Annotated in this window: 38 protein-coding genes and 2 tRNA genes; 18 read left to right on the top strand and 22 right to left on the bottom strand. The window is 63.3% G+C overall.

Translation table 11 applies throughout. The features are described from left to right. Nucleotides 1-110: 110 nt before the first annotated feature. The 4 genes from ACU18_RS05725 to pknB are packed head-to-tail and all read left to right on the top strand — an operon-like array spanning nucleotide 111 to nucleotide 6,639. Nucleotides 111-1,499 (top strand): FtsW/RodA/SpoVE family cell cycle protein, encoded by a 1,389-nt coding sequence (locus ACU18_RS05725; RefSeq protein ID WP_050684570.1) that lies wholly within the window; start codon nucleotides 111-113, stop codon nucleotides 1,497-1,499. Continuing rightward, nucleotides 1,496-2,962 (top strand): peptidoglycan D,D-transpeptidase FtsI family protein, encoded by a 1,467-nt coding sequence (locus tag ACU18_RS05720; RefSeq protein ID WP_050684569.1) that lies wholly within the window; start codon nucleotides 1,496-1,498, stop codon nucleotides 2,960-2,962. The genes ACU18_RS05725 and ACU18_RS05720 overlap by 4 nt, the downstream gene beginning before the upstream one ends. After that, a complete protein-coding gene (locus ACU18_RS05715; RefSeq protein WP_050684568.1) occupies nucleotides 2,959-4,674 on the top strand; it encodes a protein kinase domain-containing protein in 1,716 nt (571 codons plus the stop codon). Before ACU18_RS05720 ends, ACU18_RS05715 begins: the two co-directional genes overlap by 4 nt. A 39-nt stretch (nucleotides 4,675-4,713) precedes the next feature. Next, on the top strand, nucleotides 4,714-6,639 hold the full coding sequence (gene pknB, locus ACU18_RS05710) for a Stk1 family PASTA domain-containing Ser/Thr kinase (RefSeq protein ID WP_050684567.1): 1,926 nt from the start codon (nucleotides 4,714-4,716) through the stop codon (nucleotides 6,637-6,639). A 20-nt stretch (nucleotides 6,640-6,659) separates the two neighbouring features. On the opposite strand, the gene ACU18_RS05705 is transcribed toward pknB, so the two are convergent. From ACU18_RS05705 to ACU18_RS05700, 3 genes are read right to left on the bottom strand one after another with little or no spacing between them, the layout of a single operon-like run. Further along, nucleotides 6,660-7,301: an aminodeoxychorismate/anthranilate synthase component II gene (locus tag ACU18_RS05705; RefSeq protein ID WP_050684566.1), complete on the bottom strand. Its 642-nt coding sequence runs from the start codon at nucleotides 7,299-7,301 to the stop codon at nucleotides 6,660-6,662. Then, nucleotides 7,298-7,468 (bottom strand): hypothetical protein, encoded by a 171-nt coding sequence (locus tag ACU18_RS19870; protein WP_164468850.1) that lies wholly within the window; start codon nucleotides 7,466-7,468, stop codon nucleotides 7,298-7,300. Before ACU18_RS19870 ends, ACU18_RS05705 begins: the two co-directional genes overlap by 4 nt. Nucleotides 7,469-7,470: 2 nt before the next feature. Further along, entirely contained in the window at nucleotides 7,471-8,265 is a 795-nt protein-coding gene (locus ACU18_RS05700) for a class E sortase (RefSeq protein ID WP_050684565.1), read from the bottom strand. 172 nt (nucleotides 8,266-8,437) lie between these two features. On the opposite strand from ACU18_RS05700, the gene ACU18_RS05695 reads away from it, so the two are divergent. Then, nucleotides 8,438-8,689, top strand: a complete 252-nt coding sequence (locus ACU18_RS05695; protein ID WP_050684564.1) for a cell division protein CrgA — start codon at nucleotides 8,438-8,440, stop codon at nucleotides 8,687-8,689. 8 nt (nucleotides 8,690-8,697) lie between these two features. After that, complete coding sequence (locus ACU18_RS05690) at nucleotides 8,698-9,315, top strand: DNA-3-methyladenine glycosylase I (RefSeq protein ID WP_050684572.1); 618 nt, start codon at nucleotides 8,698-8,700, stop codon at nucleotides 9,313-9,315. Between the two features lie 746 nt (nucleotides 9,316-10,061). On the opposite strand, the gene ACU18_RS05685 is transcribed toward ACU18_RS05690, so the two are convergent. Together ACU18_RS05685 and ACU18_RS05680 are read right to left on the bottom strand one after the other, a co-directional pair. Beyond that, nucleotides 10,062-10,940: a rhomboid family intramembrane serine protease gene (locus ACU18_RS05685; RefSeq protein ID WP_050684563.1), complete on the bottom strand. Its 879-nt coding sequence runs from the start codon at nucleotides 10,938-10,940 to the stop codon at nucleotides 10,062-10,064. Nucleotides 10,941-10,949: 9 nt separating this feature from the next. Further along, nucleotides 10,950-11,495: a peptidylprolyl isomerase gene (locus ACU18_RS05680; protein WP_050684562.1), complete on the bottom strand. Its 546-nt coding sequence runs from the start codon at nucleotides 11,493-11,495 to the stop codon at nucleotides 10,950-10,952. A gap of 155 nt (nucleotides 11,496-11,650) precedes the next feature. Here ACU18_RS05680 and ACU18_RS05675 point away from each other — a divergent pair, with 155 nt between their 5' ends. Together ACU18_RS05675 and ACU18_RS05670 are read left to right on the top strand one after the other, a co-directional pair. Further along, nucleotides 11,651-12,628, top strand: coding sequence for a hypothetical protein (locus ACU18_RS05675; protein ID WP_050684561.1), 978 nt, complete (start codon nucleotides 11,651-11,653; stop codon nucleotides 12,626-12,628). A gap of 108 nt (nucleotides 12,629-12,736) precedes the next feature. Continuing rightward, nucleotides 12,737-13,612: a glycosyltransferase gene (locus ACU18_RS05670; RefSeq protein WP_050684560.1), complete on the top strand. Its 876-nt coding sequence runs from the start codon at nucleotides 12,737-12,739 to the stop codon at nucleotides 13,610-13,612. A 6-nt stretch (nucleotides 13,613-13,618) separates the two neighbouring features. Here ACU18_RS05670 and ACU18_RS05665 read toward each other — a convergent pair whose 3' ends face one another. The 12 genes from ACU18_RS05665 to dnaA all read right to left on the bottom strand — a co-directional run bounded on the left by ACU18_RS05665 (nucleotide 13,619) and on the right by dnaA (nucleotide 26,879). Continuing rightward, nucleotides 13,619-14,545, bottom strand: a complete 927-nt coding sequence (locus ACU18_RS05665) for a DMT family transporter (protein ID WP_050684559.1) — start codon at nucleotides 14,543-14,545, stop codon at nucleotides 13,619-13,621. A 100-nt stretch (nucleotides 14,546-14,645) separates the two neighbouring features. Continuing rightward, a tRNA-Ala gene (locus ACU18_RS05660) sits at nucleotides 14,646-14,718 on the bottom strand. 71 nt (nucleotides 14,719-14,789) lie between these two features. Beyond that, nucleotides 14,790-14,906, bottom strand: a complete 117-nt coding sequence (locus tag ACU18_RS20165) for a DLW-39 family protein (protein WP_231686012.1) — start codon at nucleotides 14,904-14,906, stop codon at nucleotides 14,790-14,792. A 67-nt stretch (nucleotides 14,907-14,973) separates the two neighbouring features. After that, nucleotides 14,974-15,047 (bottom strand) — tRNA-Ile (locus ACU18_RS05655). Nucleotides 15,048-15,145: 98 nt separating this feature from the next. Continuing rightward, a complete protein-coding gene (locus ACU18_RS05650; protein ID WP_050684558.1) occupies nucleotides 15,146-15,799 on the bottom strand; it encodes a DUF3566 domain-containing protein in 654 nt (217 codons plus the stop codon). Beyond that, entirely contained in the window at nucleotides 15,792-18,470 is a 2,679-nt protein-coding gene (gene gyrA, locus ACU18_RS05645; RefSeq protein ID WP_050684557.1) for a DNA gyrase subunit A, read from the bottom strand. The genes ACU18_RS05650 and gyrA overlap by 8 nt, the downstream gene beginning before the upstream one ends. Before the next feature lie 56 nt (nucleotides 18,471-18,526). After that, nucleotides 18,527-20,614, bottom strand: coding sequence for a DNA topoisomerase (ATP-hydrolyzing) subunit B (gyrB, locus tag ACU18_RS05640; protein WP_050684556.1), 2,088 nt, complete (start codon nucleotides 20,612-20,614; stop codon nucleotides 18,527-18,529). 373 nt (nucleotides 20,615-20,987) lie between these two features. Further along, nucleotides 20,988-21,548, bottom strand: coding sequence for a DUF721 domain-containing protein (locus tag ACU18_RS05635; RefSeq protein WP_050684555.1), 561 nt, complete (start codon nucleotides 21,546-21,548; stop codon nucleotides 20,988-20,990). Further along, nucleotides 21,532-22,743: a DNA replication/repair protein RecF gene (gene recF / locus ACU18_RS05630; protein WP_050684554.1), complete on the bottom strand. Its 1,212-nt coding sequence runs from the start codon at nucleotides 22,741-22,743 to the stop codon at nucleotides 21,532-21,534. Before recF ends, ACU18_RS05635 begins: the two co-directional genes overlap by 17 nt. A 43-nt stretch (nucleotides 22,744-22,786) precedes the next feature. Continuing rightward, nucleotides 22,787-23,671, bottom strand: coding sequence for a phosphogluconate dehydrogenase (NAD(+)-dependent, decarboxylating) (gene gnd / locus ACU18_RS05625; RefSeq protein WP_050684553.1), 885 nt, complete (start codon nucleotides 23,669-23,671; stop codon nucleotides 22,787-22,789). A gap of 135 nt (nucleotides 23,672-23,806) precedes the next feature. Then, complete coding sequence (gene dnaN / locus ACU18_RS05620; protein WP_050684552.1) at nucleotides 23,807-24,931, bottom strand: DNA polymerase III subunit beta; 1,125 nt, start codon at nucleotides 24,929-24,931, stop codon at nucleotides 23,807-23,809. A 526-nt stretch (nucleotides 24,932-25,457) separates the two neighbouring features. Beyond that, nucleotides 25,458-26,879 (bottom strand): chromosomal replication initiator protein DnaA, encoded by a 1,422-nt coding sequence (gene dnaA / locus ACU18_RS05615; protein WP_050684551.1) that lies wholly within the window; start codon nucleotides 26,877-26,879, stop codon nucleotides 25,458-25,460. A 472-nt stretch (nucleotides 26,880-27,351) separates the two neighbouring features. Here dnaA and rpmH point away from each other — a divergent pair, with 472 nt between their 5' ends. The 8 genes from rpmH (at nucleotide 27,352) to ACU18_RS05580 (ending at nucleotide 32,998) form a co-directional block, all read left to right on the top strand. Then, nucleotides 27,352-27,489, top strand: a complete 138-nt coding sequence (gene rpmH, locus ACU18_RS19250) for a 50S ribosomal protein L34 (RefSeq protein ID WP_003800212.1) — start codon at nucleotides 27,352-27,354, stop codon at nucleotides 27,487-27,489. A 40-nt stretch (nucleotides 27,490-27,529) separates the two neighbouring features. Continuing rightward, nucleotides 27,530-27,940 (top strand): ribonuclease P protein component, encoded by a 411-nt coding sequence (gene rnpA, locus ACU18_RS05610; RefSeq protein ID WP_050684550.1) that lies wholly within the window; start codon nucleotides 27,530-27,532, stop codon nucleotides 27,938-27,940. Further along, nucleotides 27,933-28,319 carry a membrane protein insertion efficiency factor YidD gene (yidD, locus tag ACU18_RS05605; RefSeq protein WP_050684549.1) on the top strand — a complete coding sequence of 129 codons (387 nt, stop codon included), beginning with the start codon at nucleotides 27,933-27,935 and terminating at the stop codon, nucleotides 28,317-28,319. Before rnpA ends, yidD begins: the two co-directional genes overlap by 8 nt. A gap of 15 nt (nucleotides 28,320-28,334) precedes the next feature. Then, the gene (yidC, locus tag ACU18_RS05600) at nucleotides 28,335-29,309 is read left to right on the top strand and encodes a membrane protein insertase YidC (RefSeq protein ID WP_050684548.1); all 975 of its coding nucleotides are present in this window, start codon (nucleotides 28,335-28,337) and stop codon (nucleotides 29,307-29,309) included. Continuing rightward, nucleotides 29,309-29,875 (top strand): Jag family protein, encoded by a 567-nt coding sequence (locus ACU18_RS05595; RefSeq protein ID WP_050684547.1) that lies wholly within the window; start codon nucleotides 29,309-29,311, stop codon nucleotides 29,873-29,875. The genes yidC and ACU18_RS05595 overlap by 1 nt, the downstream gene beginning before the upstream one ends. Nucleotides 29,876-29,896: 21 nt before the next feature. Next, on the top strand, nucleotides 29,897-30,547 hold the full coding sequence (rsmG, locus tag ACU18_RS05590; RefSeq protein ID WP_050684546.1) for a 16S rRNA (guanine(527)-N(7))-methyltransferase RsmG: 651 nt from the start codon (nucleotides 29,897-29,899) through the stop codon (nucleotides 30,545-30,547). A gap of 87 nt (nucleotides 30,548-30,634) precedes the next feature. Then, nucleotides 30,635-31,702 carry a ParA family protein gene (locus tag ACU18_RS05585; RefSeq protein ID WP_231686010.1) on the top strand — a complete coding sequence of 356 codons (1,068 nt, stop codon included), beginning with the start codon at nucleotides 30,635-30,637 and terminating at the stop codon, nucleotides 31,700-31,702. A gap of 63 nt (nucleotides 31,703-31,765) precedes the next feature. Next, nucleotides 31,766-32,998, top strand: coding sequence for a ParB/RepB/Spo0J family partition protein (locus ACU18_RS05580; protein WP_050684545.1), 1,233 nt, complete (start codon nucleotides 31,766-31,768; stop codon nucleotides 32,996-32,998). Nucleotides 32,999-37,521: 4,523 nt separating this feature from the next. Here ACU18_RS05580 and trxA read toward each other — a convergent pair. From trxA to ACU18_RS05555, 5 genes are all read right to left on the bottom strand, one after another. Beyond that, nucleotides 37,522-37,848 (bottom strand): thioredoxin, encoded by a 327-nt coding sequence (gene trxA, locus ACU18_RS05575; protein ID WP_050684544.1) that lies wholly within the window; start codon nucleotides 37,846-37,848, stop codon nucleotides 37,522-37,524. A 36-nt stretch (nucleotides 37,849-37,884) separates the two neighbouring features. After that, the gene (gene trxB / locus ACU18_RS05570) at nucleotides 37,885-38,841 is read right to left on the bottom strand and encodes a thioredoxin-disulfide reductase (RefSeq protein ID WP_050684543.1); all 957 of its coding nucleotides are present in this window, start codon (nucleotides 38,839-38,841) and stop codon (nucleotides 37,885-37,887) included. A 231-nt stretch (nucleotides 38,842-39,072) separates the two neighbouring features. Next, nucleotides 39,073-40,581: an ABC transporter substrate-binding protein gene (locus ACU18_RS05565; RefSeq protein WP_050684542.1), complete on the bottom strand. Its 1,509-nt coding sequence runs from the start codon at nucleotides 40,579-40,581 to the stop codon at nucleotides 39,073-39,075. A gap of 166 nt (nucleotides 40,582-40,747) precedes the next feature. Then, nucleotides 40,748-42,910, bottom strand: a complete 2,163-nt coding sequence (gene murJ, locus ACU18_RS05560) for a murein biosynthesis integral membrane protein MurJ (RefSeq protein ID WP_050684541.1) — start codon at nucleotides 42,908-42,910, stop codon at nucleotides 40,748-40,750. A gap of 65 nt (nucleotides 42,911-42,975) precedes the next feature. Beyond that, nucleotides 42,976-43,524 (bottom strand): NUDIX hydrolase, encoded by a 549-nt coding sequence (locus ACU18_RS05555; protein ID WP_231686008.1) that lies wholly within the window; start codon nucleotides 43,522-43,524, stop codon nucleotides 42,976-42,978. 160 nt (nucleotides 43,525-43,684) lie between these two features. Between ACU18_RS05555 and ACU18_RS05550 the strand changes: the two genes are divergently transcribed. Then, entirely contained in the window at nucleotides 43,685-45,193 is a 1,509-nt protein-coding gene (locus ACU18_RS05550) for a CCA tRNA nucleotidyltransferase (RefSeq protein ID WP_050684539.1), read from the top strand. After that, a complete protein-coding gene (locus ACU18_RS05545; protein ID WP_050684538.1) occupies nucleotides 45,190-45,774 on the top strand; it encodes a histidine phosphatase family protein in 585 nt (194 codons plus the stop codon). Before ACU18_RS05550 ends, ACU18_RS05545 begins: the two co-directional genes overlap by 4 nt. Nucleotides 45,775-46,047 lie beyond the last annotated feature (273 nt).

Below are 46,047 nucleotides of genomic sequence, written 5' to 3'. Positions count from 1 at the left end.
AGATGTGTATAAGAGACAGCCCCCACAGGAACGGCGACAGCTCCAGCCACGCCGGCGCCGGGCAGCCCCACACCCACGCCAAGTCCCACCGTTACCTGCGAGGCCGCACGATGAGCCAGCTGAGCACCATGCCAAAACCCCGCCGGAACGTCGAACTGGCCTTGCTGGTCCTAGCCCTTGCCGTGGGGATCGGTGCCAACATGCTGGTGGGTGTGGATCAGGAGAAGGCGTTCGACTCCGACTTCTGGTTCCAGTCGAGCCTCCTGGCCGTGGCGGCCCTGGTTTTCCATGTGGTCCTCCGGCTCCGCGCTAAATATGCCGATCCAGTAATACTTCCGATCGTGGTGGCCCTCAACGGTCTCGGCCTGGCCATCATCCACCGCCTGGACGCTCCAAACCAGGACACCGGCAACAACCAGCTGCGGTGGACCCTGATCGCCATGGCCGTGGCCATTGCCGTGATCTGGTTCCTCCGCGATCACCGCGTACTCCGCCGGTTCACGTTCATTTCACTGGCTGCCAGCGCCTTGCTCCTCCTGCTGCCGCTGATCCCCGGGATCAGCGCCGGTGAAATCCTCGGCGCCAGGGTGTGGATCCAGATCGGGCCCATGACGTTCCAGCCCGGCGAAGTAGCCAAGATCACGCTTGCAATATTCTTTGCCGGGTATCTTTCCTCAAACCGCGACCTGATCCTGCTGGCCGGCCGCAAAGTCGGTCCCCTGCAGTTTCCGCGGTTCAAGGACATGGGCCCCATGATCACGGCGTGGCTGGTCAGCATCGGCGTGCTGATCTTCCAGCGCGACCTCGGCTCGTCGGTGCTCTTCTTCGGACTGTTCATCGTGATGATCTACGTGGCCACCAGCCGGATCAGCTGGGTGGTGATCGGCCTGGCGCTGATCCTGGGCGGCGGCTTTGTTGCCGCCCAGGTCTTCTCCCACGTGGAACAGCGCATCTATGGGTGGCTCAATGCCTTCAGCCCGGACGTATACCGGGACGGAAGCCGGCAGGTGATCGAAGGACTGTTCGGGATGGCCAACGGCGGCCTGGTGGGTACCGGCCTGGGCCAGGGGCGGCCAGACCTGGTCCCCTTCGCCAACAGCGACATGATCATCGCGTCCATCGGCGAGGAACTCGGTCTCATCGGCCTGTTCGCCGTTGTCCTGCTGTATCTGCTGCTCTTCACCCGCGGCTTCCGGGCAGCACTTGGCACCCGCGACGCCTTCGGGAAGCTGCTGGCATGCGGCTTGTCCTTCGCCGTCGCCCTGCAGTGCTTTGTGGTCATCGGCGGGGTCACCCGGCTGATCCCGCTCACGGGCCTGACCACACCGTTCCTCGCGGCCGGCGGTTCATCGCTGCTGGCCAACTGGATCATTGTGGGCCTGCTCCTATTGATCTCGCACACCGCCCGCGGCCCGGTGGACACCACACCGCTGCCTCCCGGCGGCGCAGCGGAATCCACCGGCATCGATACTCCCACCCAGGCGGTGAAACAGGCATGAACCAGGCAATCCGTAACTCCTGGGTGGCAGCAGTTGCCATGTTCGCCCTCATTTTCGGCGCCATCAGCTTTGTGCAGGTGGTGGGCGCCGACGACCTCAAGGCCAACCCGCTGAACCAACGGGCCGTCCTGCAGAACTTCTGCAACGACCGCGGTGCCATCATTGTGGGCGGCGATCCCGTTGCGGAGTCCGTGGAAGGCACCTCCGAAGTGTGTGCCTTCCAGCGCACCTATCCCCAGGGGGATCTGTACGCGGGCCTCACCGGGTACTTCTCGCAAAGCTATGGCGCCACCGGCCTGGAACAGTCCATGGGCGAGGTCCTGGCCGGGAATTCGGACCAACTGTTCCTGGACCGGATCGGCCAGTTGTTCCTGGGCAGCCAGCCCAAGGGTGCCTCCGTGGAACTGACCATCGACCCGGAACTGCAGAAACTGGCGTACAGCCTGATACCGGACGGCCAGCGCGGCTCCATTGTGGTCACCGACCCGAAGACCGGGGCCATCCTGGCCATGGTGTCCAAGCCTTCGTACGACCCCAACACCGTGGCCACGCAGGACCGCACGGCTGAGCAGGCAGCGATGGATCAGCTGATCAAGGTTCCCGGGATCAACCTGAACCAGAATGTCAGCGGACCCACAGGCGAGCTCCTGGCCCCGGGATCCGTCTTTAAGCTGGTGGACACCGCAGCGGCCCTCGCCTCGGGGAAGTACAACAAGGACAGTGTGTTGCCCAACCCGGCGCAGCTGCCCTTCGACGGCATCGATTACAGCCTGCCCAACTACGCCGGCGGAAACTGCTACACCCGCACCGAGGCCAGTTTCGCCTTCGCCCTGCAGCAATCCTGCAACACACCCTTCGCCAGCATCGCCCTGGACCTGGGCCGGGACGCGATCGCCGAGCAGGCAAAAAAATTCGGCATCGGCGAGGACGTGGGCGACCAGCTGAAGCTGGCCCACGCCACGGAGAACAGCTTCCCCGACGACCTTGACGGTCCGGGGCTGGCGCAGTCCTCAGTGGGGCAGAAGGATGTCCGGGCAACTCCCCTGCAGATCAACATGATGACGGCAGCGATCGCCAACGACGGCGTCCAGATGGCTCCCAGCCTGATCAAAACCCTGCGCTCACCTGACCTGCGGGTCATCGACGAACCACAGCCTGAACAGTTGCGGACCTCCACAACTCCCGAGATTGCCAACCAGATTACCGAGTGGATGGAAAGCGCGGTAAGCCAGGGCATTGCCCGTGGCGCCGCTGTACCGGGTGTGGAAGTCGCCGGCAAGACCGGCACCGCAGAGCTCGGGAACGCCGGCGGCACCAACAATTCCTGGTTTACGGGTTTTGCTCCAGCAGGCAACCCTCAGGTGGCCGTCACCATCGTGATGGAAGACGTAGACGTTGTTACCGGCGCACAGCTAACCAGTCCGAACGCGAAGAAGATTTTTGAGGCGGTGTTGAATAAGTGAGGCCTACAACCGGAATCACCCTCGGCGGCAGATTCCAGCTGACCACGCGGATTGCGATCGGCGGGATGGGGGAGGTCTGGAAAGCCAAGGACCTGGTCCTTGGCCGCATCGTCGCCATCAAGGTGCTGAAAGAGGAATACACCGGGGATCCGGGCTTCCTCCAGCGCTTCCGCGCTGAGGCCCGCCACACCGCCCTGCTCAACCACGTGGGCATCGCCAACGTCTTCGACTACGGCGAGGAGGAGGGCTCCGCCTACCTGGTGATGGAGCTGGTGCCCGGCCAGCCGCTGAGCAGCATCATCGAGCACGAACAGGTGCTGTCCCCGGACCGTACCCTGTCCATGATCGCCCAGACTGCCCGGGCCCTGTCCGTGGCCCACGCCCAGGGCCTGGTGCACCGGGACATCAAGCCCGGAAACCTCCTGATCACCCCTGACGGCAGGGTTAAGGTCACTGACTTCGGCATCGCCAGGCTCGCCGACCAGGTGCCGCTGACCCAAACCGGGCAGGTCATGGGAACGGCCCAATACCTGGCTCCGGAGCAGGCCACGGGCCAGACCGCCACCGGTTCCTCCGACATCTATTCGCTGGGCGTCATCGGCTACGAATGCCTCACCGGCCACCGCCCGTTCTCCGGGGAATCGCAGATTGCCATCGCGCTGGCCCAGGTCAACGATGCGCCGCCGCCGCTGCCCGAAACCCTGCCCACTCCCGTACGCGCCCTCCTGATGTCCATGCTGGCCAAGGACCCCAAGAACCGTCCCGCCAACGCCATCAAGCTGTCGGAAGCCGCCGAGGCCATCCGCAACGGGGACATCAGCGCCGCCCGGGCGGCAGTGCCGGGCATGCTCCTTTTCGATTCCGGCACGGGCCCCGTCACCGCGCCGGTGGACACGGCCACTGCGCCCACCAGCGTGGTGGGCACCCAGCGGGACGCTCCAACGCACACCTCGGCATTGCCCGCCGTGGGTGCGGCAGCAGCGGGTGCGGCAGCCGGTGCAGGGGCCGCCGCCGCCCAGGACGCCGACGCGCCCCAGGGAACGCTGGCCCGGGCCAACGCGCTGGCCGCGGAGCGGAGCTGGAGCCAGGACGAGCCAGCGTACGACGACGAGCCCGCCGACCAGCCCAAACGCAAGGGCCGCAGCCCTTGGACCTGGCCGTTGGTGGCACTGATCCTGCTGGGGCTGTTTGTGCTCGTGGGGGTCTTCCTCAACCAGCAGGGACTGTTTTCCCCGTCCGACGACACCACTGCCGGACCCACGTCCAGCAGCCCGCAGGCCACCAGCGCCAGCCCCACCCGGTCCGCGCCGCCCTCATCAGCGCCGCCCACCACTGAGCCGGTCACCACCCCGCCGCCGACCACCAGCGAAGCGCCGGAGACCGTGGACATCATTCCGGCGGCCTACTTGGGCAGGTCGTACCAGCAGGTGCGCACCGACCTGGTCAACCTCGGGCTCGGAGTCAACGGCGTCACCCAAGTCACCGATGACGCTGAACCTGGCACCGTCCTGGATGTGAATCCGTCGGGTCCCGTCCCTCCGGGCTCAACAATCACTGTCACCTACGCAGTCGCCCCGCAGACCACCGAGCCGCCGGCACCCACTACGGCAGCACCCACCAAGGAGGCTCCCACGACCGCTCCGTCCGCTCCGACCGTCACCGATTGCGCCACCGGCCAGCTGCCGGGAGCGCAGGCAACCTGTAAACCGTAAGCAACGGAACAACCAGTGACGGACCCATCGCGCACCCCGATGCACCGGGAGGACAACCTCCCGGTGGATATCCGGCGCGTCCTGAGCGAACGCTACGAACTGGGTGAACTGATCGGCCGCGGGGGCATGGCCGATGTCCACAGGGGCCTCGACACCCGGCTGGGACGGACCGTTGCCATCAAGCTGCTCCGGCCGGACCTTGCCCGGGACCCGCAGTTCCAGGCCCGGTTCAAGCGCGAGGCCCAAGCCGTAGCGGCCCTCAACCACCCGTCCATCGTGGCGATCTATGACACCGGCGAACACCTGGTCCATGACGGATCGGAAGAGACCGTCAAGGTGCCCTACATCGTGATGGAGTTCGTGGACGGACAGACCCTCCGCGACCTCATCCGGGCCAAGGACGTCACGATTCCCCAGGCCATCGAATACTGCCTCGGTGTCCTGGGTGCCCTCGAATACAGCCACAAAGCAGGGATCGTCCACCGGGACATCAAGCCGGCCAACGTGATGTACTGCGCCGGGCCCAACACGGTGAAGGTCATGGACTTCGGCATCGCCCGTGCCATTGCCGATTCCTCGGCCACCATGACGCAGACGCAGGCGGTAGTGGGTACCGCCCAGTACCTCTCTCCTGAGCAGGCACGGGGAGAGTCCGTGGATGCCCGCAGCGACCTGTACTCGGCGGCCTGCCTGCTGTACGAAATGCTGACCTCCCGGCCGCCCTTCATCGGTGACAGCCCGGTGTCCGTGGCCTACCAGCACGTCCGTGAAATACCGGAACCGGCCAGCAGCATCAATCCGGACGTGACGCCTGCCCTGGATACGGTCCTGGCCAAGGCGCTGCAGAAAAACAGGGACGACCGTTTCCAGGACGCAGCGGCTTTCCGCCGGGCGCTCCGGGCAGCCCGGTCCGGCATTCCCGTGCCTGCCGTTGCCGCCTCGGAAGCCCCCACCGACCCCAACGACCATGTTCCCGCCCCCGCGGCGCCTCCCACCGAGGCTTTCGCCCTGGCGGGGACAGGACGGGCTGACGATGCGCCAACCGGGATCATGGCCGCCAGCTCGTTCGCATCGACCCGCGATGCAGCCACTGAGTCCTGGGGCAACAGCGACGCCGGCAAATTTGATCCGCCGCCCGCCGATGCGCTGCCGCTGGGCCTCACCCCCGAACGCGACCGGACTGCAGGACAGAAGTCACGCCGTCGTGCGTGGATTGCCACGCTGGTGGTCTTCACGCTGCTGATACTGGCGGGAGGCGGCCTATGGCTGTACAACTCCGTCAACAGGCCCGCTCCCGCCGCACCGAAGGTGCAGGTGCCTTCGGTCTCCACCATGACTGAATCGGCGGCTCTGCAGGAGCTCTACAACGCCGATTTGCGGCCCAAAATTGTCAGGCAGGCCAGCGACTCGGTGGCCAAGGGCACCGCTCTGGGGACCGACCCCACCACCGGCACGGAGCTGGATCCCGGCGCTGAAATCCTGCTGAACATCTCCGAGGGACCCAGCGCAGTGAAGATCCCCGACAGCCTGCCAGGCGCCACTGAGGCGGCTGCGCGTGACATCCTGCGGCAGATGGGCCTGGTGGGTGCGCCCACCACTACAACCGCCAACAGCGCAACGGTCCCGGCCGGCATTGTCATCACCTCCAGCCCCGCGCCCGGCCAGTCGGTGGGCGTCGGATCCACTGTTGAGCTGGTGGTCTCCACCGGGAAGGTGGCGGTTCCCGAGCTGCGCGGCCGGACACGCGAAGAAGCCGAGACTGCCCTCAAGGCGCTGAGCCTGGTTCCGGTGGTGGCGGAGATTGAAAATTCCGAGGTCGAAGCCGGCCGGGTGACCGACCAGTCAGCGCCCGTCAATGCCACGCTGGAACAGGGCAGCACCGTGAACATCGTGGTGGCCAAAGCTCCGCCGCCGCCACCCACACCCACGCCGACTCCAACGCCGACAGCGACCAAAAAGAAGTAACAGGAGCCAGGACCGCCGGGTCAGTGCTGGATGAGGGGGCTGAGCGTAGCCGCTTTGGCCGCGGCACCCGCCATGCCGAGCGATTCCAGCCAGTTGCCCAGCATCTGGTAGCCGCCCTCGGTGAGGACCGATTCGGGGTGGAACTGGACACCGCACAGCGGTGCTGTCCGGTGCTGGAGCCCCATCACCACCCCTGACGCTGTCTGGGCCGTGATTTCCAGGACCTCCGGAATGGTTTCGCGGACCGCTGCCAGCGAGTGGTAGCGGGTAGCCGTCACCGGCGACGGCAACCCGGCGAAGACGCTGGTGCCCGTGTGCTCCACCAGGGACGTCTTGCCGTGCATAAGTTCCGGGGCGTGCGTGACGGTCCCCCCGAAGGCCTCAGCCAGTGCCTGGTGTCCAAGGCAAACACCAAACATCGGGCTGCTGTTCTGCCCGCACCATTTGATCAGCTCGATGCAGACGCCGGCCTCGGCCGGGTTGCCGGGGCCGGGGGAGATCAGGACACCGTCGCGGGTGCTGGCCAGTTCAATGGCCTCTGCTAGGGTCACGTCGTCGTTGCGCACCACTGTGGTTTCGGCGCCGAGCTCCTGGAGGTAGCCCACCAGGGTGTAGACGAAACTGTCGTAGTTATCCACTACGAGGATCTTGGCTGTGGTCATGGCTGGCTTTGGGAACCAATCGTTGAGTCGGTGAACTGGGTGTACTGGGACATCCACGGGAAAAGGTACAAAACCATCAATACCAGTGCCACGCCAATCAGCACCAGCGAGATGGCGATCCGCAGCCACAACGGACCCGGAAGGTGGTGGAACAGCCAGCTGTACATGCCTACCCCTGTCCCATGGCGGCCGCTACCTGGCCTGCTATTTCCGCGGGCGGTCCTGCAGCGGCGGGACGCCACTCGTCCAGCAGGGCGTACGCGATGATGCGCTCTTCGGCGCCGAAGCGCGGGTTGCAGCTGGTCATGGTCAGGTAGCTTTCGGTGGGTTCAACGCCGGGCCGGGTGGGAACGGGCTCCAGGACGTCCGTTCGCGAGGGCATCACAATCTGGTTGTTGCGGAATACGTAGACGTAGAAACCGTCTTTGGTCTGGACATAGATTTTGTCACCCGGGACCAGGGTATGGATGTTGTCCAGGACCGCGCCGTGGGTTTGCCGGTGGCCGGCGACGGCAAAATTGCCCACCGCTCCCGGCATGGCCGTGTTGGCGTAGTGTCCCAGCCCCAGGGTGTCCAGGACATCCCCTGTTGTTCCCTGCACGATGGGGCGGGTGTAATCCGCGCCGAACCTGGGGATGTACATGATGCCGATGGTTCCGGCGTGGCCTGGAGCTACGCCCACCACGGGGGCGCCAAAGTCGTCAGCGGCCGACGGCGGTGCTGCCGCCGCCGGGTTTGCGGAGGGATCCGCTGACCCGCCAAGGTCCCGCGCGAATTCCTTGATCACCCGGGACTGCGCGGCGTCTGATTCCACATTGGTCCACCAGAGCTGCCAGGCGACAAAAAGCAGCAGGATGACGCCCGCCGTAATGAGCAACTCCCCGGCAACGCCGACCACGCGGCGCACGACGTTGCCGCGGGGAGGAGGAGCGGCCGCGCGTCGGGCCCTCTGCTGCAATACCACTCGTTCTCCTTGGCGGCTCCACTGGACGCAGGCGGCCCAGGAACTACAGCTAGAATTGGCTGCTAGTAAGAATCCAGATTTGACCAAGATCGTGCAGACCACTGGCTATTTCCTTCTTGCAGGATATCAAGGCCAGGTTGCCGAACTTGTCCCAGCCCGCCAAGGAGACCCAGTGCCCGAGTCGAAACCGCGCAAGAAGACTGCCAGCGCCCCGCAGCAGGCGTCGTCCCAGGCGTACAAACCGAATCCGGTCTGGTTCAAGCCCGTAATGTTCGGCCTGATGCTTATTGGCCTGTTCTGGATCATCACGTTTTACATCAGCGAGGGCCGGTTCCCGGTCCAGGCCTGGGGATCGTGGAACATTGTGGCCGGTTTTGGCATCGCCATCGTCGGCTTCCTGATGACCACGCGGTGGCGCTCCTAGCGCCAGCCGTGGAACCTGACACTGCCGGCGTCGTCACCGGACCGGACGGGTTGTCCCGGCCTGCCTGGGCCGCCGCCAACCCGCTGATGCAGGACTATTACGACCACGAGTGGGGCCTGCCTGTCAGGGACGAGCAGGGGCTCTACGAACGCATCTGCCTCGAGGGGTTCCAGGCCGGCCTGTCCTGGGCCACGATACTGCGGAAGCGGCCCGCCTTCCGGGCTGCCTTCGCCGGCTTCGACCCAGAGGCCGTCGCCTTGTTCACCGACCACGACGTGGAGCGCCTGCTGCAGGATCCGGGCATTGTCCGCAACCGCCTCAAAATCCAGGCGACCATCAGGAACGCGCAGGCTACCCTCTCATTGCGGGGTGACGGTGGACTGGTGGACTTCGTCTGGCAGTTCCAACCGGCCAGCACGCCCACCCCTGCCCGTCACTCAGACATACCCACCAGCTCTCCTGAATCCGCGGCCCTTTCCAAGGCCCTGCGCGGTAAAGGGTTCTCCTTCGTGGGACCCACCACCATGTTCGCCCTGATGGAGGCTATCGGCATGGTGGATACCCACCTCATGGACAGCCACAGGCGCGGCTCATCGGGAATCTGGCCTGCGCTGGGCCCTGCATAGGTCTTCAGCTTTTCCCCAACTGTTGGGAAAGTTATCCACAGTGTGGATAACGTCCGGTGCTGCCGGGTGCGCCCGGCCCACAGGCCCCCAATGGCGGCAGTGGGCCCGTTCCGTGGCCAGGTGACGGTTATTAACAGTGTGGATTGCCTGTGGATAAATCCGGGCATTCCCACAACGGCACCGGGGCTCGTGGAGCCGATGCGCCGCGTTTGAAGCACCTTCATTAAACAGCGCACCGATTGACCCGCTCCCCGGCTGGCTGTCCGCCTGCAAGCCTGCGGCGTACTTATCCACTTACCAACACCGGGATACCCACAAGTTATCCACAACTGTGGATACAGGGGCGGCCCGATTCGCGAAAATCACCGGAATGGGGGCGATCGTGCCCTGTTTTTATGGCTTAACTACACCGATGTCACTTATTAACAGTGTGCAAAAGCCTGTTGAAAGCAGGCCGGCTGGCCTGGGACCGCACGCAGCCATGGCAATCTTTGCGTGGTTTATCCACATTTGGAGCATTTGCAGCCCGGTTTTCCACATACACACACTGGTATCCCCAAGAGTTATCCACAGCTGTGGATTCCGCTGTACCGTTCGGTAACAAAAGCCCGGCAGGGCGCTCCAGAGGCCGATGGCCTGCTTGAACTACATGCGTGTAAGTTACCAACACTGTGGATAATCCCTGTGGATAACAAAAACCCCCAACGCCGGGTGGCGTTGGGGGTTCCGTTGGAAGCTGAGGGCTGTCAGAGGCTCACCCGTACCCAGGCGGCCACCGACAGCAGGAGCAGGAGAGCCACCAGCCCTGCGGCCTGGATCAGTCCCTGCCGGGGCCCGCGGGGGGTGTAGGCGATAACGGCTGCTGCCAGTGCACCCATGACCAGGCCGCCCAGGTGGGCCTGCCAGGCGATCTGCGGCACCAGGAAGCCGATGACACCATTGATGGCGATCAGGATCCACAGCTGCCTCGTGTCCCCGCCGCGCTGGCGCTGGACCAGCAGCATGGCGCCGAACAGGCCGAAGATGGCACCCGAGGCACCCACCACCCCGTACAGCGGCTGGCCTGGACTGTAGAGGGAGGTCAGCAGGAGGTAGCCTACGGACCCGCCAAAGGCCGAGAGCAGGTAAAGGGCAAGGAAACGGACGCGGCCCAGCAGCGGCTCGAGCGCCTGGCCAAAAATCCAGAGCATGTACATGTTCAGGGCGATATGCAGGACAAAACCCTGCGAATGCAGGAAAGCGGAGGTAACCATCCGCCACGGCTCAAACTCGCCGTATTGGGGTTCCGCGTAAATGTTCGCGAAGCCGAGGGCCTGGTAGATGGCATCGTTGGGCACCAACCACTGCAGGACATACAGGAGGGCGCAGGCGGCGATAAGCACGAACGTCACCAAAGGTTTGCCCGTTGCTACGGCGCCGCCGTAAACAGACCGTACTTCCGGCGTCGAACGTTTTGCTTCGTTGACGCAGTCAACGCATTGGAATCCAACGGCGGCCGCCCGCTGGCACTCCGGGCAGGCAGGCCGCCCGCAGCGTTGGCAGCTGACGTAGGAGGGCCTGTCCGGGTGCCGTGGGCACACCGGAGCCTGGGCGGACGGCTCAGCCGAAGGAATTCCGTAACTCATGGTGCGGTGTTACAGCTGTTCGATGTCGATGCTGTTGATGGTGACATCCTCCACCGGACGGTCACCCATGCCGGTGCGAACGCCCTCGATCGCGTCCACTACCTTGCGGGACTCATCGTCCGCCACCTCGCCGAAGATGCTGTGCTTGCCCTGCAGCCAGTCGGTGGGGATGGTGGTGATGAAGAACTGCGAACCGTTGGTTCCCTGGCCCATCTGGATGCCGGCGTTCGCCATGGCCAGCTTGTAGGGCTGGTTGAAGCTGAGTTCGGGGTGGATTTCGTCGTCGAAGCGGTAGCCCGGTCCGCCGGTACCGCGGCCCAGCGGATCGCCGGCCTGGATCATGAAGTCCTTGATGATGCGGTGGAAGATGGTTCCGTCATACAGCGGCGTGCCGGACTTGGCCTCACCGGTTTCCGGGTGGGTCCAGTCCTGCTCGCCGGTGGCGAGGCCCACGAAGTTCTTCACTGTCTTGGGCGCGTGGTTACCGAAGAGGTTAACCACGATGTCGCCGAGGCTCGTGTGGATGGTTGCTTTTGCAGTTGCGATGGCAGTCATGGCCCCCATTCTCCCATGCCACCCTGGGGGAGTGCCTGCAGCACCGGCAGTTCCGCGCTGGGTGAAATATGCCTAAAATCCGCAGAGTGAATAGCCGGTGAAGAGCTGGGCACGTAGGCTAACCACAGAACCGTCACATTAATCGGGAGGTAGTTGTGAAGAAGTCGGACCGAATTGCCCGTGACCTCGAGCAGTCAGTCACCAGCGCAGTGGAGAATGCCCGGGATTGGGCCACCCCCCGCGTGGAAGCAGCTGTGGATTGGGCGGTACCCCGCCTCCAGCACAGCCTGGACACTGCGTCTCCCAAGATCCAGGAGGGCCTGAAGTCCGCTGCCCACAACCTGGCCGACGGCGTTGCAACAGTTACGCCGCGGATCCAGGATGGCTTGGCGCACCTTGCCCCCCGGATCAGCGACGTTGTGGACAATGCCTCGCCCCGCCTGCATGAGGCCCTCGACAAGGCGGCCCCCGTGGTGCTGAACGCCCGCGACCGGGTGGTTGTTGACTACCTGCCCCGCCTGTCGGACCAGATCGGCAACGCCTCCGAGGCTGTGCACCGCACCCTTGAAGGTGCGCCGGCACGCGTTGATGCCGTAGCCCAGCGCCTCGGTGACGCCGGGATCGTCCACTCGTTCCAGGACCAGGCCCATGCGGCAGGCAGCCAGCTGAAGGCCGCAGCGGCCGGGGCCGGGAAGGCTGTAGGAATCCAAGTGGCCCAGCCAAAGCCTAAGAAGCGCGGTTGGCTGGTCTTCGGCATTGTGGCAGCAGCGGTCGCCGCCGGTGTTGCCGCATGGAAGGCCTCCAAGCCGGTGGAGGATCCATGGAAGACGCCTTCACCCGTGAAGCCCACGCCCGCCCCCGTTCCCGCCACCACGGTCAACGACGTAAAGGAAAACACCGCTGACGCTGCAGAGAACGCAGCCGGCGCAGCTTCCTCCGCCGTGGCCGCGGCCAAGGACAAGGCAGCGGACGTTGCAGGGGACGTCAAGGACGGCGTCGACGACGCCGCAGATAAGGCCAAGCACGTTGCCGGTGACGCCGCTGATGCAGCCGCCAAGGTTGCCACGGACGCCAAGACGGCCACGAAGAACATCGCCGCCAACATCGGCCACACGGACAAGGGCACCAACTAACTGTCCCCACCGATGACACAAAGGGCCCCGTCCACGGACGGGGCCCTTTGTGGTCCACGCCCGGTGCCCCCGGCAGGCGTGGACGGGAACGGTGCTACATTGAAGCTGATGTCAGCCGATCAATCCTCTGGGGATGCCTTGAACGACGCAGCCGTGCTGCCCCGCGTGTCCATCGTTATCCCGGCCTACAACGAGGAGAGCGTCATCCGGCAGTGCCTCATTGCTGCCGTCTACCAGTCCGTGCCGGCCCACGAGATCATCGTGGTGGACAATCTCTCCACTGACCGGACAGCCGCGATTGTGCAGCAGATGCAGCTTGAATACCCGGAGAGTTGCGTGATTCTCCTGAGCCAGGACACTGACCAGGGCCTGATCCCCACCCGGAACTTCGGCCTGAACCACGCCACGGGTGACATTCTGGGCCGGATCGACGCCGATTCGGTGGTGGAGCCCGACTGGGTGGAACAGGTCCAGCGGGCCTTTCATGATCCGTCGGTCCAGGCAGCCACCGGGCCTGTGGTGTATTACGACATGCCCATGCGCAGGTTCGGCCTGAAAGCGGACGACAAAATGCGCCAGCTGATGCTGAAGCTGGCCAAGCAGCAGTACCATTTCCTCTTCGGATCCAACATGGCGCTCCGTGCGACGGCCTGGGAAACCATCCGCAGCGAGACCTGCCGGGACGAGAAGGACGAGATGCATGAGGACATCGACCTGTCCCTGCATCTCGCCGACCACGGGCTCAAGGTCCAGTACTGGCCGCAAATGGTCTCCGGGATGTCCGCACGGCGTCTGGAGGACTCACCCCGGGACTACCGCTACTACGTCACCCGCTTTGACCGGACCTACAAGGCCCACAACGTCAAGAAGATGGCACTGAAAGCCCCCATGGTGGTGTTCTTCTCGGTCTACTTCCCCGCAAAGATCCTCCGTGCCATCCACACGGTCAACACCGCGCAGCCCGCCCGCCGCGGCGGGCAGTAACACCGGTCAGTCCGTGCCAAGCCCCGGCAGCGCCTGGCCCGGCTCCTGATCGGTTTTGCCCGTGTTCCGGCTGGACTTCTGGCCCAGCACCACAATGGCAAGCCCCACCATAATCAGGGCCAGCCCGGCATACGTTCCCGCGGGAAGCTGCTCGCTGAGGAAAACCGCGGCCAGCAGGGCGGCTCCCGGGATTTCCAGCAGGATGATCATGGATACCAGCAGCGGGCTCATCGTGGCCAGCAGGTGGTTGAAGGCCGTGTGGCCCACCAGCTGGGCGCATACGGTGATGGCAACGATTCCCAGCCAGCCAGTTGCTTCGAAGCCTGCGAGAGGCTGCCCGGAAATCAGCATCATGCCCGCCACCAAGGCCGCGCACATCCCGTAGCACAGCGTTGTATAGGTTCCCGTGGTCATGCTCTGCCGGGCTTGACCACCAGCCAGCGTGTAGACGCCGGCCAGCGCCCCTCCTGCCACCGCCAGCACGTCACCCAGCAGCGCCCCAGGCGAGGAACCCATGTCGAAGCCGGTTATTGCCACCACCCCGCCGAAGGCCACGCCCAGGCCGGCCAGCACCTGCCAGCGGTGCCGGGTTCCACGGAACAGCTGGAAGACGGCAATCCAGGCGGACTGCAGGCAGACCAGCGCCGTGGCGGCCGCCACCGATGTGAGCTGCAGTGACGTGATGAAGCACGCGAAGTGCAGCGCCAGCGCAGCAGCGGCCACCAGCGACCACCGGAATTCGCGCCCGGTGATCCGACCAAACTGGCGCGGTGTGCGGACCAGGGTGGGGGTGGCCATCACGGCCGCACCGATGGCGTTGCGCCAAAAGGCAATGGCCAGGGCGCTGACGCTGGTGGCACCCATTGTGGCGGCCATCAGCGGCCCGGAGGAGGCAACACCGAGGACACCCAGGGTGGCAAGAAGGAAGGTCACTGCACCACACTAGTGTGCCGGGGCCGGCAGGAATCGGAACCTTCCCGGCACAACAAAAAGTCCCGGTCCGCATTTCTGCGGGCCGGGACTTTTTTTACGGTGGAGGCACGGGGACTCGAACCCCGAACCCCCTGCTTGCAAAGCAGGTGCGCTACCAATTGCGCCATGCCCCCGTAAGTGGCAACCCGATAATCATATCCCAGAACCAGCAGACTGTTGACCAGCTTCTGTTCCGGTTCCGGGGCTAGTCGACCGTGTCGGTTGACTGGCTCCAGACTGTTTTCCGGGCTTCGGAAACCTGTGCCTTGCGGTAAAGAAGGGCGGCTGCGATTGCGGCTGCCAGAACCAGCAACTTCTTCACATGCTCCCCATCCCGGCCTGATTGCGTTACCACAACCAAGCCTCCGCTTGAACCTGCACAGGTTCCGTGGGCGTACCAGGACTTGAACCTGGGACCTCTTCGTTATCAGCGAAGCGCTCTAACCGCCTGAGCTATACGCCCCGATGCCTCATCGGGCCGAGATATGACTGTACAGCACATCCCGGCCCGATCCCAAATCGGGTCTTTGCGCCGGCCCGGGACCGGCGCAAAGGGGGGTTCTAGTCGTCGGTAAGGGTCACGCCGATGCCGCCCACCAAAGTGGCGGAGATGTTGTACAGAATGGCCGACAGCATCGACAGGGCTGTCAGCAGCACAACGTTGACGACGGCGATGATGGTGGCAAAGGACGCCACCTGCCCCAGCGAAGCCACCTTCTTCAGCTCGAAGCCGCCGCCTTCGGACCCGGCCAGGGTGCCCAGCAGGCTGTCCACCTGGTCGAAGATGCCCGTGAGGTCCAGGACGGTCCACAGCACGATCGCTGCCACCACCGTGACAATTCCCAAGGCAACGGACAGCAGGAACGCCATCTTCAGGACGGACCAGGGATCCACCTTGCTGACCAGGAGCCTGGCCCGGCGGACTTTGGCCTTGGGAGCGGGCTTGACCAGCCCGGGATTACCCTGGCCCTGCCCTGCGGATGCGGGCCGCTGGCCGGCACCCGGTGAAGGCCGCTGGCCCTGTCCGGACGGCTGCTGGGGGCGCTGCTGGCCGCCGGCACCCGGGGCACCCTGGGGGCGTTGGCCCGGGGCCGACGCCGGAGCCGCCGGCCGCTGCTGCGGGCGGAGGGGGGCGTTCACCCGCGGAGCCGACGAAGGCCGGTTTCCATCGGGAGCAGAACTGCTCGGCTTGGGAAATGAGTCGGAATTACTCACTCGTTACCTCCGTGTTGTCTTCGTTCGGCTCGTCGCCGGAGGAGTCTTCAGACTCAACGGCCGGTGCTTCTTCTGCCAATGCTTGCGCGGCGACGTCCCCGGCGGGCCCGCCATCTTCAGCCAACGTTACGTCATCCTCCGGCGATTCCTCGCCCTCGAGACCACGTTCGCTGTTGCGCGCCACTTCGATGATCCGGTCGTTCTTGTCCGGTTTGGCGAAGATGACACCCATGGTGTCGCGGCCCTTGGCCGGGACTCCTGAAACGGAGGAGCGGACCACCTTGCCGCCTTCCATGACCACCAGGACCTCATCCTCTTCCTGGACGATCAGGGCACCTACCAGGTCGCCGCGTTCCTCCGCCAGCTTGGCCACCTTGATGCCCAGGCCGCCACGGCCCTGCAGGCGGTATTCCTCGACGGCGGTCCGCTTGGCGTAGCCGCCCTCGGTCACGATGAAAACGAACGAACCGTCGGTGATGACGTTGGCGGCCAGCAGTTCATCCTCTTCGCGGAACTTCATGCCGGTCACGCCGGAGGTGGCGCGTCCCATGGGACGCAGGGCATCCTCGGTGGCGGTGAAGCGGATCGACTGGCCCTTGCGCGACACCAGCAGGAGGTCGTCGGTCTCGGACACGAGCTGGGCCGAGACCAGTTCGTCGTTGTCCCGCAGGTTGATGGCGATGACGCCGGCGGACCGGTTGGTGTCATAGTCCTCAAGCCGGGTCTTTTTGACCAGGCCCCGCTTGGTGGCGAGCACCAGGTAGGGCGCCTGTTGGTAGTCGCGGAGGTCAAGGACCTGCGCGATGTGTTCGTCCGGCTGGAAGGCCATCAGGTTGGCCACGTGCTGGCCCTTGGCGTCGCGGCCCGCCTCCACCAGTTCATAGGCCTTGGCCCGGTAGACCCGGCCCAGGTTGGTGAAGAACAGCAGCCAATGGTGGGTGGTGGTGACGAAGAAGTGTTCCACCACGTCGTCGCCGCGCAGCTGCGCGCCCTTGATGCCCTTGCCGCCGCGCTGCTGGGAGCGGTAGTTATCGCTGCGGGTCCGCTTGACGTAGCCGCCGCGGGTGATGGTGACCACCATCTCCTCTTCGGGGATGAGGTCTTCCATGGACATGTCGCCGTCGAAGCCCATCAGGATCCGGGTCCGCCGGTCATCGCCGTGCTTGTTCACGATTTCCGCGAGTTCGGTGCTGATGATTTCGCGCTGGCGCTCCTCGGAGGCCAGAATCGAGTTGTACTCGGCGATCAGGGCTTCGAGTTCGGAGTGCCGGTCCTGGATCTTCTGGCGTTCCAGGGCGGCGAGGCGGCGCAGCTGCATGTCCAGGATGGCCCGGGCCTGCAGTTCGTCGATATCCAGGAGTTCCATCAGGCCGTCGCGGGCCGCTTCGGTGGTGTTGGACGCGCGGATGAGGGCAATGACCTCGTCCAGCATGTCCAGGGCCTTCAGCAGCGCGCGGAGGATGTGTGCTTCCTCTTCGGCCTTGCGCAGGCGGTACCGGGTGCGGCGTGCGATGACGTCCATCTGGTGGGTGACCCAGTGCCGGATGAAGGCATCCAGGCTCAAAGTCCGCGGAACGCCGTCAACAATCGCCAGCATGTTGGCGGAGAAGTTGCTCTGCAGCTCCGTGTGCTTGTAAAGGTTGTTCAGGACCACCTTGGCCACGGCGTCACGTTTGAGCACAATGACCAGGCGCTGGCCGGTGCGGCCCGACGTTTCATCGCGGAGGTCCGCGATGCCGGAGATCTTGCCGTCTTTGACCAGTTCGGCAATCTTGATGGCCAGGTTGTCCGGGTTGGCCTGGTAGGGCAGTTCGGTGACCACCAGGCACGTGCGGCCCTGGAGCTCCTCGACGTTGACCACGGCACGCATGGTGACGGAACCGCGGCCGGTCCGGTAGGCGTCCTCGATGCCCTTGTGGCCCAGGATCGTGGCACCGGTGGGGAAATCGGGTCCCTTGACCCGCAGCAGGAGCTCTTCGAGGAGCTCTTCGCGGCTGGCTCCGGGGTTGGCGAGGTACCACTGGACGCCGTCGGCAACCTCTCGGAGGTTGTGCGGCGGAATGTTCGTGGCCATACCCACGGCGATGCCGGAGGAACCGTTGACCAGGAGGTTGGGGAACCGCGCCGGCAGGATGGTGGGTTCCTGGTTCTTGCCGTCGTAGTTGTCCTGGAAGTCGACGGTTTCCTCGTCGATGTCCCGAACCATTTCCATGGCCAAATGGGCCATCTTCGTTTCGGTGTACCGGGGTGCAGCGGCGCCGTCGTTGCCGGGCGAACCGAAGTTTCCCTGGCCCAGGGCCAGCGGGTAGCGCATGGTCCAGTCCTGGATCAGGCGGACCAGGGCATCGTAGATCGCGGTGTCGCCGTGGGGGTGGTACTGGCCCATGACTTCGCCCACCACGCGGGCGCACTTGTTAAAGGAACGCTCCGGCCGGTAGCCGCCGTCGAACATGGCGTACAGCACACGACGGTGGACGGGCTTCAGGCCGTCCCGGACGTCAGGCAGCGCGCGGCCCACAATGACGGCCATGGCGTAATCCAGGTAGGAGCGCTGCATTTCCGTCTGCAGGTCCACCTGCTCCACACGGTCCACCAGCACAAGGTCGCCTGCGGGAACGGTATCCGGAGTGCCGGCGTCGGCGGCCGGGTTCTCGGGTGTTTCGTCGCTCATCTTATATTTTCCGTTTCAGGTATATGTCGGGTCGAGGATATGTAAGGGGGTTTGCCCTAGATATCCAGGAACCTGACGTCCTTGGCGTTCTGCTGGATGAAGTTTCGGCGTGATTCCACGTCCTCGCCCATCAGGACTGAGAAGATCTGATCCGCCGCAAGGGCGTCGTCCATGGTCACCTGCAGCAAGGTGCGGTTATCCGGGTCCATGGTGGTGTCCCAAAGCTCGGTGTAGTCCATCTCACCAAGGCCCTTGTAGCGCTGGATTCCATTGTCTTTCGGGATCCGGCGGCCGGCAGCCTGGCCGGACACCAGCTTGGCGTCGCGTTCCCGGTCGCTGTAGACGTAGTCGTGGGCCGCATTGGACCACTTGATCCTGTACAGCGGCGGCTGGGCCAGGTACACGTAACCGTGTTCGATCAGCGGACGCATGTAGCGGAACAGCAGCGTCATCAACAGTGTTGTGATGTGCTGTCCGTCCACGTCGGCATCGGCCATCAGGACAATCTTGTGGTACCGGAGCTTTGAGAGGTCGAAGTCCTCACCGATGCCGGTTCCGAAGGCCGTGATCATCGACTGCACTTCGGCGTTTCCCAGGGCCTTGTCCAGGCGCGCCCGCTCAACATTCAGGATCTTGCCGCGGAGCGGCAGGATCGCCTGGGTCTCGGGGTTGCGGCCGCGCTTGGCGGAGCCACCGGCGGAGTCGCCCTCCACGATGTAGACCTCGCACTTTTCCGGGTTCTTGGAGGAGCAGTCGGACAGCTTCCCGGGCATGCCAAACGATTCCAGCGGGCTCTTGCGGCGGGCATTGTCCCTCGCCTTCCGGGCGGCCATGCGGGCCTGGGCGGCCGAGATGGCCTTGCGGATGACGTCGCGGGCCGGGCCGGGGTTGCGCTCGAGCCAGTCGCCCAGGCCGTCCGTGACCACGCGCTGCACAAAGCCCTTAACCTCGGAGTTGCCCAGCTTGGTTTTGGTCTGGCCTTCGAACTGCGGTTCGGCGAGCTTGACCGAAATCACGGCGGTGAGTCCTTCGCGGATGTCATCACCGGTGAGGTTGTCGTCTTTTTCCTTGATGATGCCCTTCTCCCGCGCATAGCGGTTGATCAGGGACGTCATGGCGGCGCGGAAGCCCTCTTCGTGCGTGCCGCCCTCATGCGTGTTGATGGTGTTGGCGTAGGTGTGGACGCTCTCGGAGTACGCATTGGTCCACTGCATCGCCATTTCCAGGGCGATGTGGCGTTCCTTGTCCTCGGTTTCGAATGCGATGACGTCCTCGTGGACCACGTCCACCTTTTTGCCTGAGTTCAGGTGCTTGACATAGTCCAGCAGTCCGTCGTCGTACTGGTAGACCACCGTGCGGTGCTCGGCGCTGACTTCGCCTTCCGTGGCCACGGCATCCAGGTCAAGGTCGACGTCGGGCTCCGCGGTTTCGGCGGCACGCTCGTCCGTGAGCGTGATGCGCAGGCCCTTGTTGAGGAAGGCCATCTGCTGGAACCGGGCACGGAGGGTTTCGAAGTCGAAGTCCGTGCTTTCGAAGATGGCCGGGTCCGCATAGAACGTCTGGGTGGTTCCCGTCCGGTCGGTTTCCTCGCCCTGGACCAGTCCGCCCTGCGGCTTGCCGCCGTGGGCGAAGGACATCCGCCAGACGTGGCCCTGCCGGCGGACCTCGGTGTCAACCCGATGGGAAAGCGCGTTGACCACGGAGATACCCACCCCGTGCAGCCCGCCGGAGACGGCGTAGCCGCCGCCACCGAACTTGCCGCCGGCGTGCAGGATGGTCATCACCACCTCGACGGTGGGTTTGTGTTCGGTGGGGTGCATGTCAACGGGAATGCCACGGCCGTCGTCAACGACCTTCACGCCGCCGTCGGCCTGCAGGACAATCTCGATGTGCGAGCAGTAGCCGGCCAGCGCCTCATCCACGGAGTTGTCCACCACTTCGTAGACCAGGTGGTGCAGGCCGCGGGGACCGGTGGAGCCAATGTACATGCCCGGCCGTTTCCGGACGGCTTCAAGTCCTTCAAGGACCGTGATGTCGCTGGCACCATACTCGCGGGGTGTCACGGCTTCCGCGGGGGTATCCGGTGTGGGGGCATCCTCGAACTCGGGGTCAACTGCCAGGATTTCGGTATTGTCGTTAGCCACAGGCGGTGTCGACTCCTCTGTTTTCGATGATGGCCGGATGGTCCGCTCCCAACCAGGGAGGGACCTGCCAGCAGGCACAAACTGATGGCGCGGTGGCCTGCCGACGGTGCGGTCCGTACTCCGCATTCTGGACATGCGCGGAGTCCGGACCCAGTCAACGTTCACCCGCGCCCAGTTTTCTCCCGTAATTCTACCGCGAAGTAGGGCGTTTCCCCGCATTCCGGAGCCGTGGCTGGCGGCTGATGTGGCGCTGCGCGGCCGTTGATCGCGCCTTGGGCGCCCTCGCGGTCCTGCCTTTGGGTGCCTATACGCCCATTGACCCGCTGGTGGCTCTACACGCCGCAGGGCGGACAATCAAGAGTTGCACCGCCGCCTACCCGTACGTATCGCGGGGGCCCCGGCCGTTGACGGTCCGACCGCCCTTGCGCCAACTCGGCGCCGACGGGCCCAGCACCTGGATGCTGGTCACCACACCGTCACCCAGCTCCCGCCGGAATTTTTCCAGCAGGCTGATGCTGAGAAGGCGAAGCTGGGTAGCCCACGCAGTGGAATCGCAACGGACATGTAGGGTCGTGTCGGTGAAGCTCTCCGGCGTGCAGTGGGCCGAAATTTCGGGACCCACCAGGGTGGCCCATTCGGCCATGACCGACCCCACCGCCACTGGGGAGGTCCAGCCGCGCTCGGCGACGAGCCTGCCCACAACTTTGCCCAGGCCCAGCGGATCCCGGCCCGTTGAGTGGAACTGGCTGAAGCCCCGGGTGTCGCGGATGCCGCTTTTGGCTTTTTTGGCTCCGGCCCGTGGCGCAGCCCGGCGGATTTCGCCGCGGGCGGCCGCGGCTTCGCGCATCCTGTTCAGCGCAGCCTGCGGGGCGTCGATGTTATCCGGGTCGCGGCCGGGCTGCAGCCCACCGCCGGATTCACTGCTCCTGCTCATCGATGCCTCCCGGGATGACCGTCACCCGCCGGCCGGACAGCTCTTCCGGGATGTCGGCGTCGACGGCGGCAGTCACCAGGACCTGTTCGGCGCCGGCGACTATTGCAGCAAGTTTACGCCGCCGCTGCACGTCCAGCTCGGCAAACACGTCGTCAAGGATCAGGACAGGTGCGGAGCCGCCGGTCCGGGCGTCATCGAGCATCACGTAATACGAAGCCAGCCGCAGCGACAGGCACATGGACCAGGTTTCGCCGTGGGACGCGTAGCCCTTGGCGGGGGCCTGGCCCAGGATCAGGTCCAGTTCGTCCCGGTGCGGGCCCACCAGGGAAATCCCCCGTTCAAGTTCCTTCTTCCGGGACTCCCGGAAGGCCTGCACGTAACGTTCAGTGAGCTGCCCGACGGTGAGCTGCCGCAGCTCCTCGGCCCCGGCTGCCCCGGCCGGACCGTTCTGGCCTGGGACTCCGGAAGCCGTTGCGCCGTCGTCGTCCATCTGGTTCTGCAGCGAGGAACGGTAAATGGCATCGGCCGGCTTGGATTCGTCCGTCAGCTGCGCGTAGGCGCGGGACAGATGCGGACGCAGGCGTTCAACGAGTTCGAGCCGGGCGTGCAGCAAGGCGGCTCCTGCGGCGGCCATGTGCTGGTCCCAAACGTCCAAGGTGGCTTCGTGGCCGGCCGTGAACCTGCCGGCGCGGGCGGATTTCAGCAGGGCGTTGCGTTGTTTCAGCACCCTGTCATAGTCGCTGCGTGTCGCGGCGTGGTGCGGAATGAGGCTGGCCAGCAACTCATCGAGGAACCGACGCCGGTTGGCCGGATCGCCCTTGACCAACGCCAGGTCCTCGGGCGCAAAGAGGACCGTCTGGCAGATTCCCAACAGGTCCCGCGCCCGGACCGGGTTGCTCCGGTTGATCCGGCCCCGGTTGGCCCGGCCGGCGTTGATTTCCAGTTCCAGCACGGTGGTTTGGTCCCCGCGGACCAGCCGGGCCCGGACCAGGGCCCGTTCGGTCCCGAACCGCAGCAGCGGGGCGTCCGAGCTGACCCGGTGGGAGCTGAGGGTTGCCAGGTACCCAATGGCTTCCATCAGATTGGTTTTGCCGATCCCGTTGGACCCCACCAGCACGGTGACGCCGGGTTGCAGGGCAAGGTCAACCTGCGCGTAGCTGCGGAAATCGGTCAGGGAAAGGTGTTCCAGGTACACGCGGGCTTCGACAATTCCGGGACCCGGAGGTCCCCGCTGGGTCTTACTTGGCTGGACGGGTGGCGTGCCCGCCGAACTGGTGGCGGAGTGCGGAGACCATCTTCATGGCCGGCGAGGTGTCTTCGCGGGAGGCAAACCTGGCGAAGAGTGCTGCCGTGATGGCCGGCGCCGGCACGGCGTTGGCGATGGCTTCCTCCACGGTCCAGCGGCCTTCGCCGGAATCCTCCACGTAGTCATCGATCGTTTCCAGGCCAGGGTCCTCGTCCAGGGCCTTGACCATGAGGTCCAGCAGCCAGGACCGGACCACGGTGCCCTTCTGCCAGGCCCGGAAGGTTCCCGGCAGGTCGGTGATGATGTCCTTCGCGGCGAGGAGCTCGTAGCCTTCGGCGTAGGCCTGCATCAGCCCGTATTCGATTCCGTTGTGCACCATTTTGGCGTAGTGTCCGGCACCGACGTCGCCAACATGGACGAAGCTGTCCGCGCGGTCGCCTTCGGGACGGAGTGCATCAAAGACCGGCAGGGCGCGTTGGATGTCCTCGACTGCGCCGCCGGCCATCAGTCCGTAGCCGTTCTGCAGGCCCCAGACGCCACCGGAAACACCACAGTCAGCGAACCGGATGCCTTTGGCGGCAAGAATTTCGCCATGCCTCTGGTCCTCGGTGAAGCGGGAATTCCCGCCGTCGATCACCAGGTCGCCCTGGTCAAGCTTGTCCCCGAGTTCGGTGATGACCGCATCGGTGATGGCTCCGGAGGGAACCATCACCCAGATGATCCTGGGCGTGGGGACGGCTGCCAGGAGGTCCTCGACGGAGGCAACATCGGTGACGTCCGGGTTCCGGTCGAAACCGGTGACCTCGATGCCACCCACGCGCAGCCGCTCGCGCATGTTGAAACCCATTTTGCCAAGGCCGATCAGTCCAATGTGCAAGGTGGAACTCTTTTCTGAGCTAGGGATGGGTTGTCGTTTGGCACCAGGAGTCCGGGCCCACCGCAAAGTGCAGTGGGTGGGGCCCATCGGCGCGGGCCCCGGCCTGAGCTGGCGAAGGCTGGGATCCGATGGGGCCTAGTTGGGAAGGCGGACGGGCATAACCAGGTAGCGGTAGTCGTCCTGGTCGTCGCCGTCGGCCTCTGCCTGCGCGGTGATCATCGCGGGCTTGGGCGCCGAGGTGAAGGAGAACCTGACGAACTTGGTTTCAATGACGCTCAGGCCTTCCACCAGGTAGTGCGGGTTGAACGCCACGGTGATGTCCTCACCGGAAAGCTGGGCCTCAAGTTCCTCGGAAGCCTGGGCGTCCTCGCCGGTGCCTGCATCAAGGTTCAGTTGACCTTCGGTGAAGGCAAGCCGGACCGGAGTGTTGCGCTCGGCAACCAGGGACACGCGACGGACTGCTTCGACGAGCTCCTGGGTCTGGACGGTCGCGTGGATGGGCGTCGATTCCGGGAAGAGCGAGCGGATCTTGGGGTAGTCGCCGTCCACCAGCAGCGACGTGGTGGTGCGGCCACCGCTTTCGAAACCGATCAGGCGGGTGTCGTCGTCGGCGAGGGCGAGGTTGATGTCGCCGCTGTTGCCCAGCGTCTTCGCAACTTCGTTCAGGGTCTTCGCTTTCACCAGTGCGCTGGTGGAGATGCCGGGAGTGACAGGCTTCCACGGCACTTCACGCATGGCCAGCCGGTAGCGGTCGGTGGCCAGCAGGGTGATCAGGTCATCCTCGATCTCCATCCGCACGCCGGTGAGGATGGGCAGGGTGTCATCCTTGCTCGCCGCGATAATGACCTGCGAGACAGCCTGGGCGAAGGCATCGCCCGGGACCGTACCGCTGATGGTGGGCAAAGCGGGCAGCGGCGGGTATTCCGCCTCCGGCATGGTGGCCAGGTGGAAGCTGCTTCGGCGGCAGGTCAGCGTGACTTTGTTGCCATCCGTTTCGACATCCACCGGCGCGGACGGAAGGCTCCGGCAAATATCAGCCAGCAACCGTCCGGACACCAGGATGGTGCCTTCTTCGCGGATGTCCGCTGCAATTTCAAGCCGCGCTGACGTCTCGTAATCGAAGCTCGACAGACTGACAGTGCCTGCCTCCGCCTTGAGGAGCAGGCCGGACAGGACGGGCACGGGTGGCCGCGGAGACAACGACCGGGCTGTCCAGGTGACGGCTTCTGCCAGGACGTCCCGATCGACTCTGAACTTCACGGAAGGGTGCCGCCTTTCATTGCTGATGCATTGGAAACCCGAAACCACCCCGGGGTGGTCCCAAAAAAATGTCGAGCCCACACCCCGGACGTGCATGGTCCGCACAGACGGAAACCACAAGAAAACCCAAGGATGGGAGCGCTGCTGACAGCTTAGCCGGAAGATCCGGGATTAACCCATCCCCGGGTCTCCCACCCAGCTGTTCGGACCGCCAGGTCCGGACGGTCGAAGTGCTGGGAACGAACTTGTTGTTTGAGGGATTTCAATTTTTTGGGATTAGTAGTGTTAATAACTGCTGTGGAAACTGTGGATAACCCCTGCTGGCCGCGCGTTCCAGCGGTTAAGCCCTGTTCACGGATTGTGGGTGGAGCAGGTTTTAAACAGGGTGTGGATGGGGATAAGAATTTTGCCCGGTTTGCTGATCCACAGGCGGCTTAAGGGTTTTAAGCCCATTAAGCGCGGTTGTCCCCTTAACTATCCACAGGCTTATCCACATGCGCCTGTTAATAAGGTAAGAGAAGCGCGGTCAGGAGTCGCGCTGCTGCTGCTTGATCCGGTTGGTCAGCTCTGTCACCTGGTTGTAGATCACACGGCGTTCGGCCATCAGCTCACGGATTTTCCGGTCCGCGTGGATCACCGTGGTGTGGTCACGGCCGCCGAGCTCCTGCCCGATCTTGGGCAATGACATGTCCGTCAGCTCGCGGCAGAGGTACATGGCGATCTGGCGCGCCGTGACGAGGGTCCGGGTGCGGGACTTGCTGCACAGCTCTTCCATGCTGAGCTTGAAGTACTCAGCTGTCTGCTGCAGGATCTGGGCCGAGGTGATCTCCTGGGCCCCGTCATCGGTGATGAGGTCCTTGAGTACCATCTCAGCGAGTGCCACATCGACCGGCTGCCGGTTCAGGCTGGCGAAGGCCGTGACCCGGATGAGGGCGCCCTCAAGTTCGCGGATGTTGCTGGAAATCTTGGAAGCGATGTATTCCAGCGCGTCGTCCGGAGCGGAGAGCCCTTCGCTAAGGGCCTTCTTCCGGAGGATGGCGATGCGGGTTTCCAGTTCCGGGGGCTGGATGTCCGTCAGGAGGCCCCATTCGAAGCGTGACTTCATCCGGTCTTCGAAACCTGCCAGTTGCTTGGGCGGCAGGTCCGAGGTGATGACCACCTGCTTGTTGTTGTTATGCAGGGAGTTGAACGTGTGGAAGAACTCCTCCAGCGTCCGGTCCTTGCCGGCCAGGAACTGGATGTCATCGATCAGGAGCACATCCACATTGCGGTACGTGGTCTTGAAGCTGGCGCCTTCGTCATCCCGGATGGAGTTGATGAAGTCGTTGGTGAATTCCTCCGAGTTGACGTACCGGACCCGGATGCCGCTGTACAGCCGGCGGGCATAATGCCCGATCGCGTGCAGCAGGTGTGTTTTGCCCAGGCCCGAATCGCCATAGATGAAAAGCGGGTTGTAGGCCTTGGCAGGGGCTTCGGCGACGGCCACTGCGGCGGCGTGGGCAAACCGGTTCGACGAGCCGATCACAAAAGTGTCAAATACATACTTCGGGTTGAGCCGGCCGAACTCGTGGGAGGTGCTGGGCAGCATGGGCTGCGGCTTCTGCTCGATCAGCTGGTCGGCAGTGAAGGAAGGCTCGACGACGGGTTCGGGCTCCGCGTGCAGGGGAACCAGATCGGTGTCCACGTCGATGGCGCACCGGATGTCCTCGGAAAAGACGTTATGCAGGGCGTCGTCCAAGGCGTCCTTGACCTGGGTCTGCAGAACTTCGCGGGTGAGCTCATTGGGAACGGCCACCAGGAGGGTGGATCCGATCAGGCCTTGGGCCTGGGCCAAAATGACGAAACCACGCTGGCGGGGCGAAACGCGGTGGTCCTGCTCCAGCAGGGTGATAACGCGCCGCCAGGAACTTCCGACAGTATTGGCGTGGTTGGATTCGTCTACTGTCATCAATCGGTTCCCTAAAACTTGCTTTGCCTGCATTGCCAGCAGCCAGTCCGGAATCCAGGGGGCTGGCCCAGCTGTATCCACAGGGTTATGCACAGTCCGTGGATAATCGGCTACTGAGCCACTCTAGGGGATGAAAAGCCTAGAAGATAGCTGGCAATCGGCTTGTGGATAATTACACGGGTGTGGTTCGAAAAACGGGCCCCCGGGACACTTCATCCACAGGCCCGGCAGGCAGGTTAGCCACAGCTGGGGATAGCCGCCGCCATGGCTCCCGGTTTGACTCCGGGGCGCAAAAGGCCCTAACGTTGTGAAGTCCTTTGTGTCCGCTTTTTAGCCCCATCGAAATCTCCCAGCCGCAACGCGTCCGGGTAGTAGGGGGAAAGCGTGTGCACATACAAAACTTAGCGTCGGCCAGTTCTTCCCCCTTTTTCTGATCGGGTGGGCGCACCTTTGATCCACTGGAGTAACTAACGTGAGCAAGCGGACTTTTCAGCCGAATAACCGCCGTCGAGCCAAGAAGCACGGCTTCCGCCTTCGTATGCGTACCCGTGCCGGCCGCGCCATCCTGGCAGCCCGTCGTGGCAAGGGCCGCACCGAACTGTCGGCCTAAACACTGACTTGTCGGTAGACATTTCCCTGCGAGTTTAGAGGTGCTTGCCGCCCGCAACCGCCTGAGGACTGCGACCGATTTTTCAACAACCGTACGTTCCGGTGTCCGCAATGGACGCCGGAACGTAGTGTTATATGCGGCAGCACTAGCTGCTGACGAACCCAGCCGGATCGGGTTCATCGTTTCCAAGAGTGTAGGGAACGCTGTGGTCAGGAACCTCGTTAAGAGGAGACTGAGGGAAGCAGGAGCCGTCTCGCTGCGCGAGCACGGCACCGGATTCGCCATCGTGGTGCGGGCGCTGCCCGCGTCCGCATCGGCGAGCTGGGACCAGCTCTTTTCGGACTACAACGCTGCACTCGAATCGACGCTGAACCGACTGGCGGGCCGCGCCCTCAAAGGCGCCCCCAGCGGTTCTGCCGGTACAACACAGGAGGGGACACCGCGTGCCTAACGCCACCGCCGTCGTCCGCCCTTCCGTGGCCGCCGCCGTCGGGAAGTTCATCTGGACGCTTCCCCGCAACATCCTCATCCTCCTGCTGATGGCCTACCGCAAGGTGATTTCCCCCTTGTACGGTCCCGTCTGCCGTTTTTTCCCATCATGTTCTGCCTACGCCCTCGAAGCGGTCACCGTCCACGGTGCCGTGAAGGGTACGTGGCTGGCAGCCCGGCGCCTTGGCCGCTGCCACCCTTGGAACGCCGGCGGTGTGGACCACGTCCCCGCCGGGAGCCGGGAATGGCCTGCAGGCCGGACCCCCACAATTGTTGTGCTGAACAACCCGGACAAGTACCTGGCTGCTCGGACTGATGAAGAAGGCCGCAGTGCGGCCTGACGAATAGGGATAAGTATGGACTTCTTTGAAACAATCATGTTTCCGTTCAAATGGCTCGTGTCCATCATCATGGTGGGTTTTCATGAGGGACTGACGATCATTGGCCTGCCCGCTGCCAACGGGTGGACGTGGACCCTGTCCATCATCGGGCTGGTGCTGGTGATCCGTGCCGCCCTAATCCCTGTTTTCGTCAAACAGATCAAGGCCCAGCGCGGAATGCAGCTCCTGCAGCCCGACCTGAAGAAGCTGCAGACCAAGTACAAGGGCAAAACCGACCAGCTCTCGCGCCAGGCCATGGCGCAGGAGCAGATGGCCATGTACAAGAAGCACGGGACCAACCCGTTCTCGGCCTGCCTTCCCATGCTGATCCAGATGCCGTTCTTCTTCGCGCTGTTCCAGGTGCTTTCCGGCATCAGCACCAACGCCCGTGAAGGCGAAGGCGTTGGCGCCATGAGCCACGAACAGGTCGTTCAGTTTGACCAGTCCAGCATCTTCGGTGCCCCGCTCTCAGCCACCTTGCTGCACGGCACACCGGCCGGCGGCAACGTCACGGCCACATGGATTCTTTCCATCGTGATGATCCTCGCCATGACCGCCTCGCAGTTCATCACGCAGAAGCAGATCATGGCGAAGAACATGTCAGAAGAAGCCATGGCCAGCCCGTTTATGCGGCAGCAGAAGATGATGCTGTACATCCTGCCGGTGGTCTTCGGCGTGGGTGGCATCAACTTCCCCATCGGTGTCCTCATCTACTGGACCACCACCAACCTTTGGACCATGGCCCAGCAGTTCTTTGTGATCCGCCGGATGCCCACCCCGGGTTCCCCCGCAGCGAAGGCCCTGGCGGAGCGCCGCGCCGCCAAGGGCCTGCCGGCCCTGTCCATCCTTACGGGCAAAAAGGACGAAGAGGCAGACGCCGCTGCTGCCGCCGCCCTTGAGCCCAAGATCCAGCGTATCCAGCCCCAGCGCAAGAACAGGAAGAAGAAGTAATGTCAGCCGAGAGCACCGAACACGCCCTTACGGAAGACGGCATCAACGGCCGGGACGACGTCGTTGCCGGCGATGACTCCCCGGCAAAGGTCTCCTCCGTCAGCCGCCTCGAAGAAGAAGGCGACATCGCGGCGGACTACCTCGAAGAGCTGCTGGACATTGCGGACATTGACGGCGACATCGACATTGAGGTCCGGAACGGCCGCACGTACATCTCGATCGTGGCCGAAGAAGAGACGGATAACCTGGACCACCTGGTGGGTGAGGACGGCGAAGTCCTGGAAGCCCTCCAGGAACTGACGCGGCTTGCCGTGCTGTCCGCGACGGACAGCCGCTCGCGCCTTGTCCTGGACATCAACGGCTACCGCCAGGAGCGGACCGGTCACCTGCAGAAGGTGGCTGAGGATGCCGCAGCAGCAGTCAAGGAGACCGGCCAGCCCGTGGCCCTGGAGCCCATGAGCGCCTACGAGCGGAAGATCGTCCATGACGCCGTAGCCGACCTGGGACTTGTCAGCGAGTCCGAGGGCGAAGGCGCCGGCCGCCACATTGTTGTATCCGCAGACTAGAGAATTGCTGACCCGCTAACCATGGTTGAAATCACGGCAGCTGAGCTCGTGGCCGCTGAAAAGATCTTCGGCGACAGGCTGGAGCTTGCGAAGCGCTATGTCGAGCACCTCGCCACCTCGGGTACCGAACGTGGCCTTATCGGGCCGAGGGAAGTACCCCGCCTCTGGAGCCGGCATGTGCTCAATTGCGCCGTCATCGAAAGTGAGATTGCGCAGGGAAGCCAGGTGGCCGACGTCGGCAGCGGGGCCGGGCTGCCGGGACTCTGCCTGGCGATTGCCCGTCCCGACCTCGAATTGACGCTGATCGAACCCTTGGAGCGCCGGGTGATCTGGCTGCAGGAAGTAGTTGATGACCTGGGGCTGGACAACGTCACGGTGATGCGGACCCGCGCCGAACTCGCGGTGGGCCACGTCGAAGCGGACGTGGTGACGGCCCGCGCTGTCTCGGCGCTGACAAACCTGGCGGGACTCACCATTCCCCTGCTGGCGGGCAAAGGGGAAGTGGTGGCCATCAAGGGCCGCAGCGCCGGTGAGGAAATCGAGAAAGCCGCGAAAACCATTCGCAGGCTGGGCGGCGTTTCCACCTCCGTGGTCACCGTTGGCGGGACCCTCCTGGCGGAACCCACCACCGTGGTCCGCATTGTTGTAAACAAGTCCCAAAAGAAGGCCTAGGCGAGCCCGGCGGCCCAGGTTCGCCGGGTTGAGCGGATAGGCTAGTCCACGGCAGCAGTATTGGCTGAACGAGAGTGAGTGTGCCCATTGAGCAGTAGCGAAGCCTCCACGCAACGGATCCCCCCGTTTGTGTCTTTGGGGTCGGCGCGGTCTGTCGCGGGCCCAGTCTCTGCCCCTGCCCGCGGTGGTAATCACCCGAAACAGGTAGTAGCAGCAGCTTCAACCGCGGCCGTTTCACGTGAAACAACCGCCGGCGGTAGAAGCAACGTTATGGATGCGATGGATGACTCAAGTCCCATCGCGAAGGAACTGGCGCATGAAACCAAACGCCGGGAGAAGCTTCTGGGGCGTCCCTTGCCCCGCCCCGAAAAGACACGAATCTTCACCGTCTCCAACCAGAAGGGTGGTGTGGGTAAAACCACCACCACCGTGAACATCGCCGCGGCCCTTGCAGCTGCCGGACTTAATGTCCTGGTCATCGACATTGACCCGCAGGGAAATGCGTCCACAGCCCTCGGCATTGAACACCACGCCGACGTCGACAGCATCTACGATGTGCTGATCAACGATGTGGCCCTGGCGGATGTTGTGGCCCAGTGCCCGGACATCAAGAACCTCATCTGTGCACCCGCCACCATCCACCTGGCCGGCGCAGAGATTGAACTCGTTTCACTCGTGGCCCGCGAGCAGCGGCTGCGCAGGGCCATCGACCTTTATGCGAAGACCCGTGAGAAGAACGGCGAAGAGCGCCTCGACTACATTTTTATTGACTGCCCGCCCAGCCTGGGTTTGCTGACGGTCAACGCTTTCTGTGCAGCCGGCGAGGTACTGATCCCCATCCAGTGCGAGTACTACGCCCTCGAGGGACTGAGTCAGTTGCTGAAGAACATCGAAATGATCCAGAAGCACCTGAATGCTGATCTGGAAGTATCCACCATCCTGTTGACCATGTACGACGGCCGCACCAACCTGGCCGCCCAGGTGGCAGCGGAGGTGCGCCAGCATTTCCCTGAGAAGGTACTCTCTGCGGTTGTTCCCCGCTCGGTGCGGATTTCTGAAGCGCCCAGCTACCAGCAGACGGTCATGACTTACGACCCCTCCTCCACAGGAGCACTGTCCTACCTGGAAGCCGCTGCTGAAATCGCGGAACGCTAGAATCTTTCGAAACTGCAACGACTGGACCCGGGCTGCAACCCGGACCACTGGAGGGACATACCCATGAGCGAGAAGCGACGGGGCTTAGGCCGCGGACTTGGCGCGCTGATTCCCAGCTCGGCTGGCGCCGGCGAATCAGGCAACAGCACTTCCGTTTCGCGTCCGGTGGATCTCTTTTTCCCTGAAGGGCGGCGGAAGACTGAGCCTGTCGAGGAAACCGTTGCCGCGCCCGGCACCGGCGATGAGCCAGTCAAGCCTGGCCGGAAACCAGCTTCCGGCAAAGCAGCTGATGCTTCGGGCTCCGTTCCCGAAAAGCCCGCCCCTGCGGCTGCTGCCGGTTCCAGCTCGCGGAAGTCTCCGGTCTCCGCTTCCGACGCGGAGGCGACGGCTGCGAAGACATCCGATGCTCCGACGACGGCCAAAGTTCCTGCCGGCACCAGGACGGGACGTCCGGCGCCGGCGGTAGAACTTGTTGAAGTGCCCGGTGCCCGGTTCGCTGAAATCCCGGTGCTGGACATTCATCCCAACCGCAAACAACCCCGCAGCGTCTTCGATGAAGACGACATGGCAGAGCTTGTCCACTCGGTCCGCGAAATCGGCGTCCTCCAGCCAATTGTGGTGCGTAAATCAACCGAAACCGATGGCGAGCCTTATGAGCTCGTTATGGGTGAGCGCCGGTGGAGGGCAGTACAGGCCGCAGGCCTCGAAACGGTACCCGCGATCATCCGTGACACCACCGATGATGACCTTCTGCGGGATGCCCTGCTGGAAAACCTGCACCGCAGCCAGCTGAACCCGCTGGAAGAAGCAGCAGCGTACCAGCAGCTCCTTGAGGACTTTGGCACTACCCACGAACAGTTGGCTGACCGGATCGGCCGGTCCAGGCCACAGGTGTCCAATACGCTTCGCCTGCTGAAGCTTCCGGCCCTGGTACAGCGTCGGGTTGCCGCTGGAGTTCTTTCGGCCGGTCATGCACGGGCCCTCCTTTCCCTTCCCGATGCGGCAGCAATGGAGCGGCTGGCGCAGAAGATTGTGGCCGAGGGAATGTCTGTCCGGGCAACCGAAGAGGCGGTAACCCTCCACCAGGATCCCGCAAAGCCCGCAAAGAACAACATTCCCCGCCCCGGTGCCAGGCATGAGCGTTTGGATTATCTCGCGTCATCCCTTTCGGACCGGCTGGACACAAATGTCAAGATTTCGCTTGGTGTCCGTAAGGGCAAGGTAAGCATTGAGTTTGCCAGCGTTGAGGATCTGAATCGCATCATGGATGTCCTGAGTCCGGGTTCTGCGAATTGACAGTTTGAAGCTACTCTCTTTGGCAAGGCCCCGTCTGTGGACGGGGCCTTTTCCTGTTTCCGGGAAGCGTGGTACGCGATGGCTCCTCCACGGAAGGCCAATCCCTTGATGTCCTGGATGAGCGGAGCATCAAATTGATTGGCGCTGGGCTGCTTGGTGGCTGTTTGAGCGCCTTGAATGCCTTCAGCGGCTGCTGGTGCGTGCGGGCTGCATCCCACTCCCCTGATGGGGCGCCGGCGGCTTATGAATGCGGAACTACCAGGCGGGCCCCACCGCCCGGGTGTCGGAGGAAATGGCCGGTAGGCTGGTCGTCTTTCGAGTTGGCAGGTTCCATTTTCGACCAGGGAGGCCAGCCACCGGTTGTCATTCAGTCGCTCTGATTCGCTGCAGGACGCGAGTGTTGCGTGCCACGATTAGCTGATTCACTCTGCTGTCATCGGCAACCACTCTGGCATGGTCATAAAGGCAAGTTTGATAGTACTCAAAAGCGAATGCCCGTCGTGGCGACCGAGTGAGAGAAGCTCCATCGGGATGAGAACGGTGGTGCTCGTACTAATGATTCACCAAATGTTTCACGTGAAACGCGAGGGACACGGGACCTCAGAGCGCTCACTCCGCTTGGCGGGCACTTCAGGACGAGAGACCGAACAGTCGGCTTGGACGGCGTACAAGGATCGTCCCCCTCTCCTCTGTTGAGGAGCGCCCGGATGTGTCTTGACTGGTCGGGCCTGACGGCTATGCGAGACTGATGAAATTTTCCTATGTCGTCTTAGCGTGTCAGTAGGTGATTCGGCTTCTGAGAAGCATGGGATCAGGGTACGAAATCGCCCGCTACGGGCGCGCCCCGTGTGCGACAGATCAACACCGAGGCATCAACCCAAGCACCCCGATCATTCTCAGTCAGACTGATGTTTCACGTGAAACGCTAAAGGAATGGCTGGGGCTCTTCATTTGGATGGAACATCGGACTATTCCTTGCATTTGCTGTATCCAGGCGGCCGTTAGCGAAGCTGCAAATCCAACCGCACTACATACTTCCGCAGTCCAGGCATCGGCCACTCGGAAATATCGCTATCAGGCGATCGGGCAATACCGATGCGAAAGACGCTACCTCGTTTGGCTTGCCTGCCAGGAGAACTTCGGTTCGCCGAATGGACTACCTGGAAGCTGTCTGCCGCAGTTTTCTGGTTTTGTGTTTCACGTGAAACCTCCAGTAGGGGTCAGCAGATTGAGTCACTTGCCGGCCGCAAAAGCGAACCTGGACATTGGTAAGGACGGGGACATCGACTCGAACCCGGGTCCGAACACGGAAAGTGACCATGATTTCGACGGGTTGGTGGACCCCGGCGGCTCAGTGCCAGGCAGCAAGACCGGCGAGGGGGCCTACATCCGTGACGAGCCGGCCCCGGCCGCCACGGCGAACTCCCGAGTCCACGGCACTTCTATCTCAGTAGGTCGCCGCTGTAACGAAGATTATGTAGGCGCAGATGTGGACGTGGCATCCGTATGGGTCCACACCCACTTACGGTGCCGTCGTCTCCGGCCCGGTGCAACTACCGAACGCGACACTCATTGCCTAACCAATGCCGTGATCTATTGGTTCTTGTTCCCGTCAACTGCCTCCTCACCGTCGCCGCCACAAGACCAAAGTACGCAAGCACAGTCTTCAGCGGGATTATCGGCTGCCCTCCCATCGTGAGGTGTGCGGAGACGGAGCACCTGACAGCATTGGGCTTGATGAGTAGACCGCCAACACATGCCTGGGTGTGGTCCCTGTAGCAACGCTTGTTATCCTTCCCATGCTGCGGTGGACAATCTTGATTGAGTGCAGACGCCGATGCGCGCCGACACCGTTGCACTCCCCCAGGGATGGCGACGACGCTAGGTTCTTCAACGCTTCAGTTTGGCATCGGCCGTCCCGGTTGTGTTGTCGCTTCGACCTCTGGCGACCGGAGCACAAGTCACCGACCCCGCGCAGTATCAACTTCGGTCGAGACATAGTTCATTCGCCGGACCAAGGCGAGCCAATCGGGCCGCGGCGCCCGCTTCGCTGAATATTCACTTCTGCACATGGAGTTCTGCAGACTTCTTTGCCAGGACTGGCGGTGGCATCCATCGACGGGTCAGTCGACCAGACCTCGCCGTTAGGAATCCCACTGATGGGCTCTATAAAGAACCCGCTGCCTAGTTCGTGACCAACTGGCACTGTGGGTGACCACGAGGGTTTCTGGTTGGTGGGCTGAGCGATTGATGCTGGTCCCGGCCCACCCCAAATTGAACTGCAGTCACCATCTCGAGTGTTTGTCATCAACCGGCTCTATGGATTTCACTGGCGGATATCACTCGTTGATCAGGCTGTGGATAACGGTGTGGATATCTAGTTGCTGGTTGTGGCTAACTTTAGCCAGCTGGCAGCAGGCGGCGGAGCAAAAGGCGCGCAAGGTTATCTTGGTTGGGCTCCAAGACATGCCGTGTTTCACGTGAAACATGCGCCTTCCTTTATAGAAAATCTAAGATTCAGGCGCGGACTGAACAGTCTAAGCCACAAAAGGCTGATTATTCCGCTATTTTGGGTTCTTCTGCCTATTTGTTGCGCCGATAAGTGGGTGGAACTGCGAAGCGGGACTTACCCGGGTGGGAGACGACGAAACCGTACGCTCCATGGGGCAGCATCCTCACTGAGGCGATGGCTGTGAATAAGGGTGTGGATAAGCTGGCCGCGCTAGTGTGGACAACGTGTGTATTCGCTCACGGATATGCAGCTGCCCAGGTTGCGGAATTGCCCCAAGTCTGCGAAGTTGTCCAAGACGATTTGCAGTTGCCATAACTCCGGAACCAACGGCATACACCCGGGCCACGAGTCTCCTATTGGTTCTTTCCAGTCAACTTGCGCCCCACAGAACCGAACCAACTGGCACTGGCGCCGTACGGCTCCCCCGGGCCGCGGTGAGCCGTACGGGGCGATAACCGGACAGCCAGCCCAACAGCCAGGCATGGTGGGAGCGGTGGCGCCGTGAAGAACGCCTTGTGCCTACCCGACCGCCCGCTGCGTGCATTCACGGAATGTCGTCTTCAGGTGGTGTTTCACGTGAAACATACTCACGAGCAGAATGGCTCCAGGGCCATACGTTACCGAGTAGCTGGCTACCATGAGTCATCATTTCGGATAGTCAGTTTTGGTAGAGATGAATAGGGTCGACCGACTCAGAGCAGGTAGGCCACGCCACAGCCAAGAATTCCGGCTTGGGAGGGGCTTGCTCCGGAGCATCTGGGCCGTTGCGGTTCTTTCCTGGCTCCTATTTCCCGTGATCCAGGTTTTGGCTTCCGATGTCAGCACACCAATCGTTGTCACGCAGGGCGTGCTCAACCCTGGATGACGTATCTACACGAGTTGTAGCCGCCGCGGCGATGAGTCTCTGCGGGGACAGGATGGCGAGGGGCATGGAAGCCCCTGCGAGGTCACTAGAGGCATGGGGATGGTGCTACCGCTGCAGGCCCTCAGACCCTCAGGCCCTCGGAATTCCTTCGGCCACATGGTACCTGGTGACCGCTTCACCCGGCACTTCGGTGCTCGCAGCGGAAACCAGCGGGACGGAGGCCGTAGCCCTGATAGTCGCAATCCCTGAGGAGTGCCTTGGCGGTTTCCCTGCTAAATGATTGCGCAACGTTTCGGACTGCCTCGGGTGGATTCATTTGCACCATTACGCTGAATTGCGTGTTTCCTTAGCGGAAGGTCTGGCTATATCGGGGATGAGAGTCCTCATCTCCGTTTTCGCCCCATTTCAGGAGCTACACTGCGGTTTGATCGTACGCTCGGCGGTGGACCCTCTTCCGGGTGAGCGAGCAATTATCGACGCCTCTTGGTTCCTTCTAAGACGGAGGATCGCTACACTGCTAAATGATGGAAACTGAAATGGGCTGACTGCCCACGTTTTCTATCAATCGATTGGAACCGCCTGCATTTTAGCCGGATGGCCAAGCATCGACTATTGGCGAATGTTTCACGTGAAACATCCGATCCGCCATTTCCAGGATGGGGACCGTGTGCTGAGGATAGCTGCAACAGGCCTGACCGTTGTCGGACCACCTCCCAGCCCAGCCAGCCGATGACGAGTTCATGTTCGGTAGCCCTGCTGGATGCTGTGTGTTTGCTTCGTCGTGGCAGACGGAAGAACCGACCTCAGCCGGCCCGGCCTTGTTGTTCCAGCAACGTCCCATACGACTTGATGGACGAATCATCGCAGACATTTGGAGTCAATGCCTAAAGAACTCAGCACATATGTTTCACGTGAAACACGGATGCAGTCGATGGAATGGGATCCGGCGGCTTTTTCTAGGAACTGATCTAAGCGCACCATTGTTCGCTTCGGTGACGTACTCGCTTGTTGGAACAAGCTGTCTACTTCGAAGATTTGCTACATCTCTGTGTTTCACGTGAAACACGCACTAAAAAAAGGAGTGGCCCCGGCTGAAAGCCGGAGCCACTCCTTTCGGACGGCGGTGACCGTACCTATGTGGAGTCCTTAGGACAGGACGTCCGCAAATTCCTTCTCAAAGAACTGCTTCGGCTTCGCGCCGATCACAGTGCTCTTCACTTCGCCGCCTTGGAAGAGGTAAACAGCGGGGATCGACGTGATGCCGTACTCGGCTGCAATGGCCGGGTTGTCATCGACGTTCACCTTTACAACGTCAACCTTCTCGCTGTACTCGACGGAGATCTCATCGAGGATAGGGCCCAGTTTGCGGCAGGGACCGCACCACTCTGCCCAGAAATCAACAATTACCGGCTTCTCGGAAGACAGTACATCCGCACCGAAGCTTGCATCAGTTACATCTTTGGCGTTGCTCATAACTAGTCCTTCTTTCGTGAAATATCGGTACGTTTATTAGGCAGACAGGTCGGCCAGGTAGTGTTCAACATCAAGGGCCGCAACGCAACCGGATCCGGATGCAGTGATGGCCTGGCGGTAGGTGGGATCAACGACGTCGCCGGCAGCGAAGACGCCGGCAATGCTGGTCCTGGAACTGCGGCCCTCCACCGCGATGGTGCCCTCCGGTGCCAAGGCGAGGACGTCCTTCACCAAGTCGGTCCGCGGATCGTTGCCAATCGCCACGAAGACACCCGTCACGGCCAGGTCGGACACCGTACCGTCGATCAGGTTCTTCAGCTTCAAGCCCGCCACCTTGGCGTCTCCCACGACATCTTCAACGGCGGTGTTCCAGATGAAGTTAATCTTCTCGTGGGCCAGGGCGCGGTCGGCCATGATCTTGGAGGCCTTCAATGTGTCCCTGCGGTGGATTACAGTGACGGACTTGGCGAACTTGGTGAGGAACAGGGCTTCCTCCATGGCAGAGTCTCCCCCGCCGATCACTGCAATGTCCTGGTCCTTGAAAAAGAAACCATCGCAGGTTGCACACCAGCTGACACCGTGCCCGGAGAGCCGCTTTTCATTCGGGAGACCAAGCTCGCGGTATGCGGATCCTGTCGACAGGATGACAGCGCGTGCCTGGAAGCTATCACCCGTGGCAATGGTGACCGTTTTGATCGGACCGGTGAGGTCCAACGCGGTGACGTCCTCGAACTGGATTTCGGTGCCGAACCGGGCAGCCTGCTTCTCGAAGTTCTCCATCAGGTCCGGTCCCATGATGCCGTCCGGGAAACCCGGGTAGTTCTCCACATCAGTGGTGTTCATCAGTTCACCACCTGCAGTCACCGATCCTGCGATCAGCAGCGGCTTCAGGTTTGCGCGCGCGGTGTAGACCGCTGCGGTGTATCCAGCGGGGCCCGAGCCGACAATGATGACGTCACGGACGTCTGACGCCGTGTTTTCTGCGATGGTCACTGAACTGTGAACCTCTTCCTTGATTGACGCGCCCCCTGCGGAGGCCGGCCACATGGCACAACTGATACTTGGTGCTGAATATTCCGCTGCCTGCGCTGCGAGGGTGGTCCCGCCCGGAGCCGGGCACACAAACCGGCACCCACAAGATTACCGTCCCCTAACCGGGATCAGCCACCGGGCCAGCGGCCGGGAAGCAAACGCAGTCACAATGCTGCCGGCCCGGTCGGTAGGCTACTGGACCTTGATTTCAGCCAGTCGAAGCCCGAAACCGTAGCGCGTTTTCGGGGCAGCCAGCTTGGGCAGGGAGTTGATGGCCACAATCACGTACTTCGACTCAGCCGGTTCAGCCAACGGAATGTTAAGGTCTCCGGAGGTGAAGCTGTTGGTACCCACGGACTTGGCACCGTCCAGGGACGGCTTGTCGTTGGTGTACACCGTGATGTTGCCGCCGGAACCGCCCAGCTGCTGCAGGGTGATGGAGGATACTTTTGCCGGTTCCTTGAGCTCGATTGCCAGCGGCACGCCTTCCGGAGCCAGTCCGCCCCAGTTTTCCGTTGCGAACTCCATATCGGACCAGTAGCTGGCAGCGTTGCCATCAAAGGCCTTGACCAGGTCACCGTCGAAAGTGGCGGCGAAATCGAAGGAACCCAGCCGGCTGACATTGGCGATCACCGGAGGCGCCGCCGGCGCCGCAGAGCTGGGGGCTGCTGAGGGAGTGGGCTCCACCGTGGAACCACCCGTGGCCTGGGGCGCCGTGGTGTTGGCCTGCGGGCCGGAGGGGATGAGGTTGCCCAGATTCGAGACGGCAAAGATCAACCCGCCAATGAGGACAACCGCCAGCAGGCCACCCACCAGCCAACGCATGGACCGGGGTTCGCGCTCGGTTTCGTCCCGGTCCTCGTCGACCTTGGTATCCGTGCTGCCGGCTGTTGCCGCAATGCCTCCCCCGGTGGCTGCCGGGGCAGCAGCACGGGCAAAGCGGGAGGGCTTCCGGACAGCCGGGCCGGCGTTCTCTTCCGGCGTCTCTGCATAAGATTCCGTGGTGTCGGCCTGGGCGTAGTCGTCCTCGGACCACAACGAAACCTTGGGCTTTCCGGTGCCCTGCGCGTTGTCGGTCGCCTGGCTGCTGCCGGCGTCCGCGTCCTGCGGAGGCTGGACGGGGTGGGCCGCTGTGGCGTCAGCATCACCAGTAGAGGAGGGTGCGGCGGCGGCAGTGGCCGCCGCGGCTGCGGGGCGGGCCGGCGGCTTGGCCGGCATCACAGGCGCGGTGGGGTAAGGATCCACCTGGCTTGGGTGCGTTTCGGCATAGTTGATGTACCCGGCGTCGACGTCGTCCTCGTCGTCGTCATAAGGTTCGGGCTCATTGGACCGTGCCTGGCCAAAAATTTCACTGCCCAGGGTGTCCGTGAAGAACGGCTCAACGTAGGGAGGGTTGGAGGCCACCACCAGGTCCAGCAGGTCCGCCGCGGACGCGTGGTTGGTAATCAGGTACGTGGCCGCTTCCGTCACGCCCAAATCAAGGACCTGGACAGTCCCCGGGCGTTCTCCCGTAGCCACTTCGCGGGCGCTTTGGGCAACCTGTTCCGTGTTTTCGGGGCCGGCAACCAGGATGCTGACCGGCCGGTTCAGGACCTGATCCACACCGTCCAGCACCAGATCGTGGTCGTGCGAGGTCAGGACTGTGGCTGTGACCTTGTAACGGCCGCCCAGTACTGATCCGACATCGATCGGGTTGGACACGTGTTCCTCCTAGATTGTCCGGCGGTGCCGGCTCAAGCGATGCAACCGCTGCTCGCGGCGGAAGCCTGGCGGCTCTCCCCCGGAATTTCGGTCCCCATACCCTTCCGATCCTAGCGGATGGCATCGGTTGGGCCGTGGAGAAAAGATGCCGGAAATACCCGGCGTCCTACTTTTTTCGGGTGGTCCGCGGCTTGAAATACGGGTTCTCCCCGGCTTTACCCTGGAAGGTCCGCCTGCCCGGCAGGGGGATGCTCTCCCGCAGGAAGCCTGCCCTGGCCGTGCCGGGCTGATCCTCGCCAGGGAGGTAGCCGCCGTGCGGTGTTTCCCGGGTGCCGCCGTCGTACGCCTCGGGCAGTTGCTCCGGCACCGGGCCGGCACGGAAGGACACGGCGTCGAACTCGCCGGAGATGCGCGGAATCAGCCCGGTATCCACGGACGTCGTGGCCCGTTGGGGGGAATCCGCGGCAGGCCCGCCTGTTGTGGGCGGCACCTTGGAAGCGTCCGACGGCGGGTCCCCGGCAGGGGGGTCGTTCCGCCCGCCGCGGCCCAACCGGCCCAGCAGCGGACGGAGCAGGTCAGTCAATTCGCTCACGCGGAAGAGCTTCAACAACACCAGGTACACCGCAAGCATGACCGGACCCACCACGGCAACGGTGATGAGCGCCGTCAAACGGTCGGCCCAGGCGAAGCCATCAACGTTGTAGCTGCCCATCAGCCACAGCGCACCGGCACCGGCAAGGGCTGAACCGAGCGCCGCGTAGCCCATCCGGATGTACGAATTAGCGATCCGGGGCCCGTCCAGGTGGCCCAGGAGCCGGCGGAGGAAGACGGCGCTGATCACCACGGACAGGATGTTGCCCACCATATAGAGGATGGCGATAGCGTAAATGATCTGGCCCACCGGCAGGAACTGGATGGCGAAGGCCCCTGCCACGTAGACCACCGCCAGCAGCAGCTGGACGTAAAACGGCGTCCGGGCATCCTCGTTCGCGTAAAAGACCCGCGACATCATGAAGTTTGCGCTCAGGAAGGGGGTGCTCAGCGCCAGTATGGTCAGCGTCTGGGCCAGCATCACGCCGTCCTGCCGGGAACCGCCGGAGAAGAACATCCCCAGCGGACCAGCCAGCGCAAAGAGCGCCAGGGCTCCGAAAACGGTGGCCACGGCCATGGTCCGCAAGCCGTGCGAGAGTGCGTCCCGCAACTCCGTGCGGTTCCCCGCCTGGGAGGCCCGCGTCATCCGGTTGAAGAGCACCGTGGCCAGCGAGAGGGCGATGATCGAGTGCGGCAGGAGGTACAGCTGGCTGGCTACTTCCAGGACGGCGTTGCCCGGCAGCGCCGCAGCGGCTGGGTCTCCCGCCTCCGTGAGGCGGATGCGCTCGGCGCCGGGGATGGTGGCGATCCGCATGACGTACAGGAAGGCAAGCTGCCCGACGGCGGCCGTCAGCAGCGTCCACACGCTCAGCTTCGCGGCCTGCCCCAGGCCCACACCGCGCCAGCCGAAGCGCGGCCGCAGCCCGAGCTTCAGCCGGATCACGGGGATCAGGAGGATGGCCGTTTGGGCCACCACGCCGATGGTGGAGAAACCGGCCACAAGCAGCGTCTGCTGGGGACCCCAGTTGGCGAGCGTATGCGGGCTGAATTCGTTGGTGCCGAAGAGCCAAATGAACATCCCCAGCCCGCCGATGGCCACCAGGTTGTTCAGGATGGGGGCCCACATGGCCGGGCCAAAGGCGCCGTTGGCATTCAGGATCTGGGTGAGCAGGGCGTAAAGCCCGTAAAAGAAGATCTGCGGCAGGCACCAGAACGCAAACGTAACAGCCAGCGCCTTCTGCTGCTCGTTGTACCCCTGCGTCGTCAGGTCGATGACCCACGGCGCGGCAAGGGTCACCAAAGCGGTCAGCCCGAGCAGCAGCAGGACCGCCAGGGTCAGCAGCCTGCTGATGTAGTCCGCTCCCCTGTCCGGGGCCTTGCTCGCCTTGATGATCTGGGGCACCAGTACCGCGTTGAAGACGCCACCGGCCACCAGCAGGAAAATCAGGTTGGGCAGGTTGTTGGCGTTGATGAACGTGTCATTGACGGTGGAGCCAAGCCCCAGGGCGGTGCCCAGCATCCAGGTCTTGCCGAAGCCCAGGAACCGGGAGACGAGCGTTCCGGCGGCCATGATGGCGCTGGACCGCGTTTCGCTGGCCCCCGAAGGTGCCCCGGAAGGCTCCCCACCGGTGCCCCGGGGCTCCGCTGGAACGCTGTTGCCGGAGCTGTCCGCGGGGCCGGCCAAGGTGGTTGCAGGTGGCCGGGTGGGCTTCTCAGAAGGAAAATTGGTAGCTGACATCGCCTTCATCGTCTCACCCGGGGCCCCATAACGCCGCACTACAACAGCGGCCGGTGCCGCGAACCTCAGAGGTGGGTGGGCAGGACTTCGCGGGCCAGATCGGCAATGCGCCGCTCGTTGGGGAACGACAGTTTCCGGGCGAGTTCGGCGATGGGGACCCATGCCACGTCCACGGCTTCCTGGTCCGGATCATTTTCGATGGTGAGTTCACCGCCGGTGGCGCGCAGGAGGTAATGGTGCACCGTTTTGTGAACCCGGTGCCCGCTGACGGTGAACCAGTAGTCGATGCTGCCCAGCGGCGCCAGGATGATGCCTTCGATGCCGGTTTCCTCGGCAATCTCGCGGACCGCGGCTTCTTCGTTGTTTTCCTTGCCCTCCGGGTGGCCCTTGGGAAGGCACCACTCCAGCCGTCCGCCGCGGTTAAGGCGGGCGATGATCGCCACCCGAAGTTCGGCGTCGGACGTGTCCACCACAACGCCCCCGGCGGAAACTTCCTCCACCGTGGGAAGCGAAGCCGGCGCCGAATGCTGGGCAGGGGCAACGTGCGCACCGATTGCCGACGGCAATGGTGCGTTTGTCCTCCTGCCGGGAGCGCTCGGTACTGGATGGGCCATGGAGTCCACTCTAACGACAGTTGCCCGATCGTGATGACCGGAACATGACACCTATATGGACGGGATATGACGCCGTTTGGTGGCGATACACGGAATCATCCGTGATCTTGACGGAATATTGGCCTGCCGCGGCGCTGGTTTCTGACAAGCTTAAGTAACTATGGCGCACGCACATCACAAGATTGATTCCCACACCGTCGATTTCCGGGTGGACCCGGTGGTTCTGGAGCTCGGCCGTCGCTTCGTGGCCGCCGGACACGAATTGTCGCTGGTGGGCGGTCCGGTGCGTGACCTCTTCCTGGGCCGGACGTCGCCGGACCTGGACTTCACCACCGACGCCACCCCTGACCAGACCTTGGCCCTGATTAAAAAATGGGCGGACAACTACTGGGAGATCGGGCGCGCGTTCGGCACTATCGGGATGCGCAAGGACGGGTTCCAGATCGAGGTCACCACGTACCGGGCCGAGGCCTACGATCCCGACTCGCGCAAACCAGTGGTGGCGTTCGGTACGTCGTTGACGGATGACCTGCAGCGCCGTGACTTCACCATCAATGCAATGGCCCTCAGGCTGCCCTCCCTGGAGCTGGTGGACCCGTTCGGCGGCGTCCGGGACCTGCACGCGTCCGTCCTTGCCACGCCGGGGTCCCCCGAGTCGTCCTTTTCGGATGACCCGCTGCGGATGATGCGGGCTGCCAGGTTCGCTGCCCAACTGGGGGTGTCGGTCCACCGCGACGTCCGCCGGGCCATGACGGACATGGCTGACAGGATCGCCATCATCTCGGCGGAGCGCGTACGGGACGAGCTGGTGAAGCTCATCTGCGGGGACAGTCCACGGGTGGGCGTGGACCTCCTGGTGGATACCGGGCTGGCCGACCACGTCCTGCCCGAAGTCTCCGCGTTGCGGCTGGAATCGGATGAACACCACCGGCACAAGGACGTCTACCAGCATTCCCTGCAGGTGCTGGAGCAGGCGGCGGCCCTGGAAACGGCTGCGGACGGAGCCGTTCCCGGCCCGGACTTTGTCCTTCGGTTCGCCGCGCTGATGCACGACGCCGGGAAGCCGGCTACGCGCCGCTTCGAACCGGGCGGTGCGGTGAGTTTCCGCCATCACGACATGGTGGGTGCCAAACTCACCACGAAGCGCATGAAGGCATTGCGTTTCGACAACGACACCATTAAGGCCGTCGCCCGCCTGGTGGAACTCCACATGCGGTTCTACGGGTACGGTGATGCGGGCTGGAGCGATTCCGCAGTCCGGCGGTACGTCACCGATGCCGGTCCCCTGCTGGAGCGCCTGCACCGGCTGACCCGCTCCGATGTCACCACCCGCAACCAGCGCAAGGCCGAACGCCTGGCGTTTGCCTACGACGACCTTGAGGACCGCATCGCGGCGCTGAGGGAGCAGGAATCGCTCGACGCCGTCCGGCCGGACCTGGACGGCGCCCGGATCATGGCACTGCTTGGGATCAGGCCGGGCCCAGTCGTGGGCCGGGCCTATAAGTTCCTGCTGAACGAGCGGATGGACCACGGTCCCCTTCCTGCGGACGTCGCGGAGGCGCGGCTGCTCCAATGGTGGGCGGGGCAGCCCGAATCAGCACCTGTCGAACCAGCGGCAGGAAACCCTTCCGCCGGCGTCGACCTTTCCCCCTCAGAGGAGTCCCAGTGACAGTTCCCGCGTTTGCCCCCCGCCCCCAGCTCTGGATCCTGCGCCACGGCGAAACGGAATGGTCCAAGAGCGGCCAGTACACAGGCCTCACAGACCTCCCCCTGACCGTCGAAGGCGAACAACAGGCGGTGGAGGCCCGCAAGGTCCTCGACGGCGTTGACTTCGACCTGGTGCTGACCTCGCCGCTCCGGCGTGCGCGGCGGACCGCCGAATTGGCGGGTTACCCGGACGCGCAGCACGAGCCCCTGGCCGTGGAGTGGAATTACGGCGACTACGAGGGCATCAGTTCGGACCTCATCCGCAAGGACAATCCGGACTACCTGATCTGGACGGACGGCGTCCCCAACGGCGAAGCGCTGGATGAGGTGGCGGCCCGGGCCGACAAGATCATCGCCCGCGTACTCGAATCCGGAATGGATAACGTCCTGATTGTGGCCCACGGTCATTTTTCCCGGATCCTGACGGCCCGGTGGCTTGAATTGCCGGCCGTGGAAGGCCGGCATTTTGTTTTGGGAACCGCGAAAGTCTGCACACTCGGCTGGGACAAAAGAACACCGGCAATTGTCCGCTGGGGACTCTGAGGACTTTCTTTTCAACCAATTTCCTGAAAGTACCGGCAATTGGTAGTCACAGCGCAAATTGTGGTGTATTTTTATTCCTAGTCCCAGGGCGTTCTGCCCGGACGTTCGCCCGCGTAGCACCCGGTAATGGTGCAACGGATAGCTGAAAAGGAGGTTGGGAAAATGAATACTTTGACTGGCGGATGGAAGATGACCATCACCAATGACCCGGCCCCTGCTGTCCACGCGCGCGCTTTTGCGGGATACTTCGGCGCCTAGGTGTACTCAGCCAGC

It is taken from the genome of Arthrobacter sp. ZBG10 (genome assembly GCF_001238605.1).
In the GTDB taxonomy this organism is placed as follows: domain Bacteria; phylum Actinomycetota; class Actinomycetes; order Actinomycetales; family Micrococcaceae; genus Arthrobacter.
This window is presented reverse-complemented; position numbering and strand designations above follow the sequence as displayed.

Coding starts and splice junctions, on each gene's coding strand:
- ACU18_RS05725 (WP_050684570.1), top strand. CDS start 111: ATGAGCCAGCTGAGCACCATGCCAAAACCCCGCCGGAACGTCGAACTG.
- ACU18_RS05720 (WP_050684569.1), top strand. CDS start 1,496: ATGAACCAGGCAATCCGTAACTCCTGGGTGGCAGCAGTTGCCATGTTC.
- pknB (WP_050684567.1), top strand. CDS start 4,714: ATGCACCGGGAGGACAACCTCCCGGTGGATATCCGGCGCGTCCTGAGC.
- ACU18_RS05705 (WP_050684566.1), bottom strand. CDS start 7,301: ATGACCACAGCCAAGATCCTCGTAGTGGATAACTACGACAGTTTCGTC.
- ACU18_RS19870 (WP_164468850.1), bottom strand. CDS start 7,468: ATGTACAGCTGGCTGTTCCACCACCTTCCGGGTCCGTTGTGGCTGCGG.
- ACU18_RS05685 (WP_050684563.1), bottom strand. CDS start 10,940: ATGAGTTACGGAATTCCTTCGGCTGAGCCGTCCGCCCAGGCTCCGGTG.
- ACU18_RS05680 (WP_050684562.1), bottom strand. CDS start 11,495: ATGACTGCCATCGCAACTGCAAAAGCAACCATCCACACGAGCCTCGGC.
- ACU18_RS05670 (WP_050684560.1), top strand. CDS start 12,737: ATGTCAGCCGATCAATCCTCTGGGGATGCCTTGAACGACGCAGCCGTG.
- gyrA (WP_050684557.1), bottom strand. CDS start 18,470: ATGAGCGACGAAACACCCGAGAACCCGGCCGCCGACGCCGGCACTCCG.
- ACU18_RS05635 (WP_050684555.1), bottom strand. CDS start 21,548: ATGAGCAGGAGCAGTGAATCCGGCGGTGGGCTGCAGCCCGGCCGCGAC.
- dnaA (WP_050684551.1), bottom strand. CDS start 26,879: ATGACAGTAGACGAATCCAACCACGCCAATACTGTCGGAAGTTCCTGG.
- yidC (WP_050684548.1), top strand. CDS start 28,335: ATGGACTTCTTTGAAACAATCATGTTTCCGTTCAAATGGCTCGTGTCC.
- ACU18_RS05595 (WP_050684547.1), top strand. CDS start 29,309: ATGTCAGCCGAGAGCACCGAACACGCCCTTACGGAAGACGGCATCAAC.
- rsmG (WP_050684546.1), top strand. CDS start 29,897: ATGGTTGAAATCACGGCAGCTGAGCTCGTGGCCGCTGAAAAGATCTTC.
- ACU18_RS05580 (WP_050684545.1), top strand. CDS start 31,766: ATGAGCGAGAAGCGACGGGGCTTAGGCCGCGGACTTGGCGCGCTGATT.
- trxA (WP_050684544.1), bottom strand. CDS start 37,848: ATGAGCAACGCCAAAGATGTAACTGATGCAAGCTTCGGTGCGGATGTA.
- murJ (WP_050684541.1), bottom strand. CDS start 42,910: ATGTCAGCTACCAATTTTCCTTCTGAGAAGCCCACCCGGCCACCTGCA.
- ACU18_RS05555 (WP_231686008.1), bottom strand. CDS start 43,524: ATGGCCCATCCAGTACCGAGCGCTCCCGGCAGGAGGACAAACGCACCA.
- ACU18_RS05550 (WP_050684539.1), top strand. CDS start 43,685: ATGGCGCACGCACATCACAAGATTGATTCCCACACCGTCGATTTCCGG.